The sequence below is a fragment of the Arthrobacter sp. Y3223166 genome, assembly GCF_059090935.1.
In genome coordinates this window covers 1-40,537 of the sequence record NZ_JBNHGE010000029.1, presented here as the reverse complement: position 1 = coordinate 40,537, position 40,537 = coordinate 1, and the positions used below count along the sequence as shown (strand labels likewise).

Below are 40,537 nucleotides of genomic sequence, written 5' to 3'. Positions count from 1 at the left end.
CCGGCCGGCCGCGGCGGCGGCGGGCCAGATCACTCGGCCCGGGCGGCCTCGACGGACGCCGGGCGAGAGACCAGCCACGCCAGCCACAGCCCCAGCGCGTACAGCGGCACGCCCATGAGCAAGCGGGTGGTGCCCAGCGCCACCAGGCCGTCCTCGCCCATCAGGTAGAGGGGAAGCTGCACCACAAGCCGCAGCAGGAGCACCGCCATCACGATCCAGGTGGCCATGGTGTACGCCTTCAGCCGTTGCGGCTGCTGCCGCCATGCCGTTCCCTCGCTGCGGATCAGCCCGAAGATCAAACCCAGCACCGGCCACTTGACGGCCACCGAAACCAGCATGACCAGAATGTAGGCGGCATTCGTGATGAAGCCCCAGACATAGAAGTCCTCGGCCCGGCCCGTGCTGTTGGCGACGAAGGCGCAGATGGCGACCCCCACGAGGCCGGAGAAGGCCTGCGTCACGGTGCCCCGCTGCACCAGGCGCAGCACGGTGAAGACGGCGGCGGCCGCCAGCGCTCCGATCAGCGCCGGGCCGAGCTCCCGGCCGATGGTGAACACCACCAGGAAGATCACGCCCGGCAGGATGCTCTCGGCCAGCCCGCGGACGCCGCCCACGGTCTTCAGCACGTCGATCTGTCCGTCGTCGGTGCGGTGGACCGCGGCGCTCGCCGCGTAGGCGCCGGCAAGCGCCTCGGCCGCGTCCGGGCGCCTGTTGCCCGGTTCTCCCGCGGGTTCCGGACGCGCGCCGGAGGGCTGCCCGTCCCCGGCCGGCGGCACGCTGTGCGGACCGGAGTCCGGCTGCTGATCTGTCATGGGTTAATTCTCCAACGGGCTGAGGATCTCGTAGCGCGGATTGTAGATGGTGGCGGTTCCTTCCACCCTGAAGAGCATGCCCTCGAAGGCCAACCGGATGCCCGCCGCGATGCCGGGCACGCGGCGCTGCCCCAGCCAGACCAGGCGGACCCGCGGGTGCCCGCCGTCACGGGACTTGCCCGGCTCCTGCTGGCCCGCGTCGGTGACGACGGCGGCAAACCGCGGCGGCTGCCCCGGCGGCGCGATGGTGATCGCCTCAACCAACCCGGTTCCGGCGACGTGGCCGCGCTCTGGCAGCCGGGCGATGGGGCTGTCCGCAGGGCCGCGATGGACGCGGGAGCGGTCAGCCAATCTCGGTGATCTCCGGGCCCCGCTCGGGCGCGGTCAGTCCGGGGTTGCGCGGCGCCTCGGGTTGCGGCGGGCCCGGGACGCCCTTGGGCATCTTGAGCTGCAGCAGGTCCTTGGGCGGCAGCGGCTGCGAGCCCCGGACCACCACGGTGGAACGGAAGAGTTCCTCGAGGTCCGCGGCCTTGGCCCGGTCCAGCGCGGCGGGTCCCCCGATCACGCCGCGCAGGAACCAGCGCGGCCCGTCGACGCCGAGGAAGCGGGCCACCCGGAAGCCCTGCTTCCCGTCGGCGGTCTGTGCCGGCAGCTTGGCCACCACCTCGGTTCCCATCGGTCCGTCGATCTCTTGGACCGTGCCGCCCTGTGACCCCACGGAACTCGCGATCTGGGTGCGGATTTCCTTCCACAGCCCCTCGGATTTCGGCGCGGCAAATGCCTGGAGCTGCAAGTTGGAACCGGCCAGGTCCAGGGTCACCGCAACCACCCGCTTGGACTTTTCCTCGACCTCCAGCCGCAGCTGCAGGCCCTCCCGGGGACGGACCTTCAGCGCGCCCAGGTCCAAATAGCCGTTGCCGGTGTCCTGCTCGGAGTCGTCGTAGGGGCCGTTCCGGCGGGGACCGCTGTCCGGCGCCGGCCGCGTGGCATCCTCGCCAGGTGCGGCCGCGGCGGCTTCCGGCCCTTCGCCGTCGTTCTGGTTCCTCTTCTTGGAACGCCCAAATGCCATAACGTAAGATTCCTCTTCCTCCGGTCCTGCACCGGGTTGCTCAATGTCTGCGCCGAGGGGATGCCGCCTGCGGCGGGCAGGCGTCCAGGTGCGTGCCCGCCGCACCGCGCGGCGGAACTAACCGGCGCCGAACCCTCCGGTGGAACCGAATCCGCCGGCCCCCCGCGTCGAATCCGGAAGCTCGGCGACGCGTTCGAACGCGGCCGTCTCCACCTTCTGGATGACCAGCTGCGCGATCCGGTCCCCTCGCTTGAACGTGAGCGTTTCACTGGCATCGGTATTCAGCAAGGTGACCGCTATCTCGCCCCGGTAACCGGCGTCCACCGTGCCGGGGGCGTTGACGATGGTCAGTCCGTGCTTGGCGGCCAGCCCGGAGCGTGGGTGGACCAGGGCAACATAGCCGTGCGGCAGCGCCAGCGCCACGCCCGTCGGCACCAGGACACGTTCCCCCGGGGCGATCCGGAAATTGATCCGGCTCCGCAGGTCGGCCCCGGCGTCCCCCGGGTGGGCGTAGGCGGGCGGTTCCAGTCCGTCGTCGAGCATTTTCAGCTGGACCGTCAGCGTTTCAGTTGTCTGCTGCACTCGTGATCGTTTGTCCTTGCGATTGCGGATGTGGCGGCGGGAAGACTGCGGCCGCCAAGGGCCTGGCCCGCTGAGATATTCCGCACATCACTCTAGCGCGTTTTCAACCGTGGCGCCCGCGGGCGGGCGGGCTTCCGGGGGCCCGCCGGAAGCAAGGTGAAATGCCTGTCAAAAGGTGAAAAGCTGGGTCCATGACACAACCCGCGACCCCTGCAGGCGGCTCCGGTCCCGCCGGCGGTCCTTCCTCCGTGACCCACTTCGATGAGCGGCTGTGGCCCAATTTCTGGGTTTGGCTCATCGCCGCCGGCACCGCCGCGGCGGTCATCGTCATGCTGGCACCGATCAGCATGACCGCGGGCATCATCGGCGCCGTCGTCGCCGCCATCCTGCTGGCCGTCCTGCTGATCGCTTCCACGCCGCGGATCCTGGTCACCGACACCATGCTGCAGGTGGGCCGCGCCCAGATCGAGCGCCGCTACGTGGGGCGGGTGGAAGCGTTCACCGGCGAGGCCGCCACGGAGCAGCGCGGCCCCAAGCTGAACGGCACCGCGTACATGTGCATGCGCGGCTGGATCGATCCGGTGGTCACCATCGAAATCACCGACGAGACGGACCTGACCCCTTACTGGATCGCCTCTACGCGCCGGCCGCAGCAGCTCGCCGCGGCCCTGAACCGCCCCGCCGCGGACGCGTCCTAGGGCCCGCGGGGCGGGCGCCCCGCCGGCCGGCCTCTTGGTTGCGGGCGGCTACCCCTCGCAGTCCCGGCAGTAGAGCAGCCCGTCTTTTTCCTTGGCCACCTGCGACCGGTGGCGGACCAGGAAGCAGGAAGCACAGGTGAACTCGTCCTGCTGGGCCGGGAGTACGCGGACCAGCAGTTCCTCGCCGGAGAGGTCGGCGCCGGGCAACTCGAACCCCTCGGCCGCCTCGGCCTCGTCCTCGTCGACCACGGCCGACTGCGTGTCGGTCCGCCGGTGCGACTTCAGCTCTTCAATGGACTCCTCGTGGGTCTCTTCGTCAGGCTTCCGCGGGGCGTCGTAGTCAGTGGCCATTGTTGTTTTGCTCCCACTCCGGTGGTCCGGTCCAGTTTCACATCAGGCCCCCGGTTCCGGGACACGTGCCCGTGCCTGACGATCTGTGCACAGGCTCAACGCGTTCGCCGTCGATTTTGTGCCCGTGACGCGAAGATTCTTGCCGATTTCGGCGCGCCTGCCAAACCCGGGGGCCGCTGGGCGTTCACGGCCGCCTTCGGACGCGGCGCCCGGCCGGGGCGACCTTGGCCACAAACTCCGCGCCACACCTGCGAAAACAATAGGAAAAGCCCGGTATGGGTGGCAGAGTTTCAGGCATAAAGTGTCGTCTGGTGGAGGGTTTTCATGCAGGATCTACGGCTGGTGGGTGTCCATGAGGATGGCGAACATCTGCTGTTGAGCGCAGGTGGGGACGACTACCGTCTGGCCATAGACGAAGCCCTGCGCACAGCGGTCTTCCGACCGACAACAACGCGCGCTCCCGGGGCCGGCGAACCGTCGGACGCCGGCATGTCCCCCCGCGAAATCCAGGCGCGCATCCGAGCGGGCGCCACGGCCGAGGAGGTCGCGGCCGAATCCGGCCTCGACCTGCAGCGGATCCGGCGCTATGAAAGCCCGGTGCTCGCCGAGCGCCACTACATCGTCGAGCAGGCCCGCAAGGTGGAAGTCGCCGGCCCGCTGCCCGGCCACGACGGCTACCGGTCGGCCTTCGGCGACGAGCCCGCCACCCTGGGAGAAATGGTGGACCACCGGATCCACGCCTTCGGCATCGACCCGGAGTCGATGAACTGGGATTCCTGGCGGCGCAGCGACGGCACGTGGGAAGTTGTGGCGTCCTTTACCGCGCCGGCGGCTCCCGCCACCGACTCCATCGGGGAAGAACCGCCCGCCCGCTGGGTCTTCCATGCGGCCCGCCGCACCATCCAGAACGCCAACCGGTGGGCGCAGCAGCTGAGCGAGCTCGAAACCGTGGACGGCCCGGTCCCCGGGCGCCGGCTGAAGGCCGTCACCGACCATGTCTTCGACTTCGAAGCCGATACCGGCGCGGACCCGGACCTCGAGCCGGCAGGGCACGAGGACGGCGGGCAGGACGACGGGCAGTCCGCCGAGTCGGAAGAGCTGCTGGACGTGCTGCGCTCCCGGCGGGGGCAGCGGCTGGGCGTCGACGAAGATGCCGACGACGCGCTGGCCTTGATGCTCACCCACGGTCCGATTCCGGCGGCCCACCCGCGCGACTCGTTCGAGGACTCGGACGATTCCGGCGACGATCCCGGCGCGCGGCCGCGCGCCGGGTTCCCGCTGACGCTGGCCCCGGCCTACGACGACGGCGCGGTCTCTTCACTGGAATTGGGGCACGGGATCAGCACCCACACGCACGAAATCACGCTCTCCGGCGCGCCCGGTTTCCTGCGGGACGAGCCGGCCGCGGCAACCGGCGGCGGCGTGCGCGACCAGGACGGCGACCTCACCGGGGAAGAGGCCGACGCAGAGCCGGCGACCGGCGGCGGCGCGCAGGAAACGGGCGCCCCGTTGGACGACCGGATTGAGTTTGTCAGTCCTTCCACCGCAGCGCTGAAAACCGTGGAAAACAGCAGCGGAGCGGCCGCGGAAAAGGCCCGGACGGCGCAGGCTGGCGCGGAGACCGCCGCCGATCCCGAACCCGGGGCCAAAGACACGGTGCGGGAGGATCCGGCCCCGGAACCGCCCAAGCGCTCCATCAAGCCGAAGCGCTCCAGCGTGCCCAGTTGGGACGAGATCGTCTTCGGCACCAAGCACGACTGACCTGCCGCCGGCTGCAGAGAAGACCCGGGCTGGGCGCCCGGCCTGCCAGGCTGCCTGGCCCGTCAACCTCTCGTTGCCTGCGGGCGCGGACTAGCGCCGTTTGCCCGGAGCCACCAGGGTCAGCAGGGGCACTTCCCGCTCCGCCTTCGTCAGCGAGCCGTGCTGGCCGACCACGGACATCGCGGTCTCCGGCACGCGCCGGGTGTCGTAGAACGCCACGGGTTCCCGGGCAGCCACCATCAGGTCTCCGATGCGCGGCAACACCCGCGGGTCCACCCGACCGAAGAACCCGCGGCTGACCGCCTCTTCCCGGGTGAACACCCAGGCCTGCTTCCCATACCGCTCCAGCCAGGCACGGGCCACCTGCTCGCGCTGCCCGGCCCTGGCGTCCGGTTCGAAATAGAGGTGGACCAGCCGCGGTTCGCCGCCGGTGTGCCGCACCCCGGCCACCAGGGCCGGGTCCGCCGAGTAGTCGAAACGGAACTCCTCGGCCACGTCCAGCATGCCGTGGTCCGCGGTCAGCAGCAGCAGCGTATCGGCCGGAAGCTGCCGGGCCAGGCGGCGCATGTCCGAGTCAAGTTCCTCCAGCGCATGCCCCCACTGGGCCGACGCCGCGCCGAACCGGTGGCCCGCCTTGTCCAGTTCGTTGAAATAGAGGTAGACCAACGCCCGGTCCGTAGCCGCCAAGGCTTCCGCGGTGGCCTGGGTCCGGGCATGGCCGGTGGCGCCGGGCACGAACCTGCTGCCGCGCAGCGCCGCCCGGGTCATGCCCGACTCCGCGAACCGGGGCAGGCTGACGGTGGTCACCGGCAGCTGCCCGGCTACACGTTCGAACACCGTGGCATGCGGCTGCCACACCTGCGGGTCAACCCCGGGGTCCCAGCCTCCGAGTTGGTTGACCACCTTGTCCTGCCCCGGGTCCAGGACGTCATAGCCGACCATGCCGTGCAGGCCGGGCGCCAGCCCGGTCCCCAGGCTGGCAAGGGACGCCGCCGTCGTCGAGGGAAGGGCGCTGCCGAGGGTCCGCGAGTTGTCCATCGCCTGGCGCAGGAAGGGGGCATGTCCGCCGCGCTGCTTCAGCAGCGCCTTGCCCAGTCCGTCCACCATGACCACGCACACACGCCGCGCCTGCGGCAACTGCAGCTCATTATCGAAGCCCTCGGCGCCCAGCGCGGCCGCGGCACTGGTCATGACCTCCGCGAGCGAGTTGCGGCCGTAGCCGGGGGCAGCCGGAAGCGGTTCCTGTATCAGCGTCACGCAGCGTCGATCCCGCAGATCAGCGGCCGTGGTGGCCGCGGACCAGGCGGTTGCCGATGCGCGGGCGCTGCTGCACCGGGCCCGGCGCGGCGGCGGGCTCCGGGTGGCTGGTGCTGACCTTGCGCAGCGCGCGGGCAAAGTCCTTGGCGTTCTGGACCGCCTGCAGCCCGTCGGCCTCCGCGCTGACCCGCAGCACGATGTCTTCCTGGACGATATTGCCCGTGTAGCCGTGGTCGGCGTCGCACTGCGGATCGCCGCAACCGGCCGGGCCCATGTCCAGTCGCTGGCCGCCGGACCAGGCGATGGCCAGAGTCAGTTCGCGGGCCTGGTCGGCGGAGGTGTAGTTCTGCGGCTGGGCGTAGACGTAGCTGAGCACCACGGAGCGGATCTGGCTGACCGGGACCGACTCGGTGGAAATCTGCGCCACCATCTGCTCGCCCTCGTCGTCCAGCTGCTGGTCGTCCACGTGCGTGATGACCAGCATGTCCTCGGTGAGCACCAGCACGGTGATGTGCCGGTGCACCTCGTTGCGGTCGAAGTGTGTCTCCAGGTGCACCAGGTGGGACAGCGGCTCGCGCTCGTCCAGGGCGTCGTGGACCACGTCGGAAACCAGCAGCGGATAAAAGCCGGCCCGGTTGAGGGCGTCGTCGAGACTGCGGCGTTCGGCCGTCGATAGGGGGCTCATGGTTCCATAATCCCCTACCCTGCCGCCGGATGGCCAACCCGGCAGGTTCAGTCCCGCATGGCGCGCCGCGCGCTGTCGGTGCGGTGCGCATGGTTTCCGAGCCGGAGTTCGGCGTTCAGCACGGCCAGGCCGCGGTCGGAGAGCTGGACCGGGTTGAGCTCCAGCAGGGCCACTTCGGGATGTTCGTCCTTGAGTTGCGCCACGCGGGCGATCAGGTCTTCGAGCGCCGGAACGTCCACGGCCGGCAGGCCCTGGTAGCCGAAGAGCTTCTCCGCCGCGCGGGGCCCGCGGACCAGGTCCGCCACATCCACGGTGCTCAGCGGGGGGATCCGGTGGGACCAGTCCCCCAGCAGGTTGACGGCGTCGCCGGCCAGCCCGAAGGAGACCACCGGGCCCAGGAGCGGATCCTCGATGGAGCGGATGGTGCAGGCCTGGCCGGCGGGCACCATCGACTGGACTTCCAACGGGATGTCGCCGAACGGGGCCAGGCTGGCCCGCATGTGCGCGATGTTGGCGCGCAGGGTCGCCTCGTCCGTGATGTTCAGCCGGACCCCGCCGAGGTCCAGCCGTTGCCGCAGCCGCGCGTCGGTGGTTTTGACGGCCACGGGCCAGCCGAGCCGTTCGGCGGCGGCCACGGCCTCGTCGTCGTGCGTGAAGCCGGCGGACTCCTGAACCGTGATGCCGTAGCAGCCCAGCAGCCGGGCGGTCTGTGCAGGGGTCGGCGTCAGCAGCTCGGTCCCGGTGACCCCGCCGAGCAGGGCGTCGATCTGCCGTTGCGCCTCGGCGGGATCCGTTCCCGCAGGCTCGGGGAACTCGCCCTGGTCGTGGGCCTTCCATTCGGCGTAGCGGACCGCGGCCGCCAGCGCGTTCACGGCGCTGGCGGGGCTGGCAAAAGCGGGCAGGCCGCGCTGCAGGCCGCCGCCGGAATCCGGGCCTCCGGCGGCCAGCAGGCCGTCGGTCCGTTCGGCCAGGTCGAGCACGCCCGTGAAGGAGGCGACCACCGGCTTGCCCGCCTCTTCGGCGCAGTCCCGCAGCACTTCCGCCAGCCGGGAGGTCGGGATACCGGTGGCGGGAAGGAGGGTGACGACGGCGGCGTGCACCTCGGGTGCGGACAGTGCCTGCCGCACCTGCCGGCGAAGCATCGGGAGCGCGGTGGACTGCCCCGTATCCAGGTCCAGCGCCACCTCCCGCCGGACCACGTCCAGCTGGTGGGCCCTGGCGGCGTCGGCCACCACGTTGCCCAGCGCCAGGGAGTTGCTGAACACGGCCAGGTTGGCCCCGGCCGGAAGCGGCTGGCTGACCAGGACCTGCGCCACGTCCATCAGCTCTTCATTGGTCTCCACGCGGATCACCCCGGACTGGCGGAACATGGCGTCAAGGGCGCCCGGCGGCGCCTGGGTGGTGCGCACCGCATGGCCGGGCGGCAGCTGCAGTCCCATCACATCGGACTTGGCGACGATCACCGGCTTGCTGCGCGAGAGCCGGCGCGCGATGCGGGAAAATTTCCGGGGGTTGCCGATGGACTCCAGGTAGAGCCCCACCGCCAGGGTGGCCGGGTCGTCTTCCCAGTACTGCATGACATCGTTGCCGGAGACGTCGGCCCGGTTCCCCGCCGACACCGTGGAGGACAGGCCCAGCCCGCGCCGGCTGGCGGCGGTGTAGAGCAGGACGCCGATCGCCGCGGACTGGCTGAACAGCCCGAGCGCTCCGCGCGGGGGCATAGCGGGCGCCATGGAGGCGTTCAGCGACACCGCCGGGTCGGTGTTCAGGAGTCCGAGCGAGCCCGGGCCGATCACCCGCATCCCGTGGGCGCGGGCCTGGCGCACCAGCTCGCGCTGCCGCTGCAAGCCTTCGGTCCCGGCCTGGGAGAAACCGTCGCTGGCCACCAGGATGCCCTTGACGCCGGCGGCGGCGCATTCGCGGGCCACCTTGGGCACTTCCCCATAAGGGACGGCGACGACGGCGAGTTCCACGGGGTCCGGGACGTCGGCGATGGCGGCATGGGAGATCATGCCGTTCAGTTCGAAGGCCTGCGGGTTGATGGCGTAGACGGGACCGGTAAAGCCGGCTTCGATGATGTTCTCCAGCAGCGAGTAGCCCACGCTGCCCCAATCCCGGCTGGCGCCGATCACGGCCACGGATCCGGGGGCCAGCAGGGCGGCCACGCTCTTGGCCTCGGCCCGGTGTTCCCGGGAGGCCATGACGGCGCGGGAGCGCTCGGTCGGGTCGATGTCGAACTCGAGGGCGACCACCCCGTCGTCGAAATGGCGCCGCACCTCGTACCCCGCGTCGTTGAAGACGGTGATCATTTTCCGGTTCTCCGGCAGCACCTCGGCGGAGAACTTGCTGATGCCGTTCTCCCGGGCGGCCGCCGCCAGATGCTCCAGCAGGATGGAACCCAGCCCCCGGCCCTGGTGGGCATCGGCGATATTAAAGGCGACCTCGGCTTCGGCGGGATCGTCCAGCCTGTCGTAGCGGCCGATCCCGATGATTTCATCGCCGATGGTGATGACGAAGGCAACCCGGCTGACGTAGTCGACCTTGGTGAAGCGGGCCAGTTCGCGCGGGCTGAGCTTGGACTTGAAGGTGAAGAAGCGAAGGTAGATGGAGCTTTCCGATTGCCCCACGTGGAAGGCCTGCAGGGCCTCGGCATCGGCCGGGACGATGGGGCGCAGGTGCGCCGTCCCGCCGTCGCGCAGCACGACATCCGCCTCCCAATAATCCGGATAATCCGGGGAATCAGCCTCTTGCGCCATAAACTCACTGTATCCGCAACTTTTAGCTAAGGACCGAAGCTCTACCCATGCCCCGCCGCCAGACTCCCGCCCCCGAAGAGGACTACACGGAGAACATCGTCGATATCGACGTGACCTCCGAGATGGAAGGCTCCTTCCTCGAATACGCCTATTCGGTCATCTACTCGCGCGCACTGCCCGATGCCCGCGACGGGTTGAAGCCGGTACAGCGCCGCATCCTCTACATGATGTCCCAGATGGGGCTGCGGCCGGACAAGGGGCACGTGAAGTCCGCCCGCGTGGTCGGCGAGGTGATGGGCAAGCTGCACCCGCACGGCGACGCCGCCATCTACGACGCGATGGTGCGGATGGCGCAGTCCTTCTCGCTGCGCATGCCGCTGATTGACGGCCACGGCAACTTCGGATCGCTCGACGACGGTCCCGCGGCTCCGCGCTACACCGAGGCCCGCCTCGCGCCGCCGGCCCTGGCACTGACCGACCACCTGGACGAAGACGTTGTGGACTTCGTGCCCAACTACGACAACCAGCTGATGCAGCCGGCGGTACTCCCGGCCGCTTTCCCCAACCTGCTGGTCAACGGTTCTTCCGGCATCGCGGTGGGCATGGCCACGAACATGGCGCCGCACAACCTCGGCGAGGTGATCGCCGCGGCCCAGCACCTGATCGCCAACCCGGACGCCACGCTCGAGGACATCATGCGGTTCGTCCCCGGACCGGACCTGCCGTCCGGCGGCAAGATCGTGGGCCTGGACGGAATCCGCGACGCGTACGCCACCGGCCGCGGCTCCTTCAAAACCCGCGCCAAGGTGGAGGTGGAGAAGCTCACCGCACGCCGCACCGGTTTGGTGGTCACCGAGCTGCCCTACGGCGTGGGCCCGGAGAAGGTGATCGAGAAGATCAAGGACGCGGTGACGTCCAAGAAGCTGCAGGGCATCAGCGACATCGTGGACCTGACCGACCGGCAGCACGGCCTGCGCCTGGTCATCGAGCTGAAGAACGGCTTCAATCCGAACGCCGTGCTGGCGCAGCTGTACCGCTATTCGCCGATGGAGGATTCCTTCGGCATCAACAACGTGACGCTGGTCGACGGGCAGCCGCGCACGCTGGGCCTGATGGAACTGCTGCAGGTCTACATCAGCCACCGCATCGGCGTCGTCCGGCGGCGCACCGCGTTCCGGTTGGGCAAGAAGAAGGACCGGCTGCATCTGGTCGAGGGCCTGCTGATCGCCATCGTGGACATTGACGAGGTCATCCAGATCATCCGTTCCTCGGACGAGGCCGCGGCCGCCCGCGAACGGCTGATGGCCATCTACGACCTGTCCGAAATCCAGGCCAATCACATCCTCGAACTGCGGCTGCGCCAGCTGACCAAATACTCGCGGATCGAGCTCGAGAAGGAACAGGACGAGCTGCGCCGCGAGATCGCCGCACTGGAGGAAATCCTGGCCAACGAGGCCATGCTGCGCCAGTTGGTGTCCGACGAGCTGGGCGAGGTTTCCGCGCTCTACGCCACGCCGCGGCGGACCGTGCTGCTCGAATCGGAGGCCGCCGCCCCGCTCCGCGGCACCGCCCTGCCGGCTCCCGCCGCCGCCGGCAAGAACGCCAAGGCCGCCCTGCCGCTGCAGATCGCGGACGACCCGTGCTGGGTCCTGCTCTCGGCCTCCGGCCAGCTCGCCCGCACGGTGGACCAGGAGCCCCTGTCGGACGGCCAGCGGATCCGGCACGATGTCCTGGCGTCAGTCGTCAGGACCACGGCACGGGCCGAGATCGGAGCGGTGACCTCGCTGGGCCGGATGCTGCGGCTCCCGGTCCTGGACATGCCGGTGCTCGCCGCCGCCGCCGGGTCGCCCAACCTGGCCGGCGGCGTCCCGGTCAAGGAGTTCGTGACCCTGGCGAAGGGCGAATCGCTGGTGGCCTTGGCGCCGCTGGACAAGGTCCTCGCCCTCGGCACGGCGCAGGGCATCGTCAAGCGCGTGACCCCGGACTACCCGCTCAACCGGGAGGACTGGGAGATCATCGCGCTCAAGCCCAAGGACTACATCGTGGGCCTGAGCGTCCCGGCCGACGACGATGAACTGGTCTTCATCACCCGCCAGGCGCAACTGCTTCACTACCCGGCCTCGACGGTGCGCGCCCAGGGCCGCACGGCCGGCGGCGTCACGGGCATCAAGCTGGGCGCGGAAGACACCGTGACGTTCTTCGGTGCGGTCGCCGCCGGGGACGCGGACGCCGTCGTCGTCACCGTCGCCTCCTCGCAGGAGGCCCTGCCGGGCACCTCCCCCGGCTCGGTCAAGGTCACCCCGTTCACGGAGTACCCGGCCAAGGGCCGCGCCACCGGCGGCGTGCGCGCGCACCGCTTCCTGAAGGGCGAGGACATGCTCTCGCTGGCGTGGGCCGGGCACGGTCCGGCGAAGGCCAGCTCGTCCAACGGCGCCTCCCGGGCGCTGCCCACCGAACACGGCCGCCGCGACGGATCCGGCATACCGTTGTCCCAGCCCGTGGACGCCGTCGGCCCCGCCCTATCGCAGCAGGGGTCACAAGACTCCTAAGCTGGCTGCATGGCGATCATCCCCGACACCAAGGACTGGACGTGGGTCACCGGGCGGCCCTGCCCCGAATGCGGCTTCGACCCGGCCGGCGTCACGCCGGACCGGATCGGCCCGGAGCTGCTGGCCACGGTGCCCCGCTGGCAGGCGGCCCTGGCGGAGCCCGGCGCCCACGTCCGCCCCGACGACTCGACGTGGTCGGTGCTCGAGTACGCGGCCCACGTCCGCGACGTCTGCCGCGTGTTCGATGCCCGGCTGCAGCTGATGCTCGGCCAGGACAACCCGGAGTTTGCCGACTGGGACCAGAACGCCGCGGCCGTGGAGGGACGTTACGCCGGCCAGGACCCGCGCGCCGTCGCCGAGGAGCTGGCGGCAGCGGCCGCGGAGGTCGCGGCCGGCTTCAATGCGGTGACCCCGGCCGAGTGGGACCGGCGCGGCAGGCGCAGCAACGGTTCGGCTTTCACCGTCGTCACGCTCGGCAGCTACTTCCTGCACGACGTCACGCATCACCTGCACGACGTCGGGGCGTAGCCGCCGCCCGGCCGCGGTGCACGACGTCGTAGGTGCACGACGTCGGGGCCCAGCCGCCGGCGGTCCCCCTGCCTGCGTCAGGTCAGGGGCAGTTCATAGTCCAGGTAGCGCTTGGTCGGCACGTAGCCCATCCGGGTGTAGAGGGCCAGCGCCCCGCTGGGGTTCTCGGTGTCAACGCCCAGCCCGGCGTGTGCCATCCCGCCGGCCCGGAACCGGCGCATCGCTTCGGCCAGCAGCGACTGGGCAAGCCCGCGGCCGCGCCACGGCCTGCGGACGCCGAGGAGGTTCGTGAACCCTTCGTCATACCCTGACTGCAGCTTGTACTGAGGATCAAAGCTGGCCACCTGGTACGCCACCGTCTCGCCGGAGGCGGCCTCCACCACCGACATGCTCCACTCCGGCCTGGTCTCAGGGTGCTGCACCAGGTTCTTCCACCGGCGCTCGTCCCTCGGCTCGCTGCCCCAGTGGTCCGCGAACGCCTCGTTGTGGGCGAGCCGCACGGCGTCGCTGTCGCCCGGATCCAGGTCCACAAAGACGAAGCCCTGCGGCAGCGGCGCGTCCGGAATCTCCACCAGCGGCCGGGTCATTTCGGTGAAGTAGCGGACCACCCTGGCGCCCACCGCTTCCATCAGCGCGTTGTGCGCCGGATCTTGTTCCTCGGTGCTGCTCCGCAGGACGCCGCCCCTGATGCCGGCCGCGCGGAACCGGCGCCGATGGCGGTCGGCTTGCCACTCGTAGAGCGCCCTGCCGATGCCGCGGCGGCGCCAGTCCGGATCCACCCCGCCCCAGGTGTGGGCGACCGGTGAGCCGGCGTTCGCGTAGACCCGGCCCACGGCACGCACCGTCCCGCCGGCATCCAGCCCGAGGGCGGTGCACTCAGCGGGGTCGTTGGCAGGGTCGTCGAACGCCTCCGCCAGATCCGCCGTCGTCTCGGTCCAGACCGGTTTGTCCACCGCGGCCATCCGCTGGATCAACCGGCGCCAGCCCTCGATGTCCGAGGCGGACATGGGACGCCAGCGCAGGGCTCCGCCGGGAACGACCGGCAGGTCGGAATTGGTCATTGCCTCAGCTTAGGGCAGCGGCATACGTGCCGGTAGGCAGCTGCAGCCGAAGCCCGCACCATGCGGCGTGCCGTTCGTCGTGCGTCACCATGACCACTGCCTTGCCTGCGAGCCCGCGGCGCAGGTCGGCCAGCAACGCGTCCCCGGCGTCGCGGTCCAGGTGCGCGGCCGGTTCGTCGAGCAGCACCACATCTGAGTCGGCCAGCAGCGCCCTGGCCACGGCGAGCCGCTGCCGCTGGCCGCCGGAGAGGAAGTGCCCGCCCGGGCCGATCCGGGTGCCCAGCCCGTGCGGCAGTCCGGCCAGGAATCCGCCCAACCCCACGGCGGCGAGCGCCGAGCGCATCTCCTCTTCGGCCGGCGGGTCGGTGGCAGGCCGGGCCAGCAGCAGATTGGCGCGGAGCGTCGAGTTGAACAGGTGCGCTTCCTGGGGCATCCACGCGATGGCCGACCGCGGAGCCCCGCCGGCCCTCCCGTTGACCAGGTAGCGGCCGGAGGCCAGTGGCAGGAACCCCAGCAGTACGCCGAGCAGGGTGGACTTCCCGCTCCCCGACGGGCCGGTGACGGCCAGCCATTGTCCGCGCTCCACCCGCAGGTCCACGCCGGTGAAGGCGTCGTGGTCCGCGCCCGGGTACCGGTAGGACGCGTTGCGCAGTTCCAGCGCCTCGACCGGTTCCCGCCGTGCTTGGCGGACCGGGTCCGCGCCGCCGCTTCCCAGCTCCGGAATGACGCGTGCCCCGGCGGCGCGCCAAGCGCCCCATTGCTGCACCGCGGTGTTCACCGCCATGAAAGGTTCGGCCAGCGCCAACTGCATCAGGACGACGACGGCCACCACCCCCGGCACCGTGCCTCCCGCCGAGCCGAGCATCACGACGGCTGAGAGGGAACAGGCCAGCACCGTCAGCGCGTGTCCCAGGCCCTGCGCCCAGGCGCTGCGCTGCACGGCGGCGGTCGCTTCCCGGTCAAGGCGGCGGGCACGCAGCAGCAGCGGCCCGGCAGCCGTGTTTGCTGCCAGGTCCGGTGCTGCTGCCAGCAGCCGCGTGAACGCGTTCAGCGACTTGCCCTTGAGCCGCACGGTGGCTGCCTGGGCGTGGCGGTCCGCCCAGCGCGTCACCGCGGGGGCTCCCACTATGCAGATCCCGGAGAGCAGCAGCTGCCAGCCCAGGGCCGCGGGCATCAGCAGGGCGGTGGCCACGCAGGACGCGGCGGCCACCAGGAGGCCGACCAGCGGGGCGAAGACCGCCCGAGGGGCGATGTCCCGCAGTTCGTCCACGTCTCCGACCAGCCGCTCCAGGGCGCCGCCGCCGCGGGCCAGGCGCCGCCACGCTGCCGGCCGCTGCAGCAGCCCGTTCCACAACCTGATCCGCAGCCGGTCGGTGCTTTCGAAGACGGCGTCGTGCAGCTTCAGCCGCTCCTGGTAACGCAGGACCGAACGCCCGATCCCGAAGAACCGGACACCGACGATGGAGGTCATCAGGTACAGGATCGGCGGCTGTTCGCTGGCATAGACGATCAGCCAGCCTGACAGGCCCGCCAGCGCGACGGCGAAGAGCGCCGCGCCGAGGCCAAAGCACAGTGCGGCCAGGAACCTCCCGCTCCACGGCCGCAGCAGCGCCGCCTGCCGCCACAGGCCGGGTCCGGCGCCGGCGGCGTCCATCCCCGCCGCTTCGGTTCCGCCGTCCTCCCCCGCCGCTTCCGTGCCGGAGCCCGCCCTTGCTCCGGGCGCCTGCCCGCCGCGTTCGGTGCCCGGTGCCGGGGACCGCACACCATCCGTACCCGACGGGGCGGCAGCAACGGGTTCCCCGGACGCCGGCACCACCGGCACCACGTGGTCGGCGAGCGCCGCGGTGTCCGGGTCGTGCGCCACCAGCACGGTGGTCACCCTGCCGCGGAGACCGTCCAGCGCGGCCTCGATGGCCCGGGCACTGCGCTCATCCACGTGCGCGGTAGGTTCATCGGCCAGCAGCACGTCCACCCCGGGGACATGGTCAACCCGGGCCAAAGCCCGTGCCACGGCCACGCGGCGCAGCTCTCCCGGGCTGAGGTCGCCGGTGTCCGCGTCCGCCAGGCCGGCGGCATTGACCTGCGCCAGCGCTTCCTCCGCCGCTGCACGCCCGGCCGGCCCGGCCAGCCCGGCATACAGCGCCACCTCCTCGGCCGCCGTGGACTCGGAGGGAACCGGATGCTGCGGGATCCACGCGATCCGGCCGCGGTCGAGGCCGGACACCCGGCCGGCCAGCCGGATGCCGGCCCCGTCCCGGCGCAGGCCCGCCAGGATCTCCAGCACCGTGGTCTTGCCGCCGCCGCTCGGCCCGGACAAGGCGGTGATGCGGCCGGCCGGAGCCGTGAAGTCCAGCCCTTCCAGCACCTGCCCGCGGCCCGGGTAAGCGGCGGTCAGCCCGGCAACCCGCAGCTCCGGCGCTTCCCCGCGGACCGCCCCGGACCGGTGCCCGGCGTCCGGAGCGGCGACCAGCGGCCGGCCCGCCGGCGCGTCCAACACGGCCTTGCTGCGCTCGAGGGCTTCCAGACCGTCTTCGCTCGCGTGGTGCGCCGAGCCGAGGTCGCGCAGCGGTTGGAAACACTCCGGAGCCAGGATCAGGGCCAGCAGCCCGGCTTCCAGTTCCATTCCGCCGTAAACCAGCCGGATGCCCACGAACACCGCCACCACGGCCACGGAAATGGTGGCGATCAGTTCCAGTGCCAGCGAGGACAGGAAGGCGACCCGCAGCGTGGCCAGGGTCCTTTCCCGGTAGGCGCGGGCGACATCGGCCAGGGCCCTGGTCTGCGCGGCGGCCCGGCCCAGGCCGACCAGGACCGGCAGTCCCCGGGCCAGTTCCAGCAGGTGGTCGGACAGGCGGTCCAAGGCGGCGGCCGCCTGTTTCGTCCGGTCTTCGGTGTGCTTGCCGATCAGGACCATGAAGACCGGCACCAGCGGCAGCGTGAGCACCACGATCAGCGCGCTCACCCAGTCCGCGGCCAGGATCCGCAGCCCCACCAGCAGGGGTACGGTGGCGCAGGTCACCAGGGCCGGCAGGTACTTGGCGTAGTAGTCGTCCAGGTTGTCCAGTCCCCGGGTGGCCAGCACACTCAGGGCGCCCTCGCCCGGGGCGGAGCCGTTGCGCCCGGCCGGGGAGGCGCCGCCGTCGTGCAGGATCCGGGCGGCGAGGCGGGCCCGCAGGTCCTCCTTGATGCCGGCCGCCGCCCGTTGTGCGGCCACGTCCTGGCCCCAGGCCGCGGCCGCGCGCAGGACGGCGCCGAGGGCGCCGGGCAGCAGGACCGCATCCCAGCTGAACGTCCCGGCCGCCACGCCCGCCACCCCGGCGGCCACCGCCGAAGCGAGCAAGACCAAGCCGCCCGCCTTGACGGCCGCGGCCAGTCCCAGCAGGTAGAGCGCCCGTTTGCCGGCGGCGCCCACCGGAAGCACCGGCTTCACTGTGCGGTGACGGCGTGTGCTGCGGGGATGGCGGAGGCGCTCACGCGCTTGCGGAACACCCAGTACGTGTAGCCCTGATAGACCAGCACGGCCGGGATGCCGAACAGCGCCACTACGCTCATCACGCCCAGCGTGTAGTCCGACGACGACGCCGAGTCCACCGTCAGGCTGAAGGCCTCGTCGATGGTCGAGGGCAGTACCGTGGGGAACACCGCGGTGAAGATGGTTGCCGACCCGGCGACCACGAAAGTGCCGAGCCCGGCGAAGGAGAGTCCGTCCCGTCCGGCCTTGGCCAGCAGCCAGGCCGCCGCCGCGCCGAGGGCGGCCAGCAACAGCGTCGCCACCGTGACGGCCTTGCCGTGGCGCAGCACCAACACGGCGGCCCAGGCGGCCATCGGCAGCAGCGCCACCGGCAGCCAGCGCAGGACCAGTGCCTTGGCCCGCAACCGGACCTCGCCGTCGGTCTTCAGTGCCAGGAACGCCGCCGCGTGGACCAGGCTGAAGCCGACCACCGCCAGCCCGCCGAGCACGGCGTAGCCGTTGAACCAGGCGAACGGTCCGCCCACCCGGTCGCCGTTGGCGTTGAGCGGCAGGCCGGTGGTGGTCAGGCCGAGCATGGCCCCGACGCCGAAGGCCGCGACCAACGAGCCCAGCGCGATCGCCCAGTCCCAGCGCGCCCGCCACCGGTCCGTGTCCACCTTGCCGCGGTATTCGATCCCGACGGCGCGGAAGATCAGGGCCAGCAGCACGAGCACCAGCGGGAGGTACAGACCGGAGAACAGGGCGGCGTACCACTCGGGGAAGGCCGCGAATGTGGCGGCCCCCGCGGTGACCAGCCAGACTTCGTTGCCGTCCCAGACCGGGCCGATGGTGTTGAGCAGCACGCGGCGTTCCGTGTTGTTCCGGGCGAAGCCGCGCATCATCATGCCGACGCCGAGGTCGAATCCTTCCAGGAACAGGTACCCGGTCCAGAAGAAGGCGATGACAATGAACCAGATGGTGGGCAGGGTTTCCATGAGTCGTCCTTATCGATCCGTAGGAGCCGGTTCAGTACGCGAAAGCGAGCACGTCATCAGGGTCTTTTCCGTTCCCGTCCGTTCCATCTCCGTCCTTGCCGCGGCCGCCGGTGCCGCCGTCGTCGTCCGTGCCCGTGCCATCCGCGGACGCCGCGGGCAGCAGCTCGGGCATTGCCGCCGGCACACCGCCGCGGCAGTAGGCGGCGAGCAGCTTCACTTCCACCACCAGCAGCGAGCCGTAGACCAAGGTGAAGGCGCTGAGCGAGAAAATCAGCTCCCCAAGCGAGACGCCCGGCGACACGGCCGCGGCCGTGAACATAAAGACGTTGTCGATGCCGTCGGGATCCGGGTTGGGTGCCACGACGAACGGCTGGCGGCCCATTTCGGTGAAGATCCAGCCCGCCGAGTTGGCACCGAACGGGGCAAGGATTCCGAACACGGCCAGCCGCATCAGCCACTTCGATTCGGGCACCGTGCCCTTGCGCACCACCCACAGGGCGACGGCGGCGGCCGCGGCGGCCAGCATGCCGAAGGTGATCATCATCCGGAAGCCCCAGTAGGTGACTTCCATGACCGGCACGTAGTCGATTTCGCTGCCGGCGCGCTCGCCGTAGATCGGGTTGTCGGGCAGGTGCGTTCCGAAGCGCTCCTGGTACTCCGGCAGCAGGCTGTTGATGCCCCGGATCTCGGTGTCGAAGTCGCCGTTGGCCATGAAGGAGAGCAGTCCGGGCAGCTCCACCACGGCGACCATGTCGTCGCAGTCGTTGGAGCCGAGGTCGCCGACCGTCAGGATGGAGAAGCCCGTGCCGTCGTGGCAGGCGGCCTCCGCGGCGGCCATCTTCATGGGCTGTTGCTGGAACATCAGTTTGGCCTGCAGGTCCCCGGTGAGGGACACCCCGGCGAAGGAGACGACCGCGACGACGGCGCCGATCCGCAGCGAGCGGAGCCAGACCTTGTGGTCGGCCGCATCCCTGCCGCGCGCCGGGTCGGATCCGACGACTACCGTGCCGTCCGGGCCCACGGTGTCGATGCCGTCGCGGCGGCGCTTCCACAGGTGGTACCAGCTGATGCCCAGCAGGAAACCGCCGGCCACCGAGGTGGCGCCGAAGATGGTGTGCGGGAAGGCCACCAGCAGCGTGTTGTTGGTCAGCACGGCCCAGACGTCCACCATGACCGGCCGACCGTCGATCATTTCGACGCCGACCGGGTGCTGCATCCAGGAGTTGGCGGCCAGGATGAAGTAGGCCGAAGCGACGGTGGCCAGCGAGGCACCCCAGATGCTGAGCAGGTGCACCGCTTTGGGCAGCCGGCCCCAGCCGAAAATCCACAGGCCCAGGAAGATGGACTCGACGAAGAACGCGAGCAGGGCTTCCATGGCCAGCGGCGCACCGAAGACGTCGCCGACGAAGCGGCTGTATTCGCTCCAGGCCATGCCGAACTGGAATTCCTGGACCAGGCCGGTGGCCACGCCCATGATGAAGTTAATCAGGAACAGCTTGCCCCAGAACTTGGTCATCCGCAGGTACTGGTCCTTGCCGGTGCGGTACCAGGCCGTGTGCATGATCGCGACGAGCAGTCCCAGGCCGATGGTCAGCGGCACCATGAGGAAGTGGTAGACGGTGGTGATACCGAACTGCCACCGCGCGATTTCAAGTGCTTCCATTGCCGCTGCCTCCCGGACTGACCTGGGTTCCGGACTACTCCGGAACTCATTTCTACACGCCTCATTTCTACACGCCGTAGAACTTAATCTTCTACGAACTGTAGAACATTTGCACGAAAGACGGTAAATTAGAGACCAAGAGCACGGTCGTAGAAAGGTTCTGCGCGCCGTTGATGCGACGTTAAGAGACGAAAAGGAACCAGATGGCTACTCTCGGAGATTTGGAACGGGCGGTCATGGACGTGCTGTGGTCCCAGAACGCCGCCGATCCGGCCGAGGCCGGACTGACCGCCAATGAGCTGCGCGACACGTTGGCGCAGGTCTCCGCGGACGGGGCGGACGGCAAGGAGCTGGCCGTCACCACGGTGCTGACCGTTCTGTCCCGGCTCGAGAAGAAGGGCCTGGTCCAGCGCGGCCGCGACATCCGCCCGCACCGCTACCGGGCGGTGACAAGCCGTGAAGAGCACACCGTGGAGCTGATGCACGAGGTCCTGGGCTCGGCCCCGGACCGCGAGGCCGTCTTGGCCCGCTTTATCGGGACGGTCAGCGACGAGGAAGCGGAAACCCTGCGCAAGATCCTCTCTTCCAACTGAGCTGAATGTTCCTGGCCTCCTACCTGCTGGCCGCCATGGCGGTCATTTTGGCGTGGCCTGCTCCCATCCTGCTCTCGCGGGCACGTTGGACGGCCCGCAGTCCCGGGACGGCGCTGGTGCTTTGGCAGGCCATCGCCCTGGCCGGCGGCCTGTCCATGATCGGCGCCATGCTGACGTGGGGCTTGGAACCGCTGGGAGACCACCTGCTGGCCGGCCTCCGGGGCCTGACCGGCCTTCTGCTGGACGACAGTGCGGATACCGGCCTGGACCTGGTGCACGTGTTCGCGCTCAGCGCCGCCCTGCTGCTGACCGTGCACCTGGTCTTCACGCTGCTGCTGACCTACTACAAGATCCGCAAACAGCGCGGCCGGCACCGCGACCTGCTGAATCTGCTGAGCTCCCCGTCCGAAGACTCCCCGCGCACCCTGGTGATCAACCACCCGGCGCCGGTGGCCTACTGCCTGCCCGGCGGCGGCGGCTCCGTCACGGTGCTCTCGAACGGCCTGCTCGAGTTGCTCTCGCCGGACGAACTGCACGCGGTCATGACGCACGAAAAGGCGCACCTGGAACAGCGCCACGACCTGCTGCTGTGGGCCTTCGCCGCCTGGCGGGCGGCCCTGCCCTGGCTCCCCACCTCGAAGCTGGCCCGGACGGCGGTGAACGAGCTGATCGAGATGCTCGCGGACGACCATTCCCTGAAGACGTCGGCCCGCGAGACGCTGGTGCGTGCGATCGCCGTCGTCGCTGCCGGTGAGCGGCCGGCGGCGGCAGGCCCGGCCGCAAGCCTGGGCGACCCGGCGAAGGGATTGCTCGGCGCCGCCGAGGCGGAGTCCTTTGTCACCGCACACCGGCTGCGGCGGCTGCTCTCCCCTGTTCCGGCCCTTGGCGGCGCGGCCCGGTCCGCGGTACTGCTGGCCGCGGCTTTGCTGCTGGCGGTGCCGACCGTCCTGTTGGTGGCACCCGGGCTGGCGGCCTAGGCGTCGATCCGTTCCCGGTCGAGCATCGAGGCGCCTGCCACGATGAACTCCTTGCGCGGCGCCACGTCGGAGCCCATCAGCAGGTCGAAGGAACGCTCGGCGGCTTCGGCATCCTCGATCCGCACCCGGCGCAGCGTTCGGTGGCGGGGCTCCATGGTGGTTTCGGCCAACTGGTCGGCGTCCATCTCGCCCAGGCCCTTGTAGCGCTGGATCGGCTCCTTGTACTTCCGGCCGTCCTTCTCCAGGGTGGCGAGCAGTTTGTGCAGCTCGTTCTCCGAGTAGGTGTACACCACCTCGTTGGCCTTGGCACCCGGGTTGATGATCTCCACCCGGTGCAGCGGGGGCACGGCGGCGTACACGCGACCGGCGTCGACCAGGGGGCGCATGTAGCGGAAGAAGAGCGTGAGCAGCAGCGTGCGGATGTGCGCGCCGTCGACGTCGGCGTCCGTCATCAGGACGACCTTGCCGTAGCGGGCCGCGTCCAGCTGGAAGCTGCGCCCGGACCCGGCCCCCACCACCTGGATGATGGCCGCGCATTCGGCGTTGGAGAGCATGTCGCCCACCGATGCCTTCTGCACGTTGAGGATCTTGCCGCGGATCGGCAGCAGCGCCTGGTGGTCGGACGAGCGGGCCAGCCGTGCCGTGCCCAAAGCGCTGTCGCCCTCGACGATGAACAGCTCGGAGCGTTCGACGTCGCTGGTGCGGCAGTCGATCAGCTTTGCCGGCATGGAGGACGTCTCCAACGCGTTCTTGCGCCGCTGCGTCTCCTTGTGGACGCGGGCCGAGATGCGGGACTTCATCTCGCTGACGACCTTTTCGAGCAGCAGCGCGGATTGGGCCTTATCCCCGCGGTTCGAGGACCCCAGCTTGGCGGCCAGCTCCTTCTCCACCACCCGGGACACGATGGCGCGGACGGCGGAGGTGCCCAGGATTTCCTTGGTCTGGCCTTCGAACTGCGGCTCGGCCAGGCGGACGGTGAGCACCGCGGTGAGTCCCGCGAAGACGTCGTCCTTTTCAATCTTGTCGCTGCCGGCCTTCAGCTTGCGGGCGTTCGCCTCGATCACCTTGCGGAAGGTTTTCAACAGCGCCTGTTCGAAGCCGGCCTGGTGCGTGCCGCCCTTGGGGGTGGCGATGATGTTCACATAGGAACGGACCGTGGTGTCGTAGCCAATGCCCCAGCGCAGGGCGACGTCAACGTGGCAGTCGCGGTCGACCTCGGCGATCTTGCTGTGCCCGTTTTCATCGAGTACCGGAACGGTTTCCTTGAACTTGCCGGAGCCGTGGAAGCGCCAGACATCCGTGACGGCGCTGTCGTTGGCCAGGTATTCGACGAACTCGGCGATGCCGCCGTCGTGGTGGAACACTTCCTCGATCGGGCCGTTCTCGCCGGCGGTGCCGGCCAACCTGCGCTCGTCGCGCAGCGTGATCTTCAGCCCCGGAACCAGGAACGAGGTCTGCCGCGCCCGGTTCTGCAGCTCTTCGTAGGAGAACTTGGCGTCCGGGGTGAAAATCTGCCGGTCGCCCCAGTATCTGATGCGCGTTCCGGTCACGCCGCGCTTGGCGGTTCCGACCACTTCCAGTTTGGAGCCCGTGACGAACGGCTCGAACGCGGACTCCGGGCCCGGCCCCCTGCCCGTGTCGATGAACTTGCCCGGCTCGCCGCGGCGGAAGGACATTTGGTACGTCTTGCCGCCGCGGTCCACCTGGACATCCAGGCGGGAGGACAGGGCGTTGACCACGCTGGCGCCGACGCCGTGCAGGCCGCCGGAGGCCGTGTAGGAGCCGCCGCCGAACTTTCCGCCGGCGTGCAGCTTGGTGAACACTACTTCGACGCCGCTCAAGCCGGTCTTTGGCTCGATGTCCACCGGGATGCCACGGCCGTCGTCGTGGATCTCCACCGAGCCGTCCGGGTGCAGCGTGATCTTGATGCTCTGCCCGTACCCGGCCAGCGCCTCGTCGACGGAGTTGTCGATGATTTCCCAGAGGCAGTGCATCAACCCGCGGGAATCAGTGGATCCGATGTACATGCCCGGCCTCTTGCGGACGGCTTCCAGCCCTTCCAGGACGGAAAGATGGCGTGCTGTGTACTCAGACTTCGTTGGCGCCACGTGTACGAGTGCTCCTTGGCAGACAGAACTGCGGTCCTTGGCCGCGGTCCGCCGCGAATAACGGACCGTTACTAGGCTAATCCCCTTTGCGGGCGGGCTTGTGCACCGCGCCGGAGCGCAGACCGGCATGTGACGCAGCTCCCGGCTGTTACCCACACGTGATACGCGGTGAGCGAAAGTGACCCCATCTTGCGAAGATTTCCGCGCTTCGGATGGTTCTATGGATAGACGCACTCGTAAGGAGGTCATCATGACGACAGCAGTAGCCCCCCGTGAACTGACCGCATTGGACCGATGCGACCGGTGTGGTGCCCAAGCCTATGTACGGGTTGTCCTGGCCTCCTCCGGCGGCGAACTCCTCTTCTGCGGGCACCATGCCCGGCAGCATGAGCCGCAGCTTCGCTCCAAGGCCTCGGAATGGCAGGACGAAACCAGCCGGTTGACCGAAAAGGCCGGCGCCGCCGCCGAATAGGTTCTTTGGGAACGGGCTGCAGCCGCAGCCCGTTCCCGGAGCGGTCCGACAGGTCCGCCCGGTACCCGGTCAAAGGCGCCGTTCCCCGCAAGGGGAACGGCGCCCTTTGCGTCTCCGGAGGCCTTTCCGCCGGGGGCGCCCGGGGACCTGGCGCCGGAACGCGGAAGCGCTCCCCTTCCCCCGCTGCCGCCGGCTAACGCAGCAGGGCCGGCCTTTTGCGGGTGCCGGTTAACGCAGCAGGGCCGGCCCCTTGCGGGTACCGGCCCTGCTGCGCAGTCGGATTAGTCCAGGTAGTCGCGGAGTACCTGCGACCGCGACGGGTGCCGCAGCTTGGACATGGTCTTGGATTCGATCTGGCGGATGCGTTCCCGCGTGACGCCGTAGACCTTGCCGATTTCGTCTAAAGTCTTCGGCTGGCCGTCGGTGAGTCCGAAGCGCATGGCCACCACGCCGGCTTCGCGCTCGGACAGCGTGTCCAGCACCGAGTGGAGCTGTTCCTGCAGCAAGGTAAAGCTGACCGCGTCGGCCGGAACCACGGCCTCGGAGTCTTCGATCAGGTCGCCGAACTCCGAGTCGCCGTCTTCGCCCAGCGGCGTGTGCAGCGAGATCGGCTCCCGGCCGTACTTCTGGACCTCGACGACCTTTTCCGGTGTCATGTCCAGTTCCTTGGCCAGCTCTTCGGGAGTGGGCTCGCGGCCCAGGTCCTGGAGCATCTGGCGCTGCACGCGGGCCAGCTTGTTGATGACTTCCACCATGTGCACCGGAATGCGGATGGTGCGGGCCTGATCCGCCATGGCGCGGGTGATGGCCTGCCGGATCCACCAGGTGGCGTAGGTGGAGAACTTGAAGCCCTTGGTGTAGTCGAACTTCTCGACGGCGCGGATGAGGCCCAGGTTGCCTTCCTGGATCAGGTCCAGGAACAGCATGCCGCGGCCGGTGTAGCGCTTGGCCAGCGAGACGACCAGTCGGAGGTTGGCTTCCAGCAGGTGGTTCTTGGCGCGCTTGCCGTCGTGGACGATCTGCTCCAGGTCGCGCCGCAGGCGCGTCTCCATGGTGCCGTCGTCCTTGGCCAGTTTCTCTTCGGCGAAGAGACCGGCCTCGATCCGCAGCGCGAGGTCGACTTCCTGCTCGGCGTTCAGCAGGGCGACCTTGCCGATCTGCTTCAGGTAGTCCTTGACGGGGTCGGCGGTGGCGCCGGCGGAGACCACCTGCTGGGCGGGGGCGTCGTCGTCGTCGGCGTCGGAGTAAACAAACCCGGACCCGGTCTCGCCGTCCTTGCCCTTCTTGGCGCCGGCTTCCTCGGTGGCTTCTACGTCTTCCTCGGTGGGCTCCGGCTCGACCTCGGGATCCTCGTCGACTTCTTCCGTGGCCAGCTCGGCGGTGTTCGCCTCATCCTTCTTGGCAGCGGCACCGGGCTTGCGGCCGCGCCGTTTGGGAGCAGCTTCCGCCGCTGCCGCTGACTGGGCGCCCGCGCGCTTGGTCGTCGCGGACTTTTTCGGAGCGGAGGCAGCAGTCTCCTCATCGGGAGCTGCAGCAGTCTTCTTGTCCGGTGACACAGAGAACCTTTCGTACGGCGGTCTGTGACGCTACCTGCGGGTAACACCACTATGACCCTGTCAAGTCCGTGAATGAATTCAAACCAAGCCACGGACGCAGGGTCTGCATGGCATAACCTGATCCGCGGCGGCGGTATTCCCGCAGGATCTACCGCTGTTTGAAACACGAACCCAACCGGGTCTCGGTTCCCATTGTCTCACGATTCAGACCGCCGGATGAACTGATTTTCGACCGTCGCGACGCCGCGATCATGCCGTCAGGTGCCTCCGTCCGGGCCAGGCGGTCTCCCGCCGGCGCGCCCACACCGGCAGCATTCCGCTGTCTGCCAGTTCCTGCACCAGTTCCGCCAGCCGGTAGCCGGGCCATTCGCGAAGGCAGGCCTCGGCCCGTTGATGCGCATGCGTACCGCGTCCCCGGGCCCATTCGATCCAGGCATGCAGCGTGCCGGCGGCAGCGCGGGAGCGCCCCGCTCCGACGGCGTGCAGGCGGGAGAGCAGGTGTGCCGTGGCGTCCACGCGATCCCAGTCCGGAGCGTGGGGCGACTCACCGATCAAAATTTTGGACCAGCCCCGGGCTGCGGCAGGATCGCCGGACCCGGGCAATGGATCGACGGGCGGCGCGGCGCCCGCCGCCCGGTCCGCGTCATCGAGGAGGCCGGATGCCTCGGCCCAGAGGAACGCCGTCTCGGCGCTGCTGCAGGCGAAGATGGCAATACCGTCCCGTACCGCGTTGTCGCTCAGGCTCGCCAGCAGGAAGGCCTGCGCTTCCGCCGTGAGGGTTCCGGCCTTGTGCGCTGCCAGGGATTGCTCCCAGCGGCGGAGGGTGTGGAAGTAGAAGTCCGAATGGGTCCACTCTCCCGCGCGTCCCGCGGCCAGCCGGTCCGCCTCCTGCCGTATCCCGGCCGCGACATCGGGTGTCGCTGCCGGTGCCGGTTCCGGTGCCTGTGCAGCCCCGGCTCTCCGGACGGACGTGGCGGTCGCGTACGGCGCGCCGGAGGCTGCCGCCCGTGGGACGGCCACGGCCTCCGCTGCGGAGGCCGCGTAAGTGCTGCCGCTGTAGACAAGTTCGGCGCTCAGGGCACTGTCCCGGATCTGTGACACCGGACGTCCGGGCAGCGGACAGCATTCGGCGTCGGCGCAATAAAGCTCCCGCCAGTGCTGCGGGCCTACCGTCCAGCCCGTGCGGACCGGCAGCCCGGCGGCGGACAGGGAACGGCCGAGGGCGGCCACGAGCCGGGCATGGGGCGGCCGGCCCGGCGAACGCCAGGGGTGGTCCGTGTACAGGATGAGCAGCGCGGAGTCGGCGTCCTCGTCGGAGCGCAGATAGTCCGCCGCCGTTTCGGCAAACAGTTCGAGGTGGCAGCCGTCCCGGCTGGCGGGGAGGTCCAGGCGGAGGGTCGCGCCCAAACGGCCTTGGGAAAGGGCCAGCAGCACCACGCTGTCGGCGGGAAGGAATCCCAGCGCATGCGGCACGAAACCGAGAATGTCGACGGAGCGGCGGGCGGTGAACTTCTTCTTCTCCATGACAGGAGCCTTCCGCCGCTGCCTGCCCGGCGGCCAGCCGAGGGGGCTCTCCTGTGGACAACCGCCCTTCCGAAGCCCAGGTGGAGGGAGGGTGCTCAACGGTGGAGGGAGGGTGCTCAGCCGCCCCGGGTTCCGCCGTTCCCCCTGCGTTCCCGGGTCCGTTCGCGCCGCCGGCGGCGCTCCCGTGCCAGCGCATCGCGCAGCGGCGGCACGGTAATCCCGCCGTGCGACATCCGGGTGCGCACTCGTTTGCGCACGGTCAGCATCGCCAGCGTGCCCGCGATCAGGAAGAGGAACTGGAGGCTGAAGGCCAGCTTGAACGAGTCCAGCGCGTACAGGTCGCCCTGCGAGAACCCGCTGGCCAGCAGGGCATCGAGCACCACGCCCATGCCGAGCATCACCAGCAGCGCCGAGATGAAGCCGCCGACGTTGACAATCCCGGTGGCCGTTCCGGCGCGGCTGAGCGGATTGAAGGTCCGGGCGAAGTCGAAGCCGATCATGGAACCCGGGCCGCCGACGGCCACGGCCATGACCAGCAGTAGGAGCAGCCAAAACGGGGCCGGGCCCGGGTAAACCAGGACGCACAGCCAGGCCGCCGACATGGCCCCCACGATCAGCAGGGCCATGGTGGAGCGCCGGAGGGGATGCCGGCCCACCCAGCGGCCCAGCAACGGGCCGGCGACGAAGGAGGTCATGACCGCTGCCGTCATCAGCGCCGAGGCTTCCGTCGGCGTCAGGCCTTGGGCCGACACCAGGAACGGGTAACCCCACATGAGCATGAACACGTTCGCGGGAAACTGGACCGTGAAATGAGTCCACAGTCCCAGTCGCGTACCCGGTTCCCGCCACGCTTCGGCCAGCGACGCGCCGGTCTGGCGGAGGGTCGGCTGCGGGGCCGTCCGCCGGGGTCCCGGCTCGTTGCGGACCACTGCGAGGGCAAGGACGAAGGCCACCGCGGAGAGCGCGGCAACAGAGAGGAAAGCCGGCGTCCAACCCGCCAGGTTAAGGATGGCCACGAACGGGATGACGCTGATCAGCTGGCCGATCTGGCCCAGCTGGCCGGTTAACTGGGTCAGCAACGGAATGTGCTTCCCGCTGAACCAACTGGGCAGCAGCCGCAGCACCGACACGAAGGTCATCGCGTCGCCGGCACCGACGAGGACGCGTCCGGCCAGCCCTTCGGGGACGGAGGACGCGAAGGCCAGGGCGGTTTGCCCGGCCAGCATCAGTACGGCCCCTCCGGCCACCATCATCCGGGGTCCGTATTTGTCCACCATGAGGCCGACGGGGATCTGCAGGCCCGCGTACACCACCAGTTGCACCACGGTGAACGTCGACAACGCGGCGGCGGTGGCGTCAAAGCGCTCGGTGGCCTGCAGGCCTGCTACGCCGAAGGAGGTCCGCTGGGTGATCGCCACCAAGTAGGCGAATATCCCGCTCCCCCACACCCACCAAGCACGCCGCGAATCCATTGCTCCATCTTGCCCACGGTCCGGGGCGCGGGACTAATCGGCGTCGCCGGACCCCGTGGAGGCTCCTTCGGCGCCGTCGTCGTCGGTGGCAGGCTGAGTGGCCAGGAAGGCCTCCACTGCCGCGCCGATCTCGTCGGCGTCGGGAAGCTCTTCGTTGTCCTTGACCAGCAGCGAGCGGCGCTCTTCATGCCCCGCGTACTCGTCGTACCGCTCTTCCAGCCGGCCGACGACGCGCTGGACGTCCGCGGAGTCCTGTACCTGCCGGTCGATCTGGCTTTCCACCTCGCGTCCGGTCTCGCGCAGCCGGTCTGTGGGCAACGTCAGCGAGGTGGCGGCACCGATGTACTCCAGCGCCGCGACGGCGGCAGGCGGGTACTGGGCGTCGGACAGGTAGTGGGGCACGTGGATGGAATAGCCGACGACGTCACGCCCGGCCTCTGCGAGGCGCACTTCCAGCAGCGGGCCGATGCCGGCCTGCAGCTCCGCCTGGGGTTTCCAGCTGGTGATCCCGTCGATCAGGTCCTGCCGCGAGCCGTGGACGGTGACGCCGATCGGGCGGGTGTGGGGCACCGGCATGGGCAGCGACTGGACCCACGCGACCAGGCGCGTCTGGAGCCGGTTCGCCACCCAGACGACCGCACGGGAGAACCGCTCCCACTGGTAGTCGGGTTCGGGGCCGGTCAACAGCAGGAACGGAGTGCCGAGCCCGTCGACCAGCCGGTACAGCTCGATGGCGGGGGCTTCGTAGTCGGTGAAACGGTCGCCGGCGAAGGTGATGCGGGGCCGCCTGCTGCGGTAGTCCACCAGTTGGTCGGCGTCGAAGGAGGCGACCAGTTGTGCGTCGAGCCCGTCGAGCAGCTCGTCGCCGATCTGCTCCACCACGTGGCCGGCTTCCGCAGCACCGGTGAATCCCATGACGAGATCAAGCCCGCGCAGCTCAGGCGAGTCGAACAACTCCGCGTTGGTCGACATCAGCGACCGTGGATCCAGCAATGTGCCCTCCGTTCCGGCATCGTCTCTTTCCCTGCCGTGCATGCCTCTCGCAATGTTCAGCGCCCGGGCGGGCGGAAAAATTCCGGCCCGCGGGTCGGACAGCGCGTGCGCGGCACCGCATCCGGTGCGGAGAGACTACGATCGACAGGTGCAGGCCCTGTTCCGGCCAACCTTTTCAAAGGCTCATTCCTGCTGGAACTACTGTAGACACAACGGTAAGCAACCGGTGAGCGGCGGCGGGCACCACCCGTCCGGCCGGCCGGCTGTAGGAGAAGTTAGGACAGATCTGCGTGATCCCCACGACCGAGCTCAAGCTCAGCGCCATTGCCAAGGATGTCAAAAAGGCCAAGTCAGCCGCCCTCGTCATTGCGGTCGGGCAGGACGGAGACGGTCCGGTCCTGCTGGAGAATCCGCTGCCGGCCAAGGCCTCGAAGTCGCTGCAGGACTCCCTTCCGCTGCTCGGCGTCACCGGGGCGGCCGACCAGGTCCACCGCCTGCCGGGGCTGCCCGGGGCCGGGGCGGACGTGGTGGTGCTGGCCGGCGTCGGGAAGCTGCTGCCCGGGCAGGCGTTGACGGAAGAAACCCTGCGCCGCACCGCCGGCTCGGCGGTGCGCCAACTGGCCGGGGTCCGCTCGGTGGCACTCGGCCTGCCGGCCGGAACAGTGGCCGAAGCGGCGGCTGTCGCCGAAGGCGCCGCCCTGGGCGCCTATGACTTCAGCGATCACCGCACCCGGGCGGCCGGGGCCCGCGGCCCGGTGGCGGAAGCCACCGTCATCACGCCGGTTGCCGGCGACAAGGAACTGGCGAAGGCACTCAAGCGGGCCTCGGTGCTGGGACGGGCGGTCAATGCGACGCGCTCCCTGGTCAACCAGCCGCCGAGCCACTTGTACCCGGAGACGTTCGCCGAGGCTGCCACCCAGATGGCCCGGAACCTGCCGGTCAAGGTCACCGTCCTGGACGAGGGACGGCTGGCGAAAGACGGTTACGGGGGCCTGACCGGCGTCGGCAAGGGATCCAGCCGCCCGCCCCGCCTGGTCAAGGTGGAATACGCGCCGGTCCGGGCCAAGGCGAAGCTCGCCTTCGTGGGCAAGGGCATCACCTTCGACTCCGGCGGCCTCTCGCTCAAGCCCGCCACCGGCATGATGACCATGAAGTGCGACATGGCAGGCGCGGCCGTGGTGCTGAACGCCGTCCTGGCGATCGCCGAGCTGGGACTGCCGGTGAAGGCCACGGCCTGGCTTTGCCTGGCGGAGAACATGCCGTCCGGCACCGCGTCCCGGCCCTCCGACGTACTAACCATGTACGGCGGCAAGACGGTGGAAGTGCTGAACACCGACGCCGAAGGCCGGCTGGTCATGGCCGACGGACTGGCCGCCGCCAGTGAGGAACATCCCGACGTCCTGCTGGACGTCGCCACCCTGACGGGTGCGCAGATGGTCGCGCTGGGAAGCCGGGTGGCCGCGGTCATGGGCGACGAACCCGTGCGCGATGCCGTCAAGGCCGCCGCCGACCGGGCGGGGGAACTGTTCTGGCCGATGCCGCTGCCGGAGGAACTTCGTCCCAGCCTGGACTCGCAGGTGGCAGACCTGTCCAACATGGGCGACAAGTACGGCGGCATGCTGACGGCCGCGATCTTCCTGCGCGAGTTCGTGGGCGAATCCGGCGGCGCGCGCATCCCGTGGGCCCACCTCGACATTGCCGGCCCGGCCTTCAACGAAGGATCCCCGCACGGCTACACCCCGAAGGAGGGCACCGGCGTCGCCGTCCGCACGCTGGTGGCCTACGCCGAGGATGTAGTGGCCCGCAGCTCCTAAAGGCCCGCGCCTCGGAGCGCGCCCGCGTGAATCCGCACACAATCCGGCCTGTTGGGGCCGTCACCAACTAGATGATGGTATGCGGGAGGGCTAAGGTGAGACCCAACCAACTTCGTTCGTCAACCCCAATCAACTCATCGACGTGTCACCACACGTTGCGAACACGCGAGGGAGCGTTCACGTGGCCGATTCGGCAACAGCGCAAGAATTCGACATCCTGATCCTCGGCGGCGGCAGCGGCGGTTATGCCGCTGCCCTGCGCGCCGTGCAGCTGGGCTTCAGCGTCGGGCTGGTGGAAAAGGGCAAGCTCGGCGGCACCTGCCTGCACAACGGCTGCATCCCCACCAAGGCGCTGCTGCATTCCGCCGAGCTGGCCGACCACGCCAAGGACGCCGCGAAGTACGGCGTGAACGTGAGCCTCGATTCCATCGACATGGCTGCCGTCAATGCCTACAAGGACGGTGTCATCGCCGGGAAGTTCAAGGGCCTGACCGGCCTGGTCAAGTCCAAGGGCATCACCGTCATCGAAGGCGAAGGCAAGCTCGTCGGCAAGGACACCATCGAGGTCGGCGGCACCGCCTACAAGGGCAAGAACATCGTCCTGGCCACCGGCTCCTACTCCAAGACCCTCCCGGGCCTGGAAATCGGCGGCAAGGTCATCACGTCCGACCATGCCCTGAAGATGGACACCCTGCCCAAGAGCGCCGTGGTGCTCGGCGGCGGCGTCATCGGCGTCGAGTTCGCCTCGGTATGGAACTCGTTCGGCGTTGACGTCACCATCGTCGAGGGCCTGCCCTCGCTGGTGCCCAACGAGGACCCGGCGATCATCAAGCAGCTGGAGCGCGCGTTCAAGAAGCGCGGCATCAAGTTCAACACCGGCGTGTTCTTCGAAAAGGTGGAACAGAACGACGACGGCGTGGTGGTCACCCTGGCCGACGGCAAGACGTTCCAAGCCGACCTTATGCTGGTTGCCGTCGGGCGCGGACCGAGCACCGCGGGCCTGGGCTTCGAGGAAGCCGGCCTCACGGTTGACCGCGGCTTCGTGATCACCAACGAGCGGCTGCACACCGGTGTCGGCAACATCTACGCCGTCGGCGACATTGTCCCCGGCGTCCAGCTGGCCCACCGCGGATTCCAGCAGGGCATCTTCGTGGCCGAGGAGATTGCCGGCAACAAGCCGGCCCTCATCGAAGACATCAACATCCCGAAGGTCACCTACTGCGATCCGGAGATTGCCTCCGTCGGCCTCAACCAGCCGCAGGCCGAGGAGAAGTTCGGCAAGGACAACGTGGAGACCGTCGAGTACAACCTGGCCGGCAACGGCAAGAGCTCGATCCTGGGCACCAGCGGCATGATCAAGATGGTCCGCGAAAAGGACGGCCCCATTGTGGGCATGCACATGATCGGCGGCCGCATCGGCGAGCAGATCGGCGAGGCCCAGCTGATCGTCAGCTGGGAAGCCTACCCGGAGGACGTCGCGGCGCTCATCCACGCGCACCCCACGCAGAACGAGGCCCTCGGCGAGGCCGCCATGGCGCTGGCCGGCCGCCCGCTGCACGGCTAACAGGCCCTCTCCTGGTGCACCCGTCCCCGCCGGGCGGGTGCACTAGGCTCAAGACAAGACTCGATGTACCGGCCAGGCCGGAAAATAGACTCAAAGGAGAACGGGCACCACATGTCTGAAACCGTGAACTTGCCCGCCCTCGGTGAAAGCGTCACCGAAGGCACTGTCACTCGCTGGCTGAAACAGGTCGGCGACCGGGTCGAAGTCGACGAACCCCTGCTCGAGGTTTCCACCGACAAGGTCGACACCGAGATCCCCTCTCCGGTAGCCGGCGTGATCGAAGAGATCCTGGTCGCCGAGGACGAAACCGCCGACGTCGGAGCCCCGCTGGTGCGGATTGGCGACGGTTCCGGCTCCGGCGAGACCGCCGAAGAAGCGCCGGCGGCGCAGCAGGAGGCTGAAGCCCCCCAGCAGGAAGCCCCAGCACAGGAGGCCCCGAAGCAGGAGGAGCCCCGGCAGGAAGCCCCCGCCGAGGAGGCGCCCGCCGCCGGTTCCGGCGAAGGCACCGAAGTCACCCTCCCGGCCCTGGGCGAGAGCGTGACCGAGGGCACGGTCACCCGCTGGCTGAAGCAGGTGGGCGACACGGTCGAGGTCGATGAGCCGCTGCTCGAGGTCTCCACCGACAAGGTAGACACGGAGATTCCGTCCCCGGTGGCCGGCACGGTCCAGGAGATCAAGGTCGCCGAGGATGAGACCGCAGAGGTCGGTTCGGTGCTTGCCATCATCGGCACCGGCGCCGGCCCCGCCAAGGCGGAGCCGAAGGAAGCCGAGCCGGTGGCCGCCGCGCCTGCCGAGGAACGCGAAGCCCCGGTGGTTGAACCGTCCGCCGAACAGCCGGCCGCCGAAGCCCCGAAGGCCGAGGCTCCCAAGGCCGAAGCCCCCAAGGCCGAGGCTCCGAAGGCCGAGGCTTCGGCCGCCGCCGAGCCCGCCGCGGGCCCGGACGCCGGCTACGTCACCCCGCTGGTCCGCAAGCTGGCCAACCAGCACGGCGTGGACCTGTCCAACGTCAAGGGCACCGGCGTGGGCGGACGCATCCGCAAGCAGGACGTGCTGGAGGCGGCCGAGTCCGCCAAACCGGCCGCAGCACCGGCAGCCGCCGCGAAGGCTCCGGCGGACGCCGCGGCCTCGGCCAAGCGCGGCACCGTCGAGAAGGCACCGCGGATCCGCCAGGTGATCGCCCGCCGGATGCGCGAATCGCTGGACGCTTCCACCCAGCTCACCCAGGTCCACGAGGTCGACATGACCAAGGTGGCCAAGCTGCGCGAGCGTGCCAAGAAGTCCTTCCAGGAGCAAAACGGCGTCAAGCTGACGTACCTGCCCTTCATCGCCAAGGCCGTCGCGGAGGCGCTCAAGCAGCATCCGAAGCTGAACGCCGAGTACGACGAGGAAAAGCAGGAGATCACCTACCACAACGCAGAGCACCTGGCGATTGCGGTGGATACCGACAAGGGCCTGCTGGTCCCGGTGATCAATGACGCCGGCAGCCTGAACCTGGCCGGCCTGGCGGGCAAGATCGCCGATGTTGCCGCCCGTACCCGCAGCAACAAGATCGCTCCCGACGAGCTCTCCGGCGGTACCTTCTCGATCACCAACATCGGCAGCGTCGGCGCCCTGTTCGACACTCCGATCATCAACCAGCCGCAGGTGGGAATCCTCGGTACCGGCGCCATCGTCAAGCGGCCCATGGTTGTCCAGGATGAGAACGGCGACGATTCGATCGCCATCCGCTGGATGATGTATCTGTCCCTGACCTACGACCACCGTTTGGTCGACGGCGCGGATGCCGGCCGTTTCCTGCAGACGCTGCGGGCGCGTCTGGAAGCCGGACAGTTCGAGGCGGACCTGGGCCTCTAGCCCGGCCTGCCCCGCGCGACGCACGGATGAGCGGCGGGCTGCGTTCCCAGTGGACGCAGCCCGCCGCTGTGCTTTGTCCCCTCGGCCCGCCAGCCGCTACTACGTCAGGTAGAAATACCCGTCCCGCCGCGGCATGGCGCGGATCTGCGTGCCTCCCCGGCCGATAAGCTGGGCCCATGGACATCCTTTACAGCATTTTCGTCTTCCTGCACATCGTCGGTGCCGCCATGATCGTCGGCATCTGGATAGGCAACATGAAGAAGCCCACCGTCCACCCCCGCCAGTTCGACGGCGCAGCCCTCCAGCTGATTACCGGCGTCATCATGATGGGCCTGATTCCGGCCCTGGACATGGACGCCGACTACGTGAAGCTGACCATCAAGCTGGTCATCGGGCTCGTCGTGGGCGTCCTCGCGTTCATCGGCCGCCGCAAGTACAAGGCCGGCGAACCGATTTCCACCGGCCTGGCCCACTCGGTGGGCGGCCTGGCGCTGCTGAACGTCGCCATCGCGACCTTGTGGAACTGACTTTCCAAAGCTCCTGACGCTGCGGCCGGTCCCGGGCTCCGGGGCCGGCCGCTGTGGCTTAACCCGGTGCCGCCCGGACAGTCCGCGGCAACTCCCCTAGTATGAAAAGGACGGCGCCGGCCGCCCGCGGCCGGGCCGGCATGGAACTCATCCGAGATCGACCAAGGAGGACATATGGCTACAACACGTTCTGCCAGCACCGAGTGGAACGGCGACCTGTTTAGCGGCGCCGGCCAGACTACGTTCGAAACGTCCGGGATCGGCACTTACGATGTCACTTGGAAGGCACGTGCGGACCAGTCCGAGGGAAAGACCAGCCCCGAAGAACTGCTGGCTGCCGCCCACGCCACCTGCTACTCCATGCAGTTCAGCAACATGCTCAAGGAAAACGGGACCACAGCCGAGAGCATTAAAACCTCGGCGGCCGTGGATTTCGTGCCGGGCACCGGCATCACCGAGATTCGCCTGACCGTAAACGCGACCGTGCCCGGGATCAGCGAGGACGACTTCCAGCGCCTGGCCTCCGGCGCCAAGGACACCTGTCCTGTCTCCGGCGCCCTGGCCTCCGTCCCGAGCATCACGATTGATGCCACCCTGGCCGGCTAATCCCGAACAGACCGAAGAACCCCGGCGCATCTTGGATGCGCCGGGGTTCTTCCGTTCACGCCCGGTGCGCCCAGGCGAAGGTCAACGCACATCCTGCGGACGCGGCGGCAGCGGTCCGGGGCGCAGCACGGGATAACCGGCCCGCGCCGGCGGCTGGTCGGTCGGCAGCTCGCCCAGCATCTCCTTGAGGATGCCGACGCTGTGCTCCAGCTGCGGGTCCTCCCCCGCCCCGTACGCGTGCGGCGGGAACGGCACCTCGATGTCCGGGTCCACCCCGTAGTTCTCCACGCCCCAGCCCACGCCCTGGGTGAACCAGAACGCGTACCGCGGCTGCGTGACGCCGGTTCCGTCGGCCAGCGAGAACTTCGCGTCGATGCCGACCACCCCGCCCCACGTCCGGGTCCCGACTACGGGACCAATCCCGCGCAGCTTGCTCACCTGGGTGATGATGTCGCCGTCGGACCCGGCGTATTCATCGGTGAGGACGACGACTGGGCCCCGGGGCGCGTGGGCCGGGTACGTGCCCGGCTGCTCGCCGCGGGCGAGGTTCCAGGCGGTGACCTTGCGGCCGATCAACTCGGCAACCAGCTGGGAGGTATGGCCGCCGCGGTTGCGCCGTACGTCGATGACGAGCGCGTCCTTGGCGGTCTCCACATCCAGGTCGCGGTGGAGTTGTGCCCAGCCGCGCGCCACCATGTCCGGGATATGGAGGTATCCGAAGCGTCCGTTCGATGCCTCGCGGACATTGCGGCGGTTCCCCGAGACCCAGTTCTGGTACCGGAGCCGCTCTTCGTCGCGGATGGGGATCACCGCGATTCGCCGCTGCAGGCCGGCTTCCGGGCTGCCCGCCCCGTTGACGATGGTCAGTTCGACCGTCTTGCCGGCCGCGCCGGCCAGCAGCGGCGCAGGGCCTGCCAGCGGGTCCACGGGGATGCCGTCCACCGCCGCGATCACGTCCCCCGGGTCGACGGCTGCGCCCGGAGCAGTCAGCGGAGACAGCGCCAGCGGATCCGACGATTCTCCGGCGAGGATCTTCTGCACGGTCCAGCCCGCCTCGGTCCGTGCCAGGTCGGCGCCGAGCCGTCCCTGTTTGCCGGAGCCGGGCTCCGCGACCGGCGGGGGCGAAACGTAGGCGTGCGAGGTGCCGAGTTCGCCGTGCAGCTCCCAGAGCAGGTCCACCAGGTCGTCGTGGGATCCAAGCCGCTCGACCAGGGGCCGGTAACGGTCGTAGACGCCTTGCCAGTCCAGCCCGGCCAGGTCCTCGGCCCAGTAGAAGTCGCGCTGCAGCCGCCAGGCCTCGTCGAACGCCTGGCCCCAGACCTTGAGCGGTTCGAGGGTGACCCGGATCCGGCCCAGGTCGACCTGCACGCTCTCGGGCGAGTCGTCGTCGACCTTCCCGGCGGCCGGCACGGCCTTGACCTGCGCCTTGTGCACGTACACGATCCGCTTGCGGTCCTGGGACACCTCGTAGGAGTCCAGCGCCGGCACCAGCACGGAAACCTCCCGGCGGGAGAGGTCGAACCGCTCCAGCCGCTGGGACTGCTCCGGCTCTTCCGCCGACGCGCGGCCTTCTCCGGTGACGCCGGCGGGGTCGCTGGCCAGCCACAGCAGGGCTCCGTCTACCGCGCTGAGGTCGGTGTAGCGGCCCTGCCGGACCGGGACCGGGATGATCCGCTCTCCCAGCCGTTCGGCGTCCACCACCATGTCGGCGACGGCGGGCGTGGCCTGGTCCTCCCCGTTCGGGGATCCGTCGTGATCCTTCCCGGCCGACGGCGGCGCGTCCGGCAGCGTGCCGTGCACCGACGGACCGAACGGCGAAGACGTGGCGGCGGCCAGGGCCACCAGGAACGGCTTGGTCGATTCGGGAAAACCCAGGTCGAAGCTGTGGGTGGAATAGACCGGATCGAAGCTCCGTTCGGAGAGGAACGCGGCGAACTTGCCGTCCGGGGTGAACGCCGGACCATGGTCGCGGAAGCGTCCGTCGGTCACGTCGACGATCCCGCCGGTGCCGTCGGCCCGGGCCAGCCGGAGACGCGTGCGGGTGCCCTCCGCTGTCACGGGCTCGGCCCACAGGATCCAGCGGGAATCCGGCGAGAAGACCAGCTCGCTGATCGCCCCGTGGTCGGTTTCGGAGAGCCGGCGGAGCTGCGCGCTTTCGGCGTCCAGGACCAGTACCTGGCCGTATTCGGTGGCCACTGCCGCCAGCTTGCCGTCCGGACTGGCGGCAAGCGCGCTCACCCGGTCCGGGCCGGGCAGCTCCACGCGGCGCAATTGCTGCGGCTCCAGCGCCTCAGCCGAACGGGCGTCCGGTTCCCGGCCGCCGCTTCCGCCGCCGCCTTGCCTTCCGCCGGACCGCACCTCCACGATGGGCTGGGACTGGGTCGGATGGACGACGGCGGAGGCCGACACCGGGCGCGGCAAGCCGTCGGGCTCCGGTTCGGCGGGGGCCGGCACGGCTGCCGTGGGAGCAGGCTGGTCGGCCCGGGACAGCTGTTCGAAGACCTGGCGGATGTAGAGGGCTTCTTCCCCGTCGCGGTCCGCGACATAGACCACCCGCGTGTCGCCGAGGGGCCGCGCGAGCCGGGCGCGGACGCCGGGCGTCGATTCCACAGCGCGCGACGGGCCGTCCCGGTGGGTCAGCCAGTGCACCGTGCCGTGCGTTTCGATGACGGAGGCGGTTCCCTTGGGATTCGGCACGGCGGAGGCCAGGTGCTTTGACACGTCGAGCGGGCGGCTGCGGCGGCTCGTGGATGCCGAGCCCAGCGTGATCTCAAGCCGGCGGGCCGCGTCCGCGGAATCGAGGGAGTCCAGGATCCAGAGTTCGCCGGCGGACTCGAAGACCACGCGCGTGCCGTCCGTCGCGGCATGGCGGACGTAGAAACCGTCGTGGTCGGTGTGCCGGCGCAGGCCTGTTCCGTCCGGCCCCACCGAATACAGGTTGCCGTAACCTTCGTGATCGCTCAGGAACGCGATCCGGTTGCCGATCCACATCGGGTCTGCCAGGTTGCCGTCGAGTTCGGCCGCCAGGCGCCCGAACTCGCCGCCGCCGTCCCGGTCGATCCACAGTTTGCCGGCCGTTCCGCCGCGGTACCGCTTCCACCACGCCGGTTCGCGCGAGAGCACGCTGCCGACCACGACCGGACGCTCGTCGCCGAGTTCCGGCCCGAACGCGATTGAGTCGACGGGCCCATAGGGCAGGACCCGGGCGTCCGAACCGTCCAGCGGCACAGCGTAGGCCCAGGTGTGACGTGATTCTTCGCGTTCGAAGGAACTCGTCACCAGGGCGTGGCCCGCCGGTGTGAATCCTTTTACCTTCGTGCTGGCGTGCCCCCAGTAGGTCAGTTGGCGGAATCCCCCGCCGTCGACCGACGCCGTGACGGCCTCGGGGGCGCTGGCCTGCACCACGCTCCAGGCCAGGTGCTGCCCGTCCGGCGAGAACCTCGGATTCCGGGCCGGCAGTTGCAGCGACGAGACACGCCACGCCCGGCCGCCGGCAAGGGGGGCGACCCACACGTCGTCCTCAGCGACGAACGTGACCAGATCGCCGTGCACGTGCGGGTAGCGGAAGTAGCTCGATGAAGTCATGCCTCGATCTTAGTCACGGCCTGTGCTGGCCCCGGGGTCATCCGAGCGGCGGGGCGCCTCGCGGACTGACTGGATCAGCCAGCCGGCGTCCCGCCTCACCATCTCAAGGTGGACCCGTTGCACGCTGGGTTCGGCGCGTCGTCCCAGCACGCTGCCGTCGGCGGCCACCTGCCGGTACGCCGACGTGCTGACGGTTGCGGCCACCCATTCCTGTGGCCCTCCGCCTGGTGGCGCTGGATCAGCCGTTACCTCCTCCACCGTGGTTTCGAAGCCGTCGAGCCAACTGCCGGAGCCTGCCAGTGCTGCGATGATGCCTTGGTCCGTGTCCATGACGGCCGTGCCGGGCATATTGACGCGGTTGAGCAGCGTTGCGTCGCGCGTCCTGACGGCCTCGGTGCGCAACCAGGCCAGGGCCGGCACGGCCGCCGCCGCATCGCGGCCCCGCAGCGCACGTTCCAGTTCCGCCGGCAGTACCCGGGCTTCGGGGGGAGCCGGGTCCTGCCCTTCGCGCTGCGCCGTGGACACCTGTTGCACCGACCGGCCACCACCAGGCGATGAGACCGCATCCGGTTCGCTCGGCGGAGCAGGCGCTACGTTGCCGGCCAGGGCGAACAGGATGCCCGCTGCCGCCGCGGCCGCGGCGACCGCCAACGTGGCCGCGGCCCGCCTACCGG

At 69.5% G+C, this 40,537-nt stretch carries 30 protein-coding genes and 1 pseudogene; 12 read left to right on the top strand and 19 right to left on the bottom strand.

Annotation, left to right across the window (positions count from 1 at the left end):
- Positions 1-29: 29 nt before the first annotated feature.
- From AC5RUH_RS12600 to dut, 4 genes are all read right to left on the bottom strand, one after another.
- Positions 30-812, bottom strand: coding sequence for a DUF3159 domain-containing protein (locus tag AC5RUH_RS12600; RefSeq protein WP_493999517.1), 783 nt, complete (start codon positions 810-812; stop codon positions 30-32).
- A 3-nt stretch (positions 813-815) separates the two neighbouring features.
- Positions 816-1,163, bottom strand: coding sequence for a hypothetical protein (locus tag AC5RUH_RS12595; protein ID WP_493999516.1), 348 nt, complete (start codon positions 1,161-1,163; stop codon positions 816-818).
- Positions 1,156-1,881 (bottom strand): DUF3710 domain-containing protein, encoded by a 726-nt coding sequence (locus tag AC5RUH_RS12590; RefSeq protein ID WP_493999515.1) that lies wholly within the window; start codon positions 1,879-1,881, stop codon positions 1,156-1,158. Before AC5RUH_RS12590 ends, AC5RUH_RS12595 begins: the two co-directional genes overlap by 8 nt.
- Positions 1,882-1,998: 117 nt before the next feature.
- Positions 1,999-2,463 (bottom strand): dUTP diphosphatase, encoded by a 465-nt coding sequence (gene dut, locus AC5RUH_RS12585; RefSeq protein ID WP_494128740.1) that lies wholly within the window; start codon positions 2,461-2,463, stop codon positions 1,999-2,001.
- A 191-nt stretch (positions 2,464-2,654) separates the two neighbouring features.
- Between dut and AC5RUH_RS12580 the strand changes: the two genes are divergently transcribed.
- Entirely contained in the window at positions 2,655-3,161 is a 507-nt protein-coding gene (locus tag AC5RUH_RS12580) for a DUF3093 domain-containing protein (protein WP_493999513.1), read from the top strand.
- 48 nt (positions 3,162-3,209) lie between these two features.
- Here AC5RUH_RS12580 and AC5RUH_RS12575 read toward each other — a convergent pair whose 3' ends face one another.
- The gene (locus AC5RUH_RS12575) at positions 3,210-3,512 is read right to left on the bottom strand and encodes a DUF4193 domain-containing protein (RefSeq protein ID WP_493987423.1); all 303 of its coding nucleotides are present in this window, start codon (positions 3,510-3,512) and stop codon (positions 3,210-3,212) included.
- A gap of 324 nt (positions 3,513-3,836) precedes the next feature.
- Between AC5RUH_RS12575 and sepH the strand changes: the two genes are divergently transcribed.
- A complete protein-coding gene (sepH, locus tag AC5RUH_RS12570; protein WP_494128739.1) occupies positions 3,837-5,273 on the top strand; it encodes a septation protein SepH in 1,437 nt (478 codons plus the stop codon).
- A 90-nt stretch (positions 5,274-5,363) separates the two neighbouring features.
- On the opposite strand, the gene AC5RUH_RS12565 is transcribed toward sepH, so the two are convergent.
- The 3 genes from AC5RUH_RS12565 to AC5RUH_RS12555 form a co-directional block, all read right to left on the bottom strand.
- Positions 5,364-6,464 (bottom strand): alkaline phosphatase family protein, encoded by a 1,101-nt coding sequence (locus AC5RUH_RS12565; protein ID WP_494128741.1) that lies wholly within the window; start codon positions 6,462-6,464, stop codon positions 5,364-5,366.
- Between the two features lie 85 nt (positions 6,465-6,549).
- The gene (locus AC5RUH_RS12560) at positions 6,550-7,215 is read right to left on the bottom strand and encodes a DUF5998 family protein (protein WP_493977911.1); all 666 of its coding nucleotides are present in this window, start codon (positions 7,213-7,215) and stop codon (positions 6,550-6,552) included.
- 47 nt (positions 7,216-7,262) lie between these two features.
- Positions 7,263-9,971 (bottom strand): bifunctional acetate--CoA ligase family protein/GNAT family N-acetyltransferase, encoded by a 2,709-nt coding sequence (locus AC5RUH_RS12555; RefSeq protein WP_494128738.1) that lies wholly within the window; start codon positions 9,969-9,971, stop codon positions 7,263-7,265.
- Between the two features lie 47 nt (positions 9,972-10,018).
- Between AC5RUH_RS12555 and AC5RUH_RS12550 the strand changes: the two genes are divergently transcribed.
- Both AC5RUH_RS12550 and AC5RUH_RS12545 read left to right on the top strand, forming a co-directional pair.
- A complete protein-coding gene (locus AC5RUH_RS12550) occupies positions 10,019-12,520 on the top strand; it encodes a DNA gyrase/topoisomerase IV subunit A (protein WP_494128737.1) in 2,502 nt (833 codons plus the stop codon).
- Between the two features lie 9 nt (positions 12,521-12,529).
- Complete coding sequence (locus AC5RUH_RS12545; protein WP_494128736.1) at positions 12,530-13,048, top strand: DinB family protein; 519 nt, start codon at positions 12,530-12,532, stop codon at positions 13,046-13,048.
- Between the two features lie 77 nt (positions 13,049-13,125).
- Here AC5RUH_RS12545 and AC5RUH_RS12540 read toward each other — a convergent pair whose 3' ends face one another.
- From AC5RUH_RS12540 to AC5RUH_RS12525, 4 genes are read right to left on the bottom strand one after another with little or no spacing between them, the layout of a single operon-like run.
- Positions 13,126-14,109, bottom strand: a complete 984-nt coding sequence (locus AC5RUH_RS12540; protein WP_494128735.1) for a GNAT family N-acetyltransferase — start codon at positions 14,107-14,109, stop codon at positions 13,126-13,128.
- Between the two features lie 4 nt (positions 14,110-14,113).
- On the bottom strand, positions 14,114-17,539 hold the full coding sequence (gene cydD / locus AC5RUH_RS12535) for a thiol reductant ABC exporter subunit CydD (RefSeq protein ID WP_494128734.1): 3,426 nt from the start codon (positions 17,537-17,539) through the stop codon (positions 14,114-14,116).
- Positions 17,536-18,555 carry a cytochrome d ubiquinol oxidase subunit II gene (gene cydB / locus AC5RUH_RS12530; RefSeq protein ID WP_494128733.1) on the bottom strand — a complete coding sequence of 340 codons (1,020 nt, stop codon included), beginning with the start codon at positions 18,553-18,555 and terminating at the stop codon, positions 17,536-17,538. The genes cydD and cydB overlap by 4 nt, the downstream gene beginning before the upstream one ends.
- Positions 18,556-18,586: 31 nt before the next feature.
- On the bottom strand, positions 18,587-20,218 hold the full coding sequence (locus tag AC5RUH_RS12525) for a cytochrome ubiquinol oxidase subunit I (RefSeq protein WP_494128732.1): 1,632 nt from the start codon (positions 20,216-20,218) through the stop codon (positions 18,587-18,589).
- A 203-nt stretch (positions 20,219-20,421) separates the two neighbouring features.
- Between AC5RUH_RS12525 and AC5RUH_RS12520 the strand changes: the two genes are divergently transcribed.
- Positions 20,422-20,811 (top strand): BlaI/MecI/CopY family transcriptional regulator, encoded by a 390-nt coding sequence (locus tag AC5RUH_RS12520; RefSeq protein ID WP_493977919.1) that lies wholly within the window; start codon positions 20,422-20,424, stop codon positions 20,809-20,811.
- A gap of 5 nt (positions 20,812-20,816) precedes the next feature.
- Positions 20,817-21,788 (top strand): M56 family metallopeptidase, encoded by a 972-nt coding sequence (locus AC5RUH_RS12515; RefSeq protein WP_494013834.1) that lies wholly within the window; start codon positions 20,817-20,819, stop codon positions 21,786-21,788.
- On the opposite strand, the gene AC5RUH_RS12510 is transcribed toward AC5RUH_RS12515, so the two are convergent.
- Positions 21,785-23,896: a DNA gyrase/topoisomerase IV subunit B gene (locus AC5RUH_RS12510; RefSeq protein WP_494013833.1), complete on the bottom strand. Its 2,112-nt coding sequence runs from the start codon at positions 23,894-23,896 to the stop codon at positions 21,785-21,787. The two genes, AC5RUH_RS12515 and AC5RUH_RS12510, sit on opposite strands and share 4 nt — an antisense overlap.
- Before the next feature lie 250 nt (positions 23,897-24,146).
- Here AC5RUH_RS12510 and AC5RUH_RS12505 point away from each other — a divergent pair, with 250 nt between their 5' ends.
- Complete coding sequence (locus AC5RUH_RS12505) at positions 24,147-24,368, top strand: DUF7455 domain-containing protein (RefSeq protein ID WP_493999501.1); 222 nt, start codon at positions 24,147-24,149, stop codon at positions 24,366-24,368.
- A gap of 281 nt (positions 24,369-24,649) precedes the next feature.
- On the opposite strand, the gene AC5RUH_RS12500 is transcribed toward AC5RUH_RS12505, so the two are convergent.
- The 4 genes from AC5RUH_RS12500 to AC5RUH_RS12485 form a co-directional block, all read right to left on the bottom strand.
- Positions 24,650-25,924, bottom strand: coding sequence for an RNA polymerase sigma factor (locus AC5RUH_RS12500; RefSeq protein ID WP_494013832.1), 1,275 nt, complete (start codon positions 25,922-25,924; stop codon positions 24,650-24,652).
- Between the two features lie 249 nt (positions 25,925-26,173).
- Positions 26,174-27,448 (bottom strand): DUF4192 domain-containing protein, encoded by a 1,275-nt coding sequence (locus tag AC5RUH_RS12495; protein ID WP_494128731.1) that lies wholly within the window; start codon positions 27,446-27,448, stop codon positions 26,174-26,176.
- 116 nt (positions 27,449-27,564) lie between these two features.
- A complete protein-coding gene (locus AC5RUH_RS12490; RefSeq protein ID WP_494128730.1) occupies positions 27,565-28,920 on the bottom strand; it encodes an MFS transporter in 1,356 nt (451 codons plus the stop codon).
- Between the two features lie 33 nt (positions 28,921-28,953).
- Positions 28,954-29,955, bottom strand: a complete 1,002-nt coding sequence (locus AC5RUH_RS12485; RefSeq protein ID WP_494013829.1) for a proteasome assembly chaperone family protein — start codon at positions 29,953-29,955, stop codon at positions 28,954-28,956.
- Positions 29,956-30,203: 248 nt separating this feature from the next.
- On the opposite strand from AC5RUH_RS12485, the gene AC5RUH_RS12480 reads away from it, so the two are divergent.
- The 5 genes from AC5RUH_RS12480 (at position 30,204) to AC5RUH_RS12460 (ending at position 36,278) form a co-directional block, all read left to right on the top strand.
- Complete coding sequence (locus tag AC5RUH_RS12480; RefSeq protein WP_494013828.1) at positions 30,204-31,727, top strand: leucyl aminopeptidase; 1,524 nt, start codon at positions 30,204-30,206, stop codon at positions 31,725-31,727.
- Positions 31,728-31,908: 181 nt separating this feature from the next.
- Positions 31,909-33,291, top strand: coding sequence for a dihydrolipoyl dehydrogenase (gene lpdA / locus AC5RUH_RS12475; protein WP_494013827.1), 1,383 nt, complete (start codon positions 31,909-31,911; stop codon positions 33,289-33,291).
- A 111-nt stretch (positions 33,292-33,402) separates the two neighbouring features.
- Positions 33,403-35,145 carry a 2-oxoglutarate dehydrogenase, E2 component, dihydrolipoamide succinyltransferase gene (sucB, locus tag AC5RUH_RS12470; RefSeq protein WP_494128729.1) on the top strand — a complete coding sequence of 581 codons (1,743 nt, stop codon included), beginning with the start codon at positions 33,403-33,405 and terminating at the stop codon, positions 35,143-35,145.
- A gap of 176 nt (positions 35,146-35,321) precedes the next feature.
- Positions 35,322-35,672: a hypothetical protein gene (locus tag AC5RUH_RS12465; protein WP_494023225.1), complete on the top strand. Its 351-nt coding sequence runs from the start codon at positions 35,322-35,324 to the stop codon at positions 35,670-35,672.
- A gap of 174 nt (positions 35,673-35,846) precedes the next feature.
- Positions 35,847-36,278, top strand: coding sequence for an OsmC family peroxiredoxin (locus tag AC5RUH_RS12460; RefSeq protein WP_493987444.1), 432 nt, complete (start codon positions 35,847-35,849; stop codon positions 36,276-36,278).
- Positions 36,279-36,359: 81 nt separating this feature from the next.
- Here AC5RUH_RS12460 and AC5RUH_RS12455 read toward each other — a convergent pair whose 3' ends face one another.
- A complete protein-coding gene (locus tag AC5RUH_RS12455) occupies positions 36,360-39,863 on the bottom strand; it encodes a S41 family peptidase (protein WP_494128728.1) in 3,504 nt (1,167 codons plus the stop codon).
- Between the two features lie 9 nt (positions 39,864-39,872).
- Positions 39,873-40,537 (bottom strand): annotated as a pseudogene (locus AC5RUH_RS12450) (hypothetical protein); the annotation flags it as partial.

Excerpts from the sequence above, each read along its gene's own strand:
- AC5RUH_RS12465 (WP_494023225.1), top strand. The coding sequence starts at position 35,322 with ATGGACATCCTTTACAGCATTTTCGTCTTCCTGCACATCGTCGGTGCC.
- AC5RUH_RS12520 (WP_493977919.1), top strand. The coding sequence starts at position 20,422 with ATGGCTACTCTCGGAGATTTGGAACGGGCGGTCATGGACGTGCTGTGG.
- AC5RUH_RS12540 (WP_494128735.1), bottom strand. The coding sequence starts at position 14,109 with ATGACCAATTCCGACCTGCCGGTCGTTCCCGGCGGAGCCCTGCGCTGG.
- AC5RUH_RS12460 (WP_493987444.1), top strand. The coding sequence starts at position 35,847 with ATGGCTACAACACGTTCTGCCAGCACCGAGTGGAACGGCGACCTGTTT.
- AC5RUH_RS12550 (WP_494128737.1), top strand. The coding sequence starts at position 10,019 with ATGCCCCGCCGCCAGACTCCCGCCCCCGAAGAGGACTACACGGAGAAC.
- AC5RUH_RS12495 (WP_494128731.1), bottom strand. The coding sequence starts at position 27,448 with ATGGAGAAGAAGAAGTTCACCGCCCGCCGCTCCGTCGACATTCTCGGT.
- AC5RUH_RS12565 (WP_494128741.1), bottom strand. The coding sequence starts at position 6,464 with ATGACCAGTGCCGCGGCCGCGCTGGGCGCCGAGGGCTTCGATAATGAG.
- AC5RUH_RS12545 (WP_494128736.1), top strand. The coding sequence starts at position 12,530 with ATGGCGATCATCCCCGACACCAAGGACTGGACGTGGGTCACCGGGCGG.
- AC5RUH_RS12490 (WP_494128730.1), bottom strand. The coding sequence starts at position 28,920 with ATGGATTCGCGGCGTGCTTGGTGGGTGTGGGGGAGCGGGATATTCGCC.
- AC5RUH_RS12455 (WP_494128728.1), bottom strand. The coding sequence starts at position 39,863 with ATGACTTCATCGAGCTACTTCCGCTACCCGCACGTGCACGGCGATCTG.
- AC5RUH_RS12560 (WP_493977911.1), bottom strand. The coding sequence starts at position 7,215 with ATGAGCCCCCTATCGACGGCCGAACGCCGCAGTCTCGACGACGCCCTC.
- AC5RUH_RS12515 (WP_494013834.1), top strand. The coding sequence starts at position 20,817 with ATGTTCCTGGCCTCCTACCTGCTGGCCGCCATGGCGGTCATTTTGGCG.
- AC5RUH_RS12505 (WP_493999501.1), top strand. The coding sequence starts at position 24,147 with ATGACGACAGCAGTAGCCCCCCGTGAACTGACCGCATTGGACCGATGC.
- AC5RUH_RS12575 (WP_493987423.1), bottom strand. The coding sequence starts at position 3,512 with ATGGCCACTGACTACGACGCCCCGCGGAAGCCTGACGAAGAGACCCAC.
- cydB (WP_494128733.1), bottom strand. The coding sequence starts at position 18,555 with ATGGAAACCCTGCCCACCATCTGGTTCATTGTCATCGCCTTCTTCTGG.
- AC5RUH_RS12485 (WP_494013829.1), bottom strand. The coding sequence starts at position 29,955 with ATGCACGGCAGGGAAAGAGACGATGCCGGAACGGAGGGCACATTGCTG.
- AC5RUH_RS12600 (WP_493999517.1), bottom strand. The coding sequence starts at position 812 with ATGACAGATCAGCAGCCGGACTCCGGTCCGCACAGCGTGCCGCCGGCC.
- AC5RUH_RS12525 (WP_494128732.1), bottom strand. The coding sequence starts at position 20,218 with ATGGAAGCACTTGAAATCGCGCGGTGGCAGTTCGGTATCACCACCGTC.
- sepH (WP_494128739.1), top strand. The coding sequence starts at position 3,837 with ATGCAGGATCTACGGCTGGTGGGTGTCCATGAGGATGGCGAACATCTG.
- AC5RUH_RS12580 (WP_493999513.1), top strand. The coding sequence starts at position 2,655 with ATGACACAACCCGCGACCCCTGCAGGCGGCTCCGGTCCCGCCGGCGGT.
- sucB (WP_494128729.1), top strand. The coding sequence starts at position 33,403 with ATGTCTGAAACCGTGAACTTGCCCGCCCTCGGTGAAAGCGTCACCGAA.
- AC5RUH_RS12555 (WP_494128738.1), bottom strand. The coding sequence starts at position 9,971 with ATGGCGCAAGAGGCTGATTCCCCGGATTATCCGGATTATTGGGAGGCG.
- AC5RUH_RS12590 (WP_493999515.1), bottom strand. The coding sequence starts at position 1,881 with ATGGCATTTGGGCGTTCCAAGAAGAGGAACCAGAACGACGGCGAAGGG.